Source organism: Psychrobacter sp. I-STPA10 (assembly GCF_021012795.1).
Taxonomy (GTDB): domain Bacteria; phylum Pseudomonadota; class Gammaproteobacteria; order Pseudomonadales; family Moraxellaceae; genus Psychrobacter.
Map to the genome: position 1 here is coordinate 1 of NZ_VFYU01000011.1, position 57,671 is coordinate 57,671.

Genomic DNA, 57,671 nt, shown 5'->3' on the forward strand with positions numbered 1-57,671 from the left:
TGTAGTGGTCAACTAAATTTAGACAACAGATAAGAGGTTTCGATTGAAGTAACGTTTCTCTTTCTCTAATGGGGTCAGATAATTGTTGAAAGTATGTGGTCTGATGGTTTGATAATAACCCCAAATATACTCATTAATAGCACACTTAGCTTCCTTAATATTCTCATAGCCAACCTTTGGCATCCATTCAGTCTTAAAACTTCTGAAGAATCTCTCAGTAGGAGCGTTATCCCAACAATTGCCACGGCGACTCATACTGTGAGTCATATCACTGCACTCACTCACATAGATAGAGAACTCAAGACTGGTATAATGACTCCCCTGATCGGAGTGGAACATTACCCCAGCAGGGTTTAATCTAGTGTGATAAGCCATCTTTAAAGCTGATCCAGTTAATAAGCTATTAGGTGAATCTGACACAGCAAAGCCTACAATGCGCCGAGCATATAAATCCAAAACGATTGCTAAGTAGCACCAGCCACCCTTGATACGGATATAAGTCACATCCCCAGTCCAAACTTGATTAGGTGCTATGGGACTAAATTTGCGCTCTAAGGTATTGTCATGAATCTTGTGACCCTCATCGCAGTGTTTGTACTTAGGTTGCTTAAGCTGTCTGCTGATAAGCCCCATACGCTTCATAAACTTACCTGCTTTATAACGAGACAACCTAACACCGTGTTGATGCCATAAGATAGCTGTGATAGTGCGCGTACCTGCTGAGCCATTAGAGTCATTAAATATCTGGCGAATTAACGCTTTAACCTTGATAGCTTCGATATCGATTGGCTTAATCTTAGTGCTGTAGTAGTAACTGCTTCTGACAATACCAAGTAAGTTACACAGTTGGCTTTTACTAATTTGTTTATCTTGCTCTGATAACTTAGTAATTAGCGATAGTCTTTCAGGTTGTCCAATGCTAGCAGAGCGGAAGCCTTTTTTAATATATCACGCTCCATCCGTAAGCGTTTATTCTCCTTACGTAGTTGCTGAAGTTCTCTTTGTTCATCAGTTAAAGCATTGCCTTTGACTGGTCCAATACCCTGCTGTTCTTGACGATACTTACGCACCCAGTTATCAAGCGTTGAGATACCAATGTTCAGAGAGTTGGCCACTTCTTTGATTTTACGGTTTTCGTCAATAACGGCACTAATGGCTTCAAGTTTGAATTCTCGGGTGAATTTGCTACGCTGTTTGGTCATACTAAGTTCCTTTTTTAAGTTAGTATAACCTCTTAGTTGCTGTCCAGTTTTATTATGACACTACAAGCTAAATTTAAGAAAAAAAGAAATTAATAGAAATCTTAAGAATTCTGACTTTAAAATTGATGGCTATACTCAATTTAACCAATCAACAAGGTGAGGTGGTTAGCCGATTATGTTGAGTTTGAAAAGCGCTATTATGATAATTTAAATCTGTCAGGCTGTGTTGCCTGACTCAAGTAAACTAGCCTCCAATATACTCGGGGCGGTTCATTTCATCACTCGCACCTCATATACAACCAGATATAAATATATCAACCCTGCTGCCAGACTCAAACTGCCAAACCATACCACCACAAAATAACCTGTATGGCGGGCAAAAAAGGGCAGAAAAAAAGCAAGACTACACAAAATCAGTCCTAACCAACGTAGCCACTGCGCTTGAATGTCTATGGGTGTAATGGCTTGTAAATGGGGCAAAAACTTTTTTCCATGACGCTTACTGCTCATCATTAGTAATACCATGCCCAACCCATTAAATAGCAATAATAATACATATAACATTGAGTCAGACATTGGATACTTCCTTTTTTATCTGTCTATCGGCTAGATTGCTATCAGAGGACGCAGGGGATTTTGTAGAAGGGTGTTTTTTAGCAGCTCGCTGCTTGTTTGTTTTGGTTTGTGCAGCAATATCAGCCTGTTGTTTGCATTTCACGCGATAACTGATAAAGAAAAATAACCCCGCCAAGCTAATAAACGCTCCATCAAAGCTAAGAAATAAAATATCATGTTGGCTGATGCTATGGATAAAGCCACGATTGGTAGTAATGGCATTCATAATGGGCGTTAGTAGTAGTAAGGTAGCTACTAAAGACAGCCCTGCTCGCCAAGCATAACGATTGGGCGTCATCATTGCCATAATTAGGCTAACCCCCCAAATGATAAAAAAGCCGTTGACCTCCCAGTCTGCTCGGGCATTCATATCAATAGGCAACAAACGATTGAGCCATAAATAGCCCACCATTGCCAATGGCAGGCCAACTAAGGTAGCAATATTGAGCTTTTCGACCAACCAAAAGCCAAAGTACGGCTTATCAGGATTCGTCAATTGTCGGCGGCGTTTGACCGTCCATAAGACCATACCTGTGGCAATCATACCGCAGCCTGATGCCCCCAACAAAAAGTATAGCCAGCGTAGCCAGTAATCAGAAAATCGTCCCGCATGCAATCCCACCATGACAGCTTGAGTAGTCACTGCCATCGGTGGTGGGTCACTTTGCTGTTGTAGTATGCCCGTTTTACCATCGTAAATACGAAAAATACTGATATCTGCCAATTGTTTATCAGTTTTGCCATCAATCATAATTAGGCTTTGATTGGTATTGGGATGATTAATACGTATTCGGCTAATATCATAATCAGGATTACGCTGTTGCCAATCAGCTTTAGTTTGGGCAATTAGGGCTGTCACATCAGTCATTGGTGTAGCTTGTAAGTCAGTTGCCTCAGTATCGGCAGCGCGGTAAGAATAAAGCTGCTGATAGGCTTGCTCTTTATCAATCCCTGAAACGACAATACTCCAAGGCATATATAAGGTAATTAAGGTAATGATACCTGTAAAGGTAATCATGATATGAAAAGGTAGTGGCAGTACTGATAGCCCATTATGGGCATCAAGCCATGAGCGTTGTCCTTTGCCCCAACGAAAGGTAAAAAAGTCAGTAAAGATTTTTTTATGAACAATAATACCAGTAATGATAGCAATGAGCATCATCATGGCAGCAAAACCAACAATTAACCTTGCCCAAATGGTGGGTAGATAATGCAAATCAAAATGCATACGATAAAAGAAGTTACCTCCTTCGGTTTCTCTTGGGTGGTATAGTGTTTGGTTTTGAGTATCAAATTGGTATTCAAGGTAGTCATCGGCTATTTCAGCATCAATTTCTAAGCGTTGATAGTTATCAAGGTTGGCAATATACCAACTGGTCGCATTGGGGTGAGTTGCTTGTAGATGCTGAATAGCGAGCCCATAGGCGGTAACTGAATCAATTTTAGAGGTTAGCGACTGTGTTGGTGATGGTGGTGATATAGATGACTGAGTATTTGATAGCAGGCTTGACTGGGTGCTTGATTGGATAGTTGTCTGGGCAGTAGTGGTTTGTATTAAAGGCGCAATTTCAGGTTGCATCCATGCAGTCAAATCATCGTTAAAATAGCTGACTGTACCCATAATAAAGATGGTAAATAATAGCCAACCTAGCAATAAGCCAAACCATGTATGCACCTCAGACATAATCTGACGGTAACCTTTGGGCTTAGGTTGCCATTTGGGATTTTTATCTTTTTTAGCTTGAATTGTTTTTTTTGGGGCTATATTTGTCATGAGTCTACCTAAAGAGGCTTATATAAAGGGTAAACAAGCAAGGATAAAGAAAGTTTTAAATAGTAAGATAACAAAATATACCCAATACGCTTGCAATGGCAATGACAATCATCCATGCAAGCCATAAGCGTTGTACCGAAAACACCAAGATAATGAGAGCAGCACAAATAATAACGCTGGCTATTTGCCCCCAATAGATAGCAGAAACTGTGTCAATAGGCAATCCTAAAAAGGCAATGGCAGTCAACGTTGCTACGCCATAGCTGCCTACCACTGCCAATAGGATACGGCTGGCAAGTCTAAAATAAGGATGGGCGAATTTTAGACTTGTTTTGGTCATGTCTACTCATCCTCTTTAGATAATAAATTAAATGATAAAGTACTGATAAAATTATCGGTATCTGCAAGGCTGGTATTGGCGCTATTCACTTGATGGCTGGCACGCAGTACATTAACCCCATTGCTACCAACTTTTACCGAGGCTATACCTTCATTGTTACTCATCACCGCCGGCCCATCTGGGTCATTTATATAATCCAATACAATCTTGGCATTGGCAACTGGCTTACCAAATGAGCTGACCAATACTTTAAATTCATCGCCTTTTTGTAGCTCATAAGGGTCTACAAGAGGCGTCACTTGTAAAGCCAGATTGGGTAAGATAATCGGCTTGGTTTGGTGGTCTAATAAAGTAGTGGTAATAAACGTATATTTACCCGTACTAACGGCATTTGGCACTTCTTTTTTGTTGCCCTTATGGTATTTACCCTGAGCATCTTTGCTATGATAACCAGAATCATAAGTTGCCACAACTAGGTTGGCTTGCTCTGGTAAGTCAAGCAATACATTGTTTTTTGTATTAATGGTGGTCAAAGGCACAGGCGCATTGTTGGCATCTAAGGCATAAACACTTTTGACTCTATCGGCATCATAGCGGTTATCCATACCGCCTTCACCCAACACAATCGCCATTTGATCCGCTCGCTGAGCCACCCAAATACTATGTGCTTGTGCTACTTGTATGCCGCTAAATAAAGCTAAAGAGACCACACTACTAATTAAATATTTTTTCATAATAATACCTTACTGAGGTTGGTTGGTTTAATAATAAAATAGAGGTTAAGATTAAAAACGATAGGTCAGCCTACCCATCACATTGATTGGCTCACCATAAAATACTTGTTTATAAAATCCAACCCGACTGTAATATTTCTGATTAAGTAGGTTGGTGACATTGAGCTGAGCGGCTAAGTTATCAGTAATGGCATAATTTGCCATCAGATTAACCAATGTGACGGGTTTTTGAGTATATTTTTCATTTTGTTTGCTAACAGGATTAGCGATATAAGCATAGGTTTCATCAGCCCAATTGACTCCGCCGCCAATGGTCAGTCCATTAATCACATTACTCATATCATAAGTGGTAAATAGCTTAATGGTACGATTGGGATATTGTGTATTGATGGCTTTATCATCACGGTCTTTGGCATTAAATTGGGTATAGCCAATACTCGCTTGCCAGTTTGGATTAATCTCACCTGTGACTTCTACCTCGATACCCTGACTGGTTGCCCCTTTTGCTCCATAATAAGCATCCTCTGGTGGTTTTGTGCCTACCACTGTTTTACCTGAATCTAATTGTGCCAGATTATCTTGTACTATCTTAAACACACTAAATTGGCTTTGTAATTTGCCATTGTCACTACGGCTTTTTACCCCAATTTCGTAATTAGTGCCTCGAATGGGGTCAAGATAATCACCATTTTCTTTACGTTCTTCTTGGGGTTTAAAAATATCGGCATAGTTGACATAGAGGCTATGGTTATTATTTATGTCATAGACCACACCTGCATAAGGTGTTTTGATTGAGCTAAAATTCCTATTGAGCTCATCACCATAACTATTACCTTTCACTTTATAGTTAGCAAAACGACTGCCCAATATGACCGATAGTGGCTCAGCAAGCTTAAGCTGCGTTGAAATAAACGCGCCATTTTGAGTGGTAGTGGTGTCGTCAGTCTCTTCAACATCTCCCGTATTGTCTTTCCATTTGGGCTCAGGATAACTGCCGTCCCATGTCAAAAAACTGCTAATTGGTGCAGGGTCAATGGCATCATAACTTTGTGATAGTGTATGATTTTTATCATGGGTCGCACCAATAATAAATTGATGTGTTTGTCCAAACGCATCAAAATAACCCGATATATCTGTCTGGATAACTTGTTGGTCACGATACCTATCATATCTTGCTGACAGTGGTTTAACGCCCAATCCAGTTTGTTTATCCACCACCGTACCGTTTATATAGAAGAGTTTGGGCTTAGCAGTATTATCACTATAACTGCCTTTTATAGAGCCTTGCCAACCATTAGCAAAAGTATGTTGTAAACCAGCAAAGTAATTTAAATTTTCTGAATCCCAATTTGCCCAATCCACACTGGCATTTTTACTGACATCCCAGTCGGTCTTTGTACCATCAGAAAAATAGGCTGGTAATGCGCCCCACATGGCAGCATGTTGCTTATTCTTTTGGTAACTAACGCCAATATTTGCTGTGGTATTATCACCTATATCTGCATCAATGGTGGTATAGGCAATGATATTGCCTTTTTGTTCACGCTCAATATAAGTATCACCATCAGAATATCCAGCAATAACACGCCCGCGTACATTACCGCTGGCAGTCAGTGCTTGACTATGGTCAATAGATACCCCGTAATTACCAAAGCGATTGGCTGTGGCAGATATTTCAGTGACTGGTGTCTTGTTATTGGCATGTTTACGCACCAGATTGATGGAGGCAGATGGATCACCTGTTCCAGTCATCAACCCTGTTGCGCCCCGTACCACTTCAATATGATCATAAATGGCAGTATTGGTAGAAGTTTCTGATGCGGATGAGCCCCCTCTAAAATAGCTATTCATACCATCAACTTGGTACTGATTAATACCAAATCCTCTGGCAGATAAAGAAACACGGGCACCGTCAAGACTTTTGGCGCTGACGCCTATACTACTATCCAAAGCTTTGGATAGGTCAGTTAAGTTTTGGTCTTTCATTTGCTGATTAGTGATAACACTCATAGATTGCGGTGTTTCTTGTGCTGATAGCGTTAATCCTGTTGCACTACTGGTAGCAGGAGCAGTATAAGCTTTGGTATTTTCAGTAATTGTCGGTTGAGAATCCGAGGTAATAACAATAGGATCAACGGTTGTAGCAGGAAGGAGAGCTTCATCTTGCGTATCTGTACTATCTATGACAATTACCTCGTCTGCATGGGCAGACATCGCCATAAATAGTGCAGTATTAATAGCAAGAATTAACGGTGAATACTTAAAATATTTTGATTGCATATAAACGCCTTAGCTAAATTAGGAATGAGTGTTGAACAACATTAATCAAACTACACAAAGACAAGTACAACTATCCAACTCTAACAATAGAGCTTGATGTTTATATTTGGATAGAAGGAGTGTAGAAGAATAAAAATATTCATATATTGTCTAATAACTCTAGGCTTTACATGAACTTAGGGATTATAACGATAATGATATTAGTTATCAATATTATTATTAATAAATATTCTTATGTAATTTTCTGTGACAAAAAATCAAGTGACTTACTAGATGCGTGTTGATTTAAAAATAGACTCAACAAAGCCTGATATGTACTGAAGAAACCGTAGCCCCAATCTTAGTAAACTAATGAACTGTCCTGATATTTTCATATTCTCTTAGAATGTTGAGTCTCCAACAATCTCAGGGTGGTTCACCCTTAAAAAAAAATCCAAAGATTAGATAGATATCAATTTTAAAGAATTAACACCTATCTAATGCTTATCAATATTATCTGTCTTTTCTAACTACTAAAAAAAAGACAATGGGATGGATAATATTAATTCAACTCATACCATCTGTCAGCTAGCTAAATTTTAGGTCGCCTTTTCTTGTTACTGTTTATGTCGTTAAACATAACACTTAAAGAAAATAGATCACGGAGCTTGACCCATGAAAAATTTGAGATTGTATTTTCAACCGCATCTTACTACCAAAGAACGACAATTATGCAAACGGTTTTGGTTAGATAGCGAATTAGATAACTATCTAGATGTTATTAATCAAGTACTACTATTACAAAGAGCTTTTAAGCTTGAGCATAGCCAAAATGTCTTTATTATTTTAAACAAATGTCAGGTATTCGATAGCAGGCAACGCTGTGAGATATGTCAAATTTTACGCCGTATTCACTACCCTTTTGAGCTTAACTATAAGCAAGCTCAAGCTATCAATAAACAAATGATTAAGTGGCGCTGTGACGAGTGTCTTAATTATAGTTATTATTAATATTTAAATATTAATTAATTTTTTCTTTAAAAATATTCCTATTAACACTGCCAGACTCATTATCTAATTTACTGGTCAATTTACTGGTATGCCATTCAAGCAGTTTGGATGCCAATTCATCATCTGCAAAAAAATAAGCAGGTGGTATATCTAGTACTTTTGCCAGTTGTGTCAAGGTGTGAAAATCTGGTTGATGTATGCCTCGCTCATAGCGATTAATGCGTGTACTGGCAACAAATTCATCAAGTCCAATGGCAATACCGAGTTTTTCTTGTGTCAATCCTTTGGCTTTTCTTGCTTGTTTAAAGCGTTTGGTAAAAATAGTCTGTAAATCCATAGTCATTCTCTATAGTGAACGTACTACGAATTTCGGATATTTTTACTTGCTTTTTACTACGAATAACGTAGTATTAGAATTAATTTAATATTTTGAGATAATTTTATAACTGTTCAAACCGACCCTAAGTTGCGTCCACAGATCACCATGTGTGATTTTGCGGATGTGCAACGTTGGCAAAGCTATGAGACAGAGAAGTAACAACTTAAGTAAACAGACTACGAATTTCGGCTATTTTTACTTGCTTTTTACTACGAATAACGTAGTATTAAGTATAACTACAGAAGTTATCAGCCATTACACAGTTATTTATGAAATTATTTTTATCATTAATATTTGCTAACCATATTTATAGGAGAAACTATGAAGACAATTTTTAACGCTTTCACTATTAGTACTTTAGGTATATTCATTCTTACTGCTTGTGGTGGTGGTAATGGGGACTCTGGAAATGTATCTGAACCAACCTCAAATATACCAACTAAAAATACTGCTCCAAGTATTGACTTATTAAATGTACAAGTTAACCAAGCTGGTGATGCTGTGGCTGTTTGGTTGCCATCTAAAGATGATACTACCCCCCATAAACAAATGCGTTATGAAGTATATATGGCACAACAAGCTGATTTTACACCAAATAAAAAAACACTACTTGGCACAAATACAGCTATGACCACTTACTTTATCTCAAGAGATTTAATTGAAAAAGATAAAAAATATTATGTGAGAGTGGCATCTGTAGATAAAGAAGGGCTTAGAACCATAAGTCAACCATTCGGCTTTATTGTAAATAGCAAGTCCCCTACTACGCCTAATACACCAAAACAACCAATAGACCATGATGATTTGGGATCTAATCTAACGGTAACAGGTGTAACTAAGTGTACTGATTATGCCTATTTAACTTCAGGAATACATGATACTAATTTAAATTGTTTATTAAATGTTGATAGTAACGGAGATCCTATTCCTGCTGGTCAAGATGGGCATTTACAAGCTGGCAAACTTATCAATTACTCCATACGAAATATTAATGGAGAAAAGTGTGTGCAAGACAATGTAACTGGACTGACTTGGGAGAGCAAAACTAATGATGGTGGTCTGCGTGATAAAGAGCATCGATATACATGGTTTAGTTATGATGCAAGTACTAACGGCGCTAGCAAAGGGGTACAAAATGGCGGTTATTGTACAGGTAGTGGCTGTGATACTCATGCCTATATTTTTGAATTAAATCGTAGTAATTATTGTGGTTACAGTGACTGGAGATTACCTACACAACAAGAATTATTTAGTTTGGTTGATTATAGTGGTGTACAGCCCACTATCAACACAGAATTTTTTCCTAATACAAAGTCTATTGAATATTGGTCATCAGAGTCGACTCCTTTTAATAGTAGAGGCTTTGCTTTTTCAGTCAATTTTGAAAATGGTACAAATAATTTAACACAAAAACAGTTTAGTTTAGCCATCAGAGCGGTAAGAGGCAATTAATTTTAGTTCAATATTAAAATGTGCAGTCAGCATCTATTAAGGCATATTTACACGTTCTTTAGGAAATTAAGGAAATAAAATGATTATGAAAAAAAGAGTTTCATCGCTATGTACATTAGCAGTAACCAGCATATTAATGTCATTACCATTACCTGCTATAGCAGAATATAAATGTAGGAATGACATCATTGCAACAACACCAAATAGCCGTTTTAAGATCATGTCTAATGGCAGTGAAGTTAAAGATATAAAGACCAATTTAATTTGGCAGCGCTGCTCTATCGGACAGACATGGGATGGTAATCAGTGTGTTGGTGATGCAACTGCTATGAACTGGAAGGATGCCATGAATGAAGCAATCAAAACAGGCCGTAATTATCGTGTACCAAATATAAAAGAGCTGCAAAGTATTACTGAAGTAGCCTGCTTTGACCCCGCTTTAAATGTATCTATTTTCCCTAATACACCGACAGGGGTTTTTGATGTGACCTATTGGTCTTCAACTCCTGACCTAAAAAATGAGCAATATATTTATATTATGCGTATAGAGTATGGACTGGTAAATATCTTGAGAAAAGATACTGATGGGCATGGTACACGTTATGATGAAAGTCGTGGCTATGTCAGATTAGTGCGTCAATAAAAAGTAGCTAGTAGAATTAAAGGCAGTGTCATGATATTAATCAATAAGGATAGTTTATGATAAATAAATTAGCAACCACAATAGGCTCAATAGGCTTAGGTATACTACTATCTACTCCCACCTATGCTGCAAACTATAATGATTTTTTGTCTCCAAACTCTTTGGGGCAAAATATTAATACATTAAACACGCGTTATGGTCTTGGACTCAAAAAACAAGATTGGGGTGCCTATCAAAATAGTGATGCTTACAATTGCAGCTTGACCGTTAAAGCAAATAGTCATAATAAAATTACTAGTATTCAAGTTGCACCCAATAATGATAAATGCACCATTAAAACCACCTCAAGTGGTATAAATTACCATCATGGCAACACAAAAATAGTTGATATATTAAACCAAGTAAGACTTGAAGATATTCAGTTTATACCGGCTTGCTTTAATTGTCCTTCAAGACTTGAACTTCCTGATAGTCTAGTGGTGATGCGTCCACAAGATCCGTACTATACAGAATTTAACATTGATGGCTACAACACCCCTTATACAGAATTCCTTGCTCAAAAGGTACTGGGCAATTTTGATCTTAAAAGTGATATTTATTATAAAAAAATGAGCGAGATGGATGAAAAATTCAATTTAGCAACAAATAATTTTGAGCATAAAGATATCAGCTTATTAAAGAAAAAGGAGATACGTTTAAAAGCAATTCATACTTATGACTTACAATCCACTCCATGGAGATATGAAATAGGTCTCAAATAAACTGAGAATATCAGCCAAAATATTTACCATCCCCTCTTATTCTAATAAAAGTTTTAATAAAAGGGGATTTTTATATTTTTCAATATTTACAAGTTTATTACCTGTATTGGTTGCCAAATCGAGACAACTCCATGAGTAGTAAAAATACCCATCGCTGGTAGTTTGCAGATAATCTTAACAGCTTCTTGTTCTGTGGCGATGATGATTTAATATTCCAAAGTTAAGCTAACCATAAGTATGAGCGTATGTTAGTTTCTTTAGTATCAGTATCATTTTTCGGTAATCTTTTGAACATACCATAACGGATATTGCATCAGTTTTATTGTTCGTTGTCTATCTCACTTTTGAGGTTGAATCATCCATATATCATTTGCAGCAATAATTATGCCGGAGCTATTGGTATTGATACAAAAAGCGGCACCAGATCCTTTGTAGACACGCTCACCAGACGCCATATCATACAATGCAAAAGAGCTCATCAAAAAAAATCCACTGTTATTCCCCAACACATAAAAATGCCCATCAAAAACAACCATATCAATCAGTGCAGACTGTTTATAAGTGACTTGCCAATCACCATCGGAATTGATATAACAATAGTGTTCATAACTGCCTAAATCATCGTCGAAAGGTAACAGAAGTGCGCTTGTATCACTACCTGCGGCATACCGGATAAGTTTTTTACCACTGACACTGACTGGCTCGGGCAAATTAAGTTGGGATATGTTGTGTTCCTGAAAGTTGCAGCAATGATCAAGGGACAGCGTATACCAAATTTCTTCGTCATCTATATAGGCAGAACCCAAAGCCAAAATGCCATCACTGCAATAAGTGCTGGATTCAAGTGTGATCCCAATAGGCTTACATGATGCTGTGATACTACCACTTTCTAAATCATATTCACGAATTTCACTAAGACCTTCTTCTAGGGTTGACTTCGTATCAAACAAGGTTAGTAATATACGCTGTTTTGCTTCATCAACATCAACGTCTCTTATCAGCTTTGTTGTATTTACATCATAAATAGGCTCATCATTGCCAGTACTGTCGTATATTAGAAAGCCGCATTCTCCATAAGTAAAAACAACCAAGAAGCGTCCAATCCATAACAGACCAATATTAAGAACAGATGGCGTAGTTTTCAACTTAATCTGTTTGACAATTTTATCCTGACGCGGGTCAATAATATTGACCACTTTGTAGTTATGATGAAGATAAGCTGCATATTCGCCATCAGGGGAAAGCGTTACAGCAGTAGCTGTATTGCTCTTTAAATCAAAGAACTTTTTTACTTGAAACATAATCGTTACCTAAGCAGTCTAGTAATGTTACAAAGTACTCTTTTAAACCTTGCCTACCATCACAGGTATTGCATATATACATCTACTCACTAAATGTACACACAACATCATCATAATTATTGTCTATACTTTGAAGTTCTAAATATATATCATTATATTTTGGCTTAAAAAATTCATCTAAACTCTCAGCAATACCATATTCTGTATTGGTTCCAGCATTTCCAGCGGCTGTCACTGCATATACATAAAGAGGCTTAGCACCATCTTTTTGCCATTTATAAAATTTTTGCTCAAAAATTGAATCTACATCACAATTTGAAGGTATCCTTGTGAGATCTTCTGAATTAAAAAAATCATCCAGATAAGAAACACCACTGAGAGTATCATCTTCCATAACCCCCTGACCTGATCTAAGAAGAACAAGATTAGGCTGTTGCTGCGAACCATAAACCATCATAGTACTGGTATTATTCAAGACAGCAAGAATAGAATAAATTGGATTATTAGGCGTATTCGCATCTATTTTAGCAGTTTTATTATCCCACTCTTGTACATCAGGCAAAGCAGCTAACTGCTCCCATGTCCATTTTTGATTTGGTTTTAGGGCTAAATAATTGGTAATATTGGCAAATTTAATATTGCCTGTCGCGTTATTTGTTAGCGATGCAGAAGTTTCTTCACCATTTGCTTCATCAGCATAGTTATTAGCATCGTCATCTGTATTATTTATAGCTGTACCAATCCCTTGAGGACATGCTATCTCTGTACCTTTAGTATCAATACAGAAACTTCGACCATCTTTATCCTGAACGACAGCTATACCACCGCTAAAATCTATTATGCCATTTGAACTCATCCAATATTCTCGAGTAAAATTCATCGGAATGACCAGTTCACCTTTCTTATCAATATATCCATACTTCATATTGTCGCTATTTTCTATATAATCAAAGACAGCCGCTAAGCCATTAGAGAAGTCATTCACCTGCTCATAGGGCAAGTTTAGTGCAATGACGGGTTTATTCGTTTTATCAACATAACCCCATTTATCATTTTTCTTTACTGCCAATAGTCCTTCACTAAAGTTACCCATTTCATCATACATAAAAGGAATAACTGCTTTATTAGCTTTATCAATCAATCCGTACTGATAATTTCCTTCTTCATTGACACCAGCAACAGAAGCAAAACCATCATTAAAGTCATTTAACTGCTCATACTCAAATGGAATAACAACCTTTCCTGTCTTATCAATCGCACCATAGAATCCATCTTTTGAAACAACCGCTAGACCATCTGAAAAACTACGAGCCAATTCGTATTCTAAAGGTATAATCATCTCACCTTTTGTATTAATAAAACCATATTTATCATTTTTACTAACAGCCACTAAACCTTCAGAGAAGTCATTAAATGCTATCTCTTCACCACCTTCCCCAGCCATCAGACCATCATATTCAAATGGTATGACAAGTGTGCCATCTTTGTCGATATAGCCTATTCTATTACTTAGCGTATATGGCTCAGCTTCATTACGACTGATGACGCCAGCCAGCCCATCCCTTAAACAACCAACTTTTTCGTAACCCTCTACTTCTGGTGTAACACATATATTATCCGTGGTTGCTACTGTTTCGATATTGCCTTGCTCATCATTTGATGCGGCTGTATTATCAGCAGTATCTTTTCGGTCACTGCATCCTATTAAAGCAGCGATACTTAAGGTTAAAGCAAGGTAAATGGGCTTCATGTGGGTATCCTAATATTGAATTAATTTAAATTGAATCTAGTAATGAGTTCACAATAATTACATTTGTACTATTTTACATAGGACTTACGCAAAAGTACGATATTTGTCTTAATAAAGTGGCGAGCAATTTTTACGAAGCCTCTGCAACTACGTACAGCCAGTCCACTGGATAAAAAACAATGATTACCAGACGCTAATAATCTATGAGACTGCGTAAGTCCTACTTTTGAGCTTGAAAAGCAGTATTATGACAATCTTAGCCTGTCAAGCTTTATTACTTAAACTTAACTCAAGTAAATCACATTCTAAGAGAGTCTGTGCAGTTCATGGACTGATTTGGTGTTAACTAATTGATTATAAGCAAACTACATCACTAATTATTCTATATAATATTCGACTTTCTTCACTACCTTTTCAATTTTCATATTTATTTTGTCAACAAGATATCGCTTATTTAGGTGCTCTAAATGGTTAAATATACCAAAGAAAGAAAACAGCTTGTTCAATGGGTAAAAACACAACTATCTGGTGAAACATTAACGTTTGATAAAAAGACAAACTCAGAAATATTAATAGAATCTAATCCATTTAATAGATATACCATGGGTATTTTATATCCCTCTGGTCTGGTGGATAATACTGAAGAAGAAGTGTTAGAAGAGGCAGTAGAAGAAGATAGCGACATTGTTTCACTAAAATCGCCACAAAGATACCAACCACCCTCATCTATGGGTTTTTCATTTTATGTCGATTCAACCCTAGAGCATATAAAAATATCCTATAAAGCAGTCAGATTTGAATATATCAGTCCTAAAGAAAGCGGCTTTTCTGAGAACCGCAAGCGGCAGTGGAAAAAAAGTTATTTAGATGAACAAGGCATTGATACTACTCATGGACATGGTATCGCCATTAATCAATCTTCTACTCATTATATCTACGACAAACTGGCGCGAATAGATGTGACAGTTCGTGACTATGGTGATGGCAAAATCATCACTGTTACTTTATCAAATGCTAAAAATAATAGTACTACACCACAAAAATCTTGCAATAATAACAATAATAATCAGTTTGAAGAGTTAAAGCAGCGGGTAGAAGGCTCATTGTTTGAAGTTGAATTAAGCTGTCATTTTGATAAAACAGCTTTACGTAACTACCCTCGTGTGAGTAAAGAGCTACTAACAGAGGAAGAAAAAGAGTTAGAGCTACGTTATAAGGATCAACACGTCTATGCCATTGGTCATGGTGTTGCTGTAGATTGGAAAGATTTTACTGGCAATCAAATCATGTTATATAGTGACTTTATGCCCTCATTTGAAGTGCCACAAGTCACCGCTAATACAGGTAACGCTTCTAGTAAAGTGCTAGATTTTGAATTTTTGCAATCAATACAAGATGATGACAGTGTATTAGAGCAGCTCGATGAATTTGTCGAAAACTATCTTGACTGGATTGAGACTCAAGAAGACCTCAAAAAAACTGAAGATGAGGATGAGCAAGTCACGGCACAAAATATCATAGACCGTATGCACATTGCTGCTAAACGCATGAAGAGTGGCATTGCTGTTTTGCAAGCAGATGAAAAAGCCAGACAAGCATTTGCCTTGGCAAACCAAGCCATGTTAGCACAAATGCAGCGTAGCCGACCAAATAATACGACATACAAATGGCGACCTTTTCAGTTGGCTTTTTTTCTGATGGTTTTAGAATCTTCAATGAATGAAGAGGATGAATATCGTGATTTAGTCGATTTAATTTGGTTTCCAACTGGTGGCGGAAAAACAGAGGCCTATTTGGGGGTAATGGCATTTTTATTTGTCTATCGCCGATTAAATTATACCAGTAGCGGCAATGGTACGATTGCCATTATGCGCTATACGCTGCGCTTGTTAACCTCGCAACAATTTGTCAGGGCTTGCAAAGTCATAGGTGCGCTTGAGCTTATCCGTAGACAGACACCAGAGCTTGGGGAGCAGCCCTTTACCGTCGGATTATGGTTAGGCGGCTCGTCATCACCCAATGAATTTCACCACGCCATAGAAATGAAAGAAAAACAAAATTTTAGTAAGTTTGTATTAAATGCCTGTCCGTGGTGTGATGACAACTTTACAAGTAACAATTATCAGGCAAACGAAAACTCATTCCACTTTACCTGCACCAATCAACAATGTTGTTTTGGTAAAGAGCAAAATAATATATTACCCTTTAATGTGGTGGATGACGCACTGTATGCCAAGCCGCCCAGTCTATTGATAGCCACCGTTGATAAGTTTGCCAGATTGGCATGGGATGAGCGAGCCCACGTTTTTATTGGTGGTAAAGACAACCGCCCTCCTGAACTTATTATTCAAGATGAACTGCATCTTATTTCTGGTGCATTAGGGTCGATTGTGGGCTTATATGAAGCAGGACTAGAGGCGGCAATAACATCACGTGGTGTATTCCCCAAATTCATCGCCTCTACTGCAACGATTCGACAAGCCACTGAGCAAGTAAAGGCTTTGTTTGGACGTGATATGGCAGTATTCCCGCCAGTTGGATTGCGCCAAAAGGATTCATATTTTGCCAAAGAAGTACCATTAGATGAAAAACCCGGTCGACTATATGTTGGCTATTTGGCCTTTAATCGGCAACGAAAGAACTGTTTGGAGGATTTGTCTGGGGCATTACTAGCCGTCCCACAAGTGCTTTATAATGAGCAAGATGCGCTCAAAGATGCGTGGTGGACACAAATGGTCTACCATAGCAGCTTAAAAGGTGTGGGCAATAGCCAAACTAACTTTCAAAATAACATCGCCAAAATTCAAAAACGGCTGTTAATGAACTATTTTATCAGTGAAGCACAAAACTACGAGCCCAATTATTCAGAGCAAATAGAGACACAACTAAATTCACAAAGTGCTTATGAAATATTTGTTAAAGGTCAGTGGTCAACGCAGCATGAGCTTTTAGAAAATGCAGACATCGCAAAACTATATCAACAATGCTTCCCCGTACGTACTATTAATACCAAGTCGCTAACAGGTAATAATACCGCTGAGACCAACACCAAAGTATTTAATTCTTTAAAGTCAAAATTCTATCAAAATGATGCAATAGATGCCGTCTTAGCTACCAATATGGTATCTGTGGGTTTGGATGAACCGAGACTGGCATTGATGGTAATGAATGGGCAGCCATTAACCACAGCAGAGTATATACAAGCCAGCAGCCGTGTGGGGCGGGGTGATATTCCGGGGATTGTATTTGTCAATTATTACAAAACGCAGGCACGTAGCTTATCGCATTATGAAAATTTTCGGGCATATCACAGCTCATTTTATCGCTTTGTAGAGCCATCTAGCCTGACACCATTCACTGAGCAAGTCAGACACAAAGCATTACATGCTGCTTTGGTTACAGCCATCCGTCATGGTGAAAATGGTCTATTAAAAAATACCCAAGCGGAAGACTTTTTTAACTCTTCTAAGGATACCATTGCCATTGAAAAAATCATTAAAAAGTTCAAACAGCGGATACAATATGCCGCACTAGATAACATAGAGAGCGTTAATCAGCATTTAGATATATTAATTGAACAATGGAAAGATGAAGCCTCCTCAGCCATCAATCTTAGATATAAAGCTGATGATAAAGCTGGTAGAAGCTTGCTGGCCTCTTTTGAAAATGATCAATATTCTGGGGTGTGGCAAACCCTAAATTCTATGCGTAATGTAGAAAAAATGGCTTTATTTGAAATTAATTTAGATAAAGATAGATTTATTTATAGTGACAAGTGGTTCACACCTGTGCGATTTTCTCATTTAATGAGCTACTCCGGGGTTGGATCTGTGGTTCATGATAATCTTGAATGGCTGGTAAAAGTCAGTGATACAAAAGAGTGGGCGCCTAAAGATAATTTGCTTGAGTTACATGCCGTAGAGCGGGTAAAAAAATACTTTCAAACCGAAAAGAAATTATTATTGCCGCCAGAGGCTCAAGTAAAAACTGCCCAAAACATTGAAATCAAAGGTAGCACACTGCCAGTTGCACGCTTTCCTGCTTGGATGCACTGTCGCCATTGTGGTCTTATTTATCACAAACCTTGGGAGTTAAGAACGCATCAAGGCATTTTAATTGATGATGCCATATTTTGTACTGCTGACAGTTGTCGAGGAGCTAATCATTTACTCAAACAAATTATATGGTGTACAGCCAGTAATAATGGTGATTTAAGAGACGTACCTTGGCATTATATTTGCCATAGGGGTAAGCAAAACAACTGTGTGCAAGAAATAGATAGAGCTTATCTAAAAATACAAGACGCCAACTCTGGGAAAAAAGAAATCTATTGCAGCAAGTGCCGTACCCAAAACCTATTTGAAAAAACTGAATTCAAAAGTAAATCTGGTGATACCTATGTAGTCACAGAAGTAAATGATGCCAGAATTTATACCCCGCATACCGAGCGGGCATTGGTGATTCCTCCAGAATCTAATATCGATAGAAACTCCATCATCTACCAATTGCAATCCAATTCTCAGCTATTAAATGCCATCGAGAGCGCAACACATAAAATAGAAAGGAAAAGAAATCGAGAGATACGAAAGGCCATAAAAGCTTTACAGTGTACAAAAGAAGAACTGTTAGCAGCCCTTGACACTATTAAAGACTTTCAGCCTGAGCATTTTGTTGTCACCAATATGTTAAACGATGAATATGAGGCACTCATCACAGCTGCTAACTTTCCAAGTGGAGCTGATTTTGTCACCCGACATTTAACTGAAGACTGGACAACATATATTAATGCGCATCTATCATGTAATGACACAGCATATTTATCAGCACAGTTGATTGATAAACTGGTAGCGATAGATAGATTAAGAGTCATCGAGATTTTTAAGGGCTTTTCAAGAGACATTAGAACCGATGAGGCGGTATCGACTGATCCCAATAGTGATGAAGATAATATAACAGATAATAAGCTCATTCCTCCTGATATCGAAGGCAACGCTGATTGGCTTCCTGCCATCGAATTATTTGGCGAAGGCATATTTTTTACGTTAGATAGTCAGATACTCAAACAATGGGAAACAAATGAACAAATCCGCTTGCGCGCAAATCAGATAAATCTGCGCTATCAAGCATCGGATATGATTTTAACAGATGATATTATACCTACCCCAAGATTTATTCTGATGCACACGCTGGCACATTTGCTCATACGTGAACTAGAATCATCGGCTGGTTATCCTGCTGCTTCATTAAAAGAGCGTCTGTATTGTTCTACGACAGATGATAATATGGCGGGTATTATGATATATACCGCTGTCCCTGACATAGCAGGTACATTGGGCGGTATCGTACAGTTAGTCGAGCCTGCAAGATTTTTACGCCTATTAGACAGTGCGTTACGACAAGCGCAGTGGTGCTCATTAGACCCTGTATGTGGTGAGATGGAGCGACAAGGACCGTCTTGGCTAAATCGTGCTGCTTGTCACGCTTGTGCCTTAGTACCAGACACTTGCTGTAACTATAACAATGTATTTTTAGATAGGGTCTTTATTAAAGGAAATTCCAAAGTAGGCATACCCACTTTGATAGATGTCATAAGGAATAAAAATGGCGAAACGTATATATAAACTACCAAGACAGGATCAACTAACCAAAGAACAACGTAAAATTTTACGCTTGCCCGAACAAGGAGACTATTTAATCGTCGGTGCACCCGGTACGGGTAAATCTGTAGTGGCTTTAATGCGTCTACAAAATTTAGTAAAAACCCAAAATGTGCATTTTTTGACCTTTAATCATGTGTTAAATCATGCCAATAAATGCCTTGTTGATGAAAAGCTTCAAGACAATATGCATACTGCCATGTCTTGGTTTTACTCATTATATTGGGAAAACTGTCAAGTATTTGTGCCTGAAGAAGACAACTATCAGCCAGATTATGATGCAGTGATGCAAGACTTTCAATCTAAAAAATTAGAACTTAGTGATCACAGTTTAATTATTGATGAGGGTCAAGATTTACCACCTCAGTGGTATGAAGCGGTAGATAGCCTAAATATAAACAACTTTTTTATAGTGGCAGATCAAAATCAGCAAATTACCGAGCAAAACTCATCTAGAGAAGATATTGAAATTTGTCTTGGTCTTGATTCTGATGAGGTAATAGAGCTAAAAGAAAACTGGCGTAACACCATGCCCATCGCCCTATTTTGCAATTATTTTTATACAGATAAAGGCAGCCCAAAGCCAGTAATACCCAACCGACCTTCGATTAATATCCCTATACTTTATGAGTATGAAAAACTTGACAGTGTAAAAGAGCAGATATTGCGTGAATATCACTTTGATCCCAGTAAATTAATTGGGGTGTTTGTGGCGACAGATGCCAAACGTGAAGATTGGGTACGTAGACTTGCAAATGACAATCAGCCCCGCAACAACCCCTCGCCTGTGATTACTACCTACAGTTCTTCTCAAAAAGGAGACGTTCATATTGACTTTAGTCAAGGTGGTATCGTGGTATTAAGCGATAAATCGGTTAAAGGCATTGAATTTGATGTGGTATTTATCCAAACGGATGGCTTTAATAATAAATCGGGTAGTGAAGAGCGTTTAAAAAAACGCTTATACGTTATGTCTTCAAGGGCAAAAGAAAAGCTATATTTATTCAAAAGTCACATTTATAACAGTATCCTTGAAGAAATATTGCCACCAGAAGGTGAGGTGGTTAAGTTTATCCCAGAAGGCGAAACCAAAGAATTAGAGCAAGAACTACTAAAGAGGCGCAAACTATGAGCAGTCATTGGTATATAGTCACAAACACTGAAAACCTTATCCATTTTATTCACTATGGCTTGATTATTGATAGACAAGGTTTTGCCAAAAATAATTATCTGATAGATGCTATGCAAGATATCCCTTTAGGATATGTTCCTTGCTTTGCTAAAGACAATATCTATCCTGCGCTCCAAAAAGCAAAAGAGGAAGATAAAAATCTCAGTGGGTGCTTGTTAGAAATAGATGTCAAACAAATTGAGCAAATGCAGACTTTGGGTGTTTTTATAGAGCCTACTTCTTCTATTATAAATCAGCAGCACAATGACATCACTGAGCTACTTGCAGCAAAAAATATTAACTGTATTCTGCTCCCCGCTCCCCTACCCTTTAGTCTAATAAAAAGTATTACACTACAAGATACACAGACCCGAGACAAAGTAAAAGCCATCTATCAGCAAAAATTTAACACATTTGCTGCGAAAAAAAGTTTTTATGCCGTCAAACCAACTTTATTTAAGCAGCCAAAGACAAAAAGTAACATTGAAGATGATATTTTTGGCTTAGAACAAAATTGGAATATAGAGCAAAGAGTATTAAGTTATGACAAAGCATTTTCTTATGGTGGCACTTTGGGGCTGTTATATTATCAAACAAAAAATGGTCGTCAGACGGTAGAAATATTTAATGAGCTGATGCTAAATGAACGCATAGATGGTGTAAACCATAATAAAGATTATTTACGCTCACTTGTACCATTGCTGACATATATCACTAAAAGCCCCAACTCAAAAGTAGATAATGAGATTGAACTTATCTATAAACGGCTGATAGATGAATTAATCCACATTGATAATCATGGCGTAGCGTGTGAATTTATATTAAGTGTCTTACAAAGTGATGCCATACCCGAAAAATATAAAGACAAATGTTTTAAATTATCAAAAAGTCTTGAAAAAATCGTTGAGCGAACGAACGATAAAGATCCTGAGACTATTTTACAATTAATCATTAATAATTTATATCCAGAAGACATTGACTTTAAAAACTTCACGTTATTAATTACCATGTTCTTTTTGCGAGATCATATCGAAACGGTACTAAAATACCACCACCAAGATTTTACAGAGAGACATTACGCCCTCATTGCAATATTCTTTGGACTGACCTCTGGCATCGTCAATGTGCCCGATGAAATCAGACAAACCTATGAATTATCCACTTGGATATCTTATAAAATGGCTGAATATGTGCATAGCCTACATGCCAGCCCTGTCACGTTTAAAAATCCAACACAGCCTGCTATCTTATATACGGATTATATAAAAGATAAACCAACTAAAATTTATAAATTACATAGATTTTATGAATGGCTTAATAACAAATTACTTCAGGAAAATCATGTTGCAAATCATCAACTCGTAGAATGGAAAATATCTTTACCATCCACCTATACGGTAGAGAACAATAAATACTTATTGTCAGAAACTAAACCTGACATACTTGCATCTATTGATATTGCGATTTTAGAAGATTATTTTCAAGCCAAAATTAAACAAGACACGTTATTTAATTTTAACGAAATCACCGATGCTTATAAGAAATATACAAAATGAAAGTAATACCAAACATCCCTTACGACAATAATAGCTTTGCTGAACAGCAGGTATTTGCGGCATTAAAAGCAATCGATACTCCGTTTGATTGTGTGGCACTGCATTCTGTTATGTTACCCAATCATGCCTATAAAAGAATTGGTGAAGCTGACTTTGTCATTGTAAGTTGTTATGGCATTTTTGTTTTGGAAGTCAAAGGGGGCACTATTTCTTATCAAAATGGTCAGTGGTCTAGCAGTAATCAACAAGGTACTTATAATATTTGTGATCCATTTAAGCAGGCTAATAGTGCATTGCACGCTTTAAATGAAAAAATCACAGACTATCTCACACTAGAGCAAGAGCGTTTACCTTTAGGTTATGGAGTGGTGTTCCCCGATGTGTTATGGAATAAAGAGAGCGTTGAATGGGAAGCTGAAATAGTATGCGACTCTCAAGGAATGCTGCAATTTTCACATTGGTTGACCACCTTTTTTGAGTATTGGCATGAACGTCCAGCAAACGCCAATCTTTTATCCACTAGTGACACAAAAAAAATTATTGATTTTTTACGACCCAGCTTTGAGTTTATACAGCCTCTATTTGCTCATGTGGAAAATATGCAACAGCTGTCAGTTAAGCTAACTGAAGAGCAGTATCATTATGTTGATATGGCAATGGAGAATCAACGGGTTATTTGCTCTGGTGGTGCTGGAACAGGCAAAACATTTTTAGCAGCTGAGCTATGTCGCCGGTTTATATCGCAAGGCAAAACTGTACTACTGGCATGCCACTCTTCTTGGCTGCGCCATTACTTATCAACCTTAATACCATCAGAGAGTCTGATTATCACAACCATTTCAGGCTTAACTGTAACCATGAGAAGAGAGAGTATTGACAGCTTTGATGTGGTCATTGTAGATGAAGGACAAGACATCTTAAATATCAAAGATTTAGAGCAGTTAAACTTAGCCCTAAAAGATGGCTTTGAAAATGGGCAATGGTATTTCTTCCATGATGCCAACAACCAAGCAAATGTTCTCACTAAGTTTGATGATCAGGCAATGGCATGGCTCAAGACTCAAAATCATCCTGCGATATTTAAACTGAATATTAATTGCAGAAATACTCGTAATATTTTGTCAAAAATTCAATCCTCTCTAACTTGTGATTTAGGCAGACCTGCTTTAATTGAAGGCCCTGAAGTCACTGAATTTTCTGGTAACCAAGAGTATCTTAGCAAAAAGTTATCTATAGTATTAAAAGAATTAAAAATCTCAGAGTTAGATAACGGTTCCATCACCATCCTATCTGCTTTAAGAAAAAGAAAGTCATTGCTATCCACCTTAGCTACTGATGAAATCAAAGATATTATTGAACTGGATGATTATAAAGTGAGAACTTATCCATTTAAGCAAATCACCTTTGCTGAGATAGCAAACTTTAAAGGTCTTGAAAATGATGTGATCATTTTATTAGATTTAGAAGACCCACAAAATCTAACCACAGATGACAAAAAAACACTTCATTATGTAGGTATGAGCAGAGCAAGAGCAAAATTATACTGCTTTTGGTCATCTTCTGATACAGTTCATACAATTTAACTCCGCCATAAAGTGAGAAAAATATGCTTAATATCTTTTATTCTAAAACTTAAGTAAGCTCTGGAAATATTTTTAGCAATACCCTTTCATACTCTTTATTTTGCTCTACTTCTCCTGCCAAAATATTTTTTCTAAACTCAATAAATTTCTTATTATTTGTCGCTTCATTAAGAAATGGATTTTTATTTTTATAAAGATCACATGCCTTAATAATCATTAAGGAATTTGGTTGATAGTTTGATAAAGCATGATTCAAATAAGCAGCCATACTATTGAGATTTTTACCAAATATGGTATCAGTTTTGATTGCTGTTATTGTATATATGGTATGTAAGTTTACATTTTCAGTTGCTACTTTAAAGTCATCTAAGTTATTAATCTTCATATATGTACGTAAAATTGCCCATTGAGTTTCTTGTTCAGGTTTTCCCAAAACTTCATGATAAAGATGAGTGATATAATCTATGTCTTGATCATCTAGTATCAGATTATGAGGATATAATCTTCTTAAGATCTCTTTTATATTGGAAAAATCTTTGTGCTCACGGATTTTTTTACACACTTCTATAAAAATAGTATTCTCACCTTCATCATAGCTTTCTGGGTTAATTGGTAGTCCTAACTGAGGTAAATAAAGTAAATGTAAAGCAAGTTTAGATAAATTAGGATTGGAAAAAGCATTAATAATAACCCTATCTTTCGAGCATTGCATCGCATCAGCTAGTTTATCAGATGTCTCATTAAGTTTCTGTTTAATAAACTCTTTATCATCCTCATCAAATTGAGTATCTTGCTCTGTAATCTCAAATCCTAATAATTTAGGAACTTTGTAAACCGATTCTGAAATATATGGTTTCTCTTTATTACAGAAGCCAACTAGCTGATCAAAGTAACTTTCTACTTTCTTTTTATGCCAATATTCCATAATTATTTTTCTCACCTCTTATTTAAAACTAAAGTCATTAGTTATTCAGGTTAATAAACTAACCTGAAAATCCATCATCATCAAGCTGATAATGACTGATAGTAGCTCTCAACAGACTTTTTATTCTATATTTTACTTCTATCTTCTCAGATTCATCCAACCCCTCATATTTTACTTTTAGATAAAAACAGTCTCCATTCTTATCTTCATAATAACCATTTACAATATATTGTTCTAAATCAAACAAATGAATATATTTAACAAACTCACTCAACTCATCTTCATATTTTTTTGTTCCATCTCTAACATAAAGACCAAGATAGTCATTATAATCTAGCCTATAATGGTTAGATATAAAATCCTGAGTTCTTTGGGGGAGATTATGATTGGTAACACAAAACATGTCAGATGAATTATTTAAATAAGTTACGTTTATATAATTTTTTACAAGTTTAAATATTTTATCATTATTCTTTTTTAGATAGATGGCATCAGCATCAGATATTTTGGGACTCAGGAAGATAGAAAAAAACTTAACAGGATGAAAGTACTCATTTAAAATAGAATCTGATTCAGCTTTGCAGCCATATTCTTGTGCATACAATAATCTTCCATTGAGCTTAGGACAAAGAAATTCAATTATTTTATTAAGAGTATGATCAGGAATATTGATTTTATTTTTATGAATTTGCTCCTTATAATCTAATTTATTATTTTTATCTTGCTCTTTTAATTTATTGTAATGACCATAATAGTAACATATACTTTTAAAAATATTATAAAATCCTGGATAATAATCAATAATATTATGAGCAACTTGAATTAATTTTGTATACTTCAAACCAATTGGCTCTCCATACTTAGCTGATAGCATTGAGCAAATGATACTTTGATATTTTTCACTAGGGATTCGAAGTTCTTCTTTTTTAGGAACCATACTCGTTGCTTCAAAAAATAACTCGAAAGGTGAATGCCAACCTATACTCATATTATATTTATTGACTTTATTTGTCTCACTTTCTGTAAATTCATCATTAGCAATGAGTCTATCAAACATTCCATTAAGATTGTTTTTAATTGATTGTTCAAATAATTCACGTAGTTCATCAAAGTTCTCAGGCAACTGTCTATAAAGTGTGCTAACCGCATCAGCAGATGAGTAATCATTGTATACATTATCACCATATCTATACATATATAAATCCTTATTGTCTTAGTTTAGTATTTATTGAACTTTCCCCAGTATACTCAACAGGAGTGATAATACCAAAATCAGCCATTTTATCCGTATAACAAATGGAAAAATACTAAGCGCCCCGATCGCTATGATGACTTATATCTTTGGGATTGTTTCTGTCATCTGTTGCGCTGTTACTTCGTTAGAGTAATATCGACATTAGCTCTCGCTTTCTTATTTTTAATGTCATACAATAACGCCCTTTTTATAGTTATTGCCTTGTTTTTATTCACAATTAATACGATGAACTGTCATGTAAGCACTCAGTTGCCTAACACTCGATGGTCATAAGGAAGTGAAATGAGTAATCAGCAAATCCCCCCTTCAGACTCTAAACCACAGTCCCTAATTTCCCCTAGCGAAGATGCTATATTATCCGGCAGCTATGAGCAGCTACATAAACCAAGCGCTAGCTTTGATAGTCGTGATGATTATCTCAATCATGAATTGCAGATTATGCAGCCTAAACGCTGGCGTCCTAATTTACCATTTCGTGATTATCGATTTGAGTTTGAAGACACGATTCCAGCGATGGCCGCCACTATTGGTAAAGTCGTTATGGTTGGTGCAATTGCTGCCACTTTCGCAGGTCCTCTTGGACTAGGCGATGCCTTTATTTTAGAGAACGTGCGTTACGAGCTATTAATTGTCTCAATTTTTATTATTCTATTCTCCGGCTTTATATTGCCTACCGCCAACCTAGCGGGCACACACGGGCCACTGATTCCTTTGATTCCAATTATTGTAGCCGCTGGCGGTCACCCGATGGCGTTTGGTCTATTAATCGGTGGTTTTGGACTGTTATTAGCGATAAGTAAAGGCGGCAGCTTACTGGCGAATCTGACCAGTAAAGGCGTGTGCGGGGGGCTACTGTTGTATTTAGGCTTTATTGGGACGACCTCGCAAGTCAAAAACCTTTTTGCTTGGGCAGAGGGCATCGGTATGGCACACATTGCCTTTGTGGTAATTTTGCTGACCATTATTTTGTATGCGCTACTTGAGCACTTCCAAAAACGCTGGCTTGCTGTACCGCTCAGCTGCTTAGTGGGTGGTGGCACTGCATTTTTGATGGGCGCACCATTTGCATTTAAAACAGACCCCGGTATGCCACATTTAAGCCCCATGTATTGGTGGGGTGAGAATACGGGCTGGATGCTAGGCTTTCCGACCGTTGATAGCTTTATTATTGTCTTACCATTTGCGATCTTAGCTGTCGCAATGTGGTCACCAGATTTCTTAGGGCATCAAGTATTTCAGAAGATTAGCTATCCTAAGCGAACCGAACGCGTCTTGATGGACATTGACGATACCATGGTCAGCGCCTCATTTCGACAAGTGGCAGGATCACTCCTAGGCGGTGCCAACTTTACCTCATCATGGGGCACCTATATCGTCCCCGCAGCGATTGCTAAGCGTCCTATTCCCGCAGGTGCTCTATTAACGGCGTTATTTTGTATCATCGCTGGTATCTGGGGTTATCCGATGGATTTAGCGATTTGGCAGCCAGTGATGTGTGTGGCGTTAATTGTCGGCGTGTTTATTCCGTTGTTAGAGGCAGGTATGGAGATGACTCGGGAAGGTAAAACCACCCAGTCTGCTGCAATTGTGGTCTTTGCCTCAGCGCTAGTAAACCCAGCTTTTGGCTGGTCAATCACCTTGTTATTGGACAATTTAGGTTTGATTGGCTCTAAAGAGCGCAGTGCAAGCTTGAGCAAAATGAGTCGCTGGATTATTCCAGGTGTGATGTTTGTTGTCTTAACTGGAGTGATGGCAATGGTGGGTATGTTGCCTGGTATCCCAGCACTATTACCTCACTTCCGTCATTAATTAAGGCTATCAATTCAATTTACCTGGATTAAGATACGGTTTGTTAAAATCAGTGGTAGTATTCTAAAAAGTAGGTTCCCCCTCCCTGAGAGGCGTTAAAAAATTGCACTGCAATTTTAGCCTTACAAGGGAATTTCTTTAAATAGAAATTTCTAAAAGGAGGGGGTTAGAAAGAGGGCTGAAACTATGGAGATTTATGAACAATAACCACAGCATACTTTTTGAAACATCTCCAAATCAGTATCTCAATTTTTCCTACAAAGGTGAATATTCAACAGAGCCTAACTTACCTCTTTGGCAATTAATCGTAGTTCTTCAAGTACCTCATCAAGTTTACACAACACCTTGTCTACACCCGTCTCATTATCTCCTAAATCACAGACATACGATACAACTTGATCAAATAAGAGCGAGTTAGCATCCTCTTCAACATAAGGTTTAAAATCTAAAGTTTCTAATACATCAATGATTCGTTGTGGATATTCATTATGAGTATCCGAGTTATTCTTGAAGATTATCTCAAAGTTATGTGGATGTTTATAAATAGCTATATCAAAAGTATTTTTACCAAAGTGCCAGTTTATAATTTTTTGATGAGCCCAATCTTCAGTCGTAGTAACTTCTTCATACTCTGCCGCTGCAAAAGGCTGTAAATAATCAGGATCATTCGTAAGAATTTCATTAAGTTTTAAATCTATGACCTTTGTATAAAATTCATATTGAGTAAAGTTGCGTTGTGACTCTTTAAATAATACAAACTCATCTTTATTTTTGAGTATAAATCCTTGTTTACAATAGTCAAAAAGTACAGGATACTGAATAAAAGCTTTTCTCCAGTATTCAATATTTTCATTTGTAACTGCTTTGGCAGAAATATTTTCTAAAGATTCTTGCAGTTTATGAGTATTAAAATCTGGATCATCAAGTACTGCTTTGACATAAGACTGTCTGGCTTCGATGATGTTTTCTGAGTCTTCATTCTTCATATACGCAGAGCCAATGCGTAAAAGTCTCTTCCAACTATGATCCCTTTTAATATTATTTTTGGTTTCTCGTGTGCTAAGTAAATTGTATCTGTCGTAACTTTTTTTAGTAAAATAAACCCCCTTACTTAATACCGCACGCTCCCAGGCATAGTTAATTTTTTGTGAGGTATTTTGTATTTGTATAAGGTTAAAAACAGCACCAGCAGATATTGCATACTTCTTAAACGCTTCTAGATAGTTCACATTTTCACTAGCATCCCAGTCGCAATTTTGATGTTCACGATAAAATTCTAGAATACCTGAAAAATTAAGTAAAAATCCAATTTGACCCTTAAAAAATGGATGCGCCTCCGCATCAAAGATGGCTTCACGCCAGTCATCAGATTTTAGTATTAAGTTGGCTTTGATCTTCTCTTCAACCACTTGGTCTTGACTAAAGGTGCTGATTTGAAGGTCAGGATCGTTTGCTAAGACATCTAAAATAGAGCGGTCATAATCAGTTAAAGATTCAATAGCAGAAAAAGCATTATTAAAGTTTTCTGCATCATCGATAATGGTATTTTCAGTTAAGTTATATACAACCCGCATCCATTCGACTAACTTGGTCTGTAAGTCCTCTTTTATCTTGTTAGTAGCTATATCTGTTAAGGTAAGATTTTTTATTAGGAATCGATAAAAGGCATAAAATCTAAGTTTTTCAGTATATGATGTATTATCAGCAAGTACTTTTTCGAACATGGCTTCTTCAGGATAATACTTTTTTTGAGCATCTGTAGGCAAAAATGTCTTTATCTTATGGTTGTCACTTGCATCTAATAAATCCAATATATGAATTAAATTGCCAATAAATTGAGCGTTTAGACAGTCATAATCTTTATAGGTAGATACTGCAACAGATTTAAGATTATTATTATTGGCAAAGAATGTATCACTTATGATATTCGCAATATTTTTTGAGCTGTCTTTAGAATGACTCATATATTCAAATAAAATGAGTAAGCGGATAAAATTCATAAACTCATCATCAAAAGTATCATGGTTTTCACCTACTTTACGATACGTCCAAAATAAATCTGCCCAATCGGTGTCAATCTTGTGAGCGAAGTACTCATGTCCACTTACCCTACCACCTCTAGCATCTAAATTAAACTTAGGTAGGGAGTCAGATTGAGACTGAGAAGCTTGTTCTATTATGGCTTTAAAATGCTCAAATGGCGTTAAAGGCTTGCCTCTAGCATTCATTTTTATATAAAGCTCATCGGACAAGCCAAAATGATCTAATGGTAAAAATTGAAAAGTGATGTATGGGTCTTTGGTATCAGTGATTTTGAGGTATAAGTCTTCATCATGGTTTTTAAACTTTTTTTCAATGGCATCAAGCATATTAAGACAAGCCTGCACCGTCGGATCGTGTTTCCAAGATAGATAAAACCAATTACAGTCAGTTATTAATTCGCTTATTATAGGGTTGTCTTTTTCTGACTGACTATTATTAGTAGTTCTAGAGATTTTCTCTATAAAACTGTCATCTGCTGTCAAGGCATTAAAAAACTCAGTAGAACTTTTACGGGTTTTGTAGGTAAAGCGAGATTGATTATTAAAGGTGAATTTATCCTTAAACTCATCAAATCGATTGTCTTTTATAGCCAAATACCAGTGTAATAAAAATAAGGTAGTTAGGCGTTGTTGACCATCAAGTATAGAGAACGCCTTATTAACGATACTGCCATATACAAAATCTAAATTCAGTGAGTAATTTAAGTTCTGCCTTTTAGTCGTTAATGTATTATATAGCGAGGTCAAAAAAACCTCTCGAACTTCACTTGCACTTTGTCTGCCTTGAGCATAATCACGCTGAATAATCGGTATCTCAATAAAATCAATATTTTCATAGTCAAATATTTCTATAAAGGTAATTTTTTTACTGATATTATCCGTTGCTAATGTCGTCATTATCATGCTTCCTCTTGGCTAAAAAATTCAGTCAATATATCTATCATTGCTTGCTTATAATTCAAGGCATCTTCTTTTTGCCAATAGAGCATTTTATCGACATTACTACTGTAGTATTTCAAAAAAACATTCTTAGTACATAAAGGTACGTAAGTCGCTTTTTTATCTAAACCAATAATTGTATTGCGTTTAATTGGGAATATGGCATTTTTATAACTGCGATTGGTTCCTTGATCGAGCAAAGTTAAATTACCAATAGAGTTGTCAACTTCATCATCACCTTTAGGGTTGTATAAGGTCATGACACGCTCATACAAGGTTTTAAACTGTTCTTTGGTAAACGAGATTTCAAGCAGCTTAAACGCTTGTTGTTTAATACTAAGTGCTTCATTTATTTCATTGGCTAAGCTTTTTTGGTTAGCTGCAATCAAGCCATCTGTAGTATTGTTATCATCAGATAGGTACTTTATTATTTGTTGTAGCCATTTTATCTGCTCAGTACTGGAATTTGGTATCTCAGAGTTTACAGAGTAAATATGCTCTATATCCCATTTTTCTAATTTAAATTTTTCAAACTGAAAGCGTGCATTGGACTTTGGATTACTTAATAGACTGATAATATTAAATAGCAATAGTATTTGACGTAATTTATTAACCCTTGTATAACCATAATTAAGCTCTGATATATAATCATTTATCTTAACTGCTAATTTGTTCTGCTTAATCAAAACTTTTCTTTCATCCTCAAAAGCACGTTTAAATATAATATTAATCAAACGTCTATTGAAATCTTTTTTGCCTTTACTTTCCCTACTTATGTTTATGATATCTGTTATCTTCTCGCCTTGAGAAATCAAGAATCCTATCAAATGGAATAATTCACGATCGTTATACCATTCTTCTAAAGACATAAAATACTGCTTAACAGTGAGCCATTCTTGCGCTAAATCCACATTCTTACTAAGCTGAGCATTATATTGTAAAAATATCTTTAATTTATCGCCTTGAGTGACGTCAATATTTTTAAACTGTGAATCTGTGGCTCTAAGTTTAAGTATTAACTCAATACGATTTGTCTGTATGTCTGCGTTACTTAGAAAATACCAAAAAGCATCGTCTTGAAGTTTCTTTTCAATATCATCCCATTCTTGCGATATTTTTATCTGCTGAAGCTGATGTGCGTCTAATGACTGTTGACTAAATTGACTAGATTTTAAGAATAAAGCTTTGATTAACTCAGCATTAACTAAGGGAATTTTACCCATATTTAAGCGTGTAAATACCTCAACTGCATTTTCATGCTCACCCAGTTCATACCATATCATTTTAACGTTCTTGCCAATTTCATCGCTACTTAATAAGGTTTGAAATAGAACATTACGGTACATACGGTCTTGGGTTTTAAACCATTCACCAACGGCTTCTTTAGCTTTCACAATGTGGAAAAAGTCGATATTCTCTTCAGCTTTGGTGACATCAATGTTATCTAAAAACTCGGTTGAATCAGGTCTGGTTTCATATTCGATTTTATAACGAGAATAGTCATAATCATCAAGAAGAGACTTTAAGAAGGTTAAAATAATATAAATAGTCGTAAGACGTTGTTGCCCGTCAACCACTTCCCATTGGTCATCTCTTTTTTTAACGACAATAGGTTGTAGGCAATAGAATTGCTTTTTATCTCCGCTCTCCTCGGAAGTTTGCTGAAATTCCTTGATATCATCTAATAAGGCAAATACTTGTTGTTTATTCCAACGATATCCACGTTGATAGGCAGGTATAAAAAATTTTTCACCTAATAAATCACTGATGGGTTTTGGCTCTAAGATGTTATCTTGCATTCTTATTCCTTATGGTTATATTTACAAGCACCATTTATATAGGGTCTATTGAACATTCATCTTCATAGGAAAAATTTAGCCAATTTTTACATGAAAGTAAAAAATAGCTGTATCCCTTATAGATATTAGCCTAACGGGGTGAAAGTTCAACAGACTCTAATAGATTGCTCTATATTTTTTTGGTATACCACACGCTACTTATGACACATCACACATACCTTACCTTGCCCATAGATATCGTCCATATCTAATTCAGGCTCACCATCAGGACGGAGCGGATTAACTTTAATCCGCTTTTTCATTTTGGCAATTCTTTTTTCATGTTCAGCTTTAATTTCTGCGACTCGCTTTGGCTCACTTAATTCTTCTAATGATTCACGTTCAGACCATGTAAATGGGGTCTGATTAGCCAGTGCTTCCTTCTCATAAGCCATTGCTTCTTGAAAGGCGTCTGGATGACGTTCAAGTAATCCCACCCACTCAATTTTACGTTGAAAAAAACAAAATGTGCAACCACTCCGCGTCCGCCATTCATAATATGAAGGCAAACCGACACCTGAGTTTTCCAGAATATCCATCACGCCTGCTTTATCAATCCCATCATCTCGAAATGGTAACTCAACGATAAGACTCTCATCATTGGAGTCATAACCGGTACGATAAGGCTCATCAGATCGAATGGCAACATAAGAATGAACTTCATAGCCATCATCTAAAAATTTTTGTACCCATTCCTGAAAGGGTTTTAGCTTCATTTTAATGGTACACCAGCGTGCTTGTGGTGAAGGTAGATAGTTATTATGCTGGGTGAGCCAAAAATCAAAATCTCGATCAGGATTAATATGCTGAATTGGCTTTCCTAGATAGCCCTCCAAATAAGATAGATAGGTATATACCTCTTCTAACTCTTTGCCAGTGTCTGTAAAGAAGTATTCGATATCTAATTGTGGATAGTTATCCCGCATATAAATAGCAAGCGCCGCACTATCTTTACCACCAGAAATACCAAGGACATGTTTAATCTTTTTCATTATGAGACCTCTAGCTGATCATCACCTTCAAGTTTATTTAAAAACTTAGCGATAATGGCGATTTGATCATTTAAGTCAAAGCCTTGATCTGCCAAAGCTGTAAGGATCTCTGTTGCTTTTTCTTCAACTCGTTTGGCATTTAAATCAGTAATATGAGCCTCGCGCACTTGACTCTTGGTTTCATTTGGCGACTTTGTGATAATACCAATTTTTTGTCGGTCTGGACTGGTATGAATATCGGCATTAACCTCTGCTTCCAAAAATTGAAAACAGTAAGCAGCAATCTGTTGCTTTGCTTTAATAATATCTTGATCAATCCATTTTTTTGCAGGTTTATTGCCTGCTAATAAACTAATCAAGCTTTCAGTATCTTTCATAGAACCATCGTATTTAACCAGTCTTGCTATAAAAGCATCCAGCAGATAATCGCCTGATTTGCCAAATAAAGATGCGGCGCGTTGATTGATTTCTAAAAATGGGTTAATCCCTTCTTTTTTAACCTTCAAATAATCAATTAGCTTAGTATTTATATCTTCTACAAGGGTTGGGTATTTATAATCTAACTCAAATAGTCCTGTAATGATTTTCTCTACCTTTTTATCATCATCATCATTGGCATTAAAGAATCTGGGCAGATCATCAAATAATAATTGGTTGGGGTCATTTGCTTGTTTTAGTATGTTGCGTAACTGTTTTGTTTTAGACGACAGCTCATTGGTACGTTGTATCCAAGGGTGCATACTATCAAAAATGCTGACCAGTGCTTGCGCAATGGGTAATGGTTCATCTTGTATGGCAGATTTTAAACGAGTAGCAAATTCACTTTCTAACTGCTCTTTTAAAACATGTACCCATGTTTGAGTCTCTTCTAAAAAGGATACTTCTCTAATTCCAACTTGGTCGGGGACTTTAATTAAATATTCAGCCAATAAATATTGCACCGTGGGTTTATATTCGCCATTAATATAATTAGCAAGGTCACTATGACGTGATAATATATAAGCAACATATAAAATCTCATGCAGTCCAGATTTTATACCATAAGGAGGCTGTTGCCATGCTTGATAAATCTGACTGGCTGTGACTAATTGACCTTTATTATTGGCAATAATGTTATCTGCACATTCCCAAATCTTTACAAGTTTTGGCTCGGTAGGTCTAGCGAAGTAGCAATTACCATCAGCATCAGCTTTATGCAGCCCATTTTTTAGCAGTACAGATTCATATATTCCTTTTTCTGGAGGATATTTTTCTATGGCTAAATTTTCTTCCTCACTATTTTCAATCATACGCTTGAGCAATTCCCGAATTGCCCCTTTAGCGCTTGGAGAGGGTTTATTACGGTTTACTAATTCGTTATTACAGATAAAGTATTCACTTACCTGTTTGTCGGCAATCTTTGAGGCCAGTGCTGATAGTTGGAAGCGATTTAGTTTGGCGGCTGTATTATCATTATCTAAATCTAAGTAAGTGCTGTACCATTTTGATGAACCAAGACTTTTATCTAGCAGTTGATTAAGCGTATCTTCAACTTCAACCAATCGTCCTTCTGTTTCTTGACGAGCAATTTTATCATTTAATAATCGCTTGTCATTTTTTAAGATATTAGTTAAGGCTATTTTATCTTTTAGCAAATCAATAATGGTATTGTGACTATCTAATATGGCAACAACTAGGTTAGGTAGGCTAGTGGAAGATTTTGTTACTGTCTCACAAATACTTAATGCTAAGCTTATCTCACTATCATTTTTAGGAAGTAACAGACAAAAATAACCCACCAGTGATTCATTGCTATTATTTTGCAATCTTAACAGTGCGTTACTGGTCATTTCAGTGACCGGAAGTAATTTCACCTCCATCCAACGCAGACTTCCTGTGTTTTGATAATGAGCTTTTGCCACAATGGGTTCAAACTGCTCTAGTTGCTCAAAAGGTAGAGAATCCAACTCTTGTAACTGTGATTTGATCGCCTCACTAAGATTAAAGTCGCTTCCTTCACTTAAAGAATAAGATTGGGTAAATTTACGATAAAAAATAATAGAAGCCACTTCTAGCGTTTCTAGTAAATCATTGAGCTGTGACTGAGGAATGCCTAGTAATGTTTGTAGTAGTTTTGGGCTGGCATGAATCCCTGTGCCATCAGCAAATATACTAATAAGAGAAATGATCTTAATCAGTCTAACTGCCATCTCATTATTTAGCTCTTCGTAACGCTGTACTGCCATTTGCGACAGTAACCACTGTTTGCTATATTCTGAAACTTGCAGCGTACTGTTTAAATTACTATCTAAGTAATCCCAAAATTGACAGGGAGTAAATAACGAAAAGTCTGTTATGCTGGTGTTTCTTAAATAATACCCAAAGCCATTTGGTTCGGCAGACATTAAAAAAGAAAAAAGACTGCGCTGATTTTGCCCAAAATTCTTTTTAGAAAGTTGGCACAGTAAAATAGAGACTAAAGGATGCAGGGGAAATACAGCTTGCAGTAATTGGGTAAGTTGCTCAGAGTCTGTCTTACGATTCATCGCAATATTATCAACCACTGCCTTAATTTGGGTGAGTGAGTTTTCACTGTGTTGATAGGTAATTAAACGTTTATCTTTAATTTTGATGACTTGACCAATTAAATGAATTTGCTCATCAATAGATAGCATGACCACACAATCAATAAATCTACCTTGAATTTTTAACCATTCATCATGAATTTTAGTAGATACTTGGCGGGCATACGCCATAAATGATTGGTGTAGCACACCAATAAGCAGAATATTACCTTGACTACGATTAACAAACTCAGCAAGTTGTTGTAAAAAGTATATATCTTCAGGGCGACTACTCTTAACAGCACCATCAAAAACTTTACCTAGCTCATCAATAAAAATCAGTACTCTCTGACCTTGTTTAATATTATCCGCTAAGGTCTCTAATATCTCACGACTATTTGCTTGTGGTGGTAAATCTAATGCGTCTTTAAATAGTTGTTCAGGAGATTGGGTTTGTCCAATAAGGTTAAGGACTCTCCAGCCCCCATTTTTAGCGTTGAAGTAATTTATAATGGTAGATTTATGTTTGTTACTTAATTTAGAAGTTGCTATTTTGACTATATCTTTATCATTATTAATCAATGCTTGTAAAAATAGTGCAAGGCTTGATTTGCCAGAACCATAGGGGCCTGTCCATGTAAAAGCAGCCTGCCCAGATTGCTGTATATGATGAATCATCTTAATGATGACTTGCTCATAGGAGATGGGACAATAAAAATTTTCAATGGCATGACTATCATTATTGTCATAGCTAATATTAATAGAACGTTGGAAATATTCATTACGTTCAATAAGGTCAATAAGATAAGTGGGGCGATTATGGATTGTATTCATAGTATTTATAACTCGATCATCTACCAAAGCATACTAAGATGCCATTGAGAGATTATAAAAAAAAGTCTTGAGCCAATAGTGGCGGATTAACCAGTGCTTAATAACTAATGCTTAAAATACTTAAGTCACTGGCATTTATAATCTTCGTGACACATATGTTTAATACATTGCTCAAATATGGTATGCAAATTGTTCCCATCAGTTATCTGAAACTGTCGAATACCTGCTGATTGTGTCCATGCTAAAGAGTATTGTGAGTCTTGAAGTTGCTCTGCATAACCTATGATTGCCTCTTCGTCTAACATAAATACACGCCCGGGTGAACATTCATCATAAGTACACATCTCTAATGATAAAGTATCTGCGACATTATGATGATTCTGCCAAAAACTAACCAACGCATAGATAAATACTGGCAGTGTCAAAGTATTTTTTTCACCACGCAAGGCTCTAATATTTTGCTTACTTACTCTCGTCAGTAGTCCTAGCTCTACAAGTGGCCCTTCTAGGGTGCTTTCAAAATCTTCATTTGCCTTTCGAGGTTTGGTGGTGTAGTTTTGAATAAAACACTCAATGTCTCGCTTAATGGTGGAGGCAGAAGGAAGGGTAAAATTATGATCTTTTAAAAACTCTTTGAGAAGTCGTACAAACTCTTCACGACTTAATTCTGACTTGGTATTGATATTAAAAAACCAATAATAGGTGACTAAGTTTGGATTGGTAACAAGAGATAAATGTAATAACCAGATAGTAGAAGGTGACTCTAAATAAGGGTCTAAGCCATGATCACCAAAGAAATTTTGGGCATTATAAAAATGATTAAGATGACGAGTTGCATCTATGCTATGTTCATCCGTACTATGCTCATCGGTTTTTGCTAATTTTTGAGTATCAGCAGTTTGATACGTATTATAATAAGCACTGCCATCTCTAATAATCATCGCCGTATGCGTTGACCAAAAACGTAACGCATTCAACATATTTTTACCAACCCCAAAATTAGCAATCGCTGTATCTTGAGAGAATACGTTGACAACATCAGGGTGCATCTCAATTTGATCGTATACTTTTTTTATCCAACCATAACGTAATGGAAAAGTATCATGTCCAGATAATATAGGTTTAATTTTATCAATATTAGATGAGAAATAGTTCATAAATTTCAATCAATCAGGGTGGGTATTGCTAGGTATTGCTATTGGGAAGACTCTCCAAAGCAGAAATAATTATCGCATGATATTATACTTATATCAGGTTAGATTGTCATATTAATTACCTAAAATCTGCGACCTAAATTTACTGACGATATTTTTTAAGATAAAAAATTATGAAAAACATATACTTAGACTACAATGCACACACTCCATGCGATAAGTTCGTGATTGATGCAATGAATGAGCTATGGGCACAAGCAGGTAACCCTCATTCTATAGGACATTATTTTGGTTGGCACAAACAACAAATGATAGATGAGGCATTATCCACTTTTGCAGAAATCTATGATTGTTTTGAAGATGAATTGTTATTTATCTCTGGTGCAACTGAGGCGAATAATCTTGCTATTTACTCAGGCATAAAACTTGCAAAACGAATGAAACCAGAAGGTAATACTCTACTGACCAGTCATTTAGAACATAAATCAGTGTTAAAACCTTTGCAATTCATGGCTAAAACACTTGGTTTGCATTTAATCTATATTAACATCACTACTGAAGGTGTTATTGATCTCAAAGACCTACAGAATAATCTTGAAAATAATCAAGTACTATGGGTCTCATGTACCATGACAAATGGGATTATAGGTACTAATCAGCCTATCTATCAAATCGCTCAGTTATGTGAGCAGTATGATGCTAAGTTGCATGTTGATGCCTCACAAGCAGGCTATCTTGATATTGCTTGTCATGATTTAAATGTAGACTTTTTAACGTTATCTGCTCATAAAATATATGGTCCTTCAGGCATTGGTTTGATGTATTCTAAATATTTTGAACATTCAGACTTTTTTCCTATGATTATAGGTGGGGGGCAACAAAATGGACTTCGTGCTGGCACGCTGCCTGTGCCACTGATTGTAGGGTTTGCAACTGCCGTAAAACGCTTAGAGGATTTAAAAGAATCTGAGACTATTGAGTTAATAGAAAAAAGACAACAGTTATTAGACGGATTAAGTGACAAGCTAAATATTGAAGTTTATGGAAATTTAGATGACCGACATCCTGGAAATTTATATCTATCTATTGATGGTATAGATAGTATGCAATTACTTAATAATTTACAACCTCAGCTTGCTTTTTCACTGGGATCTGCGTGTGATGGGCTTACTCGTGAGTATCCACTTTTATTAAAAACGATGGGGATATCACAAGCTAAAGCTGAAAGTAGTTTTAGAGTATGTGTTGGTAGAATGACTACATCAGATGAAATAGTACAAGCCATTGAACAAATTGTTAGTGTGGTGGAAAAGATTATATAATAAACTGCCCCGACTTTATTGACTAACAACTTTTAATCCACCACTTTCATACTAAAATTTTATATCACTTTTTTCTGTAAACTGCCTCAACCAGTCACTTAACTGTTGCACATCAAATGCTTGAGCACCATAACCAATGCACAACAAATCCTCGGGCAGATATTGATCAAATTTTTGCACTCTTTTATTAGGAATCAGCTTGGCAATCTCGGTCGCTGTAGGTAGGGGATTTTGAGCAAGCTGTTGTAAAAACTCGATGACTTGCTGATAAGTTGCCCCACTGACACAAATAACCCCTGCATAAGACTCGGCATCAAACTCATGGGTAATAAGTAATGCCAATAAGGTATTGACCACTTTATCACCAAGCCATGTCAAAATATAAACTCGCCCATCTTGTACCACGACTGCCTGACTATCAAGGTGACATCGCTCAAATGTCTCCAAACTCTCTGTAAATAAATGACGGGCAGTAGCGTCTATAAAGTCTACTTTTTGCGCCCCCACTGCAATGCGGTAATCTCCATTAACCAAAATTGCCAACATCTCTTGACGTACTCGGTCATGAATACTCATGCCACCACCACCAAAGGCAGGCGGTTTGCCCCCACCTTTGATAGCAACAACATCAATCACCTTTTTATCACTGTCTACACTGAGCACCTGCCAGCGTTTGCCACCAAAGATAATATGCTGTTTGGGCAGAATCATCGACTCAACAGGTAGCGTACCAAGGGTCTTATTACCTGCAACAACACGATATTCCTCTGGCGTTTCAAACACCGCATAAAAGGTGTAATGCCCAACCAAACGCTCACCCAGCACCCCCAAGACCAACTCGCCACTACCCAGTTGCGTGATTAGTTCATCCTCACCCATTTGTTTTAGCAGGGATTTAAAATGAGCAGGGGTTATCTTTTGAAAAATACCTTGCTTGCACAATAAACCATAAAGCTGATCTGCTCGAATACCGCCCCATTGTGCAATGGTTGCCAAAACTTGGTGTAACAAGGTAGAAAAGTGATATAACGAAGTATCGGCAGGCTCAAACCATTTATTGGCTATCAATAGTCGAACCATCGCCAAAGATTGCAAAAGCTCCAGCCGTAAACCATCAATTAAGTTGCTGTTTTTATCAAGCTGTCTTTCAGTAATTAACATGCGCAGTATTGATGAGCCACCCCGCCTACCCGAGCGCCCCAAGCGTTGACGCAAACTCGATACCGAATGTGGTGCAGTCACTTGAATGACAGAATCCACCTTACCAATATCAATACCCAGCTCTAAGGTCATGGTACAAATGGCAGTGGTGGGTAGCGACTCTTTTTGCAAGCGTTGCTCTAATCCCTCTCGTAGCTCTTTGGACAGTGAGCCATGATGTGGAAAAAACTCATTGGGTACGACATTTTTTTCGCACAGCTCGCTAAGCTCAGTTGCAATCATCTCGGTACGCTTGCGACTATTGGCAAACACCAAATGACTGCCACCTCGACAAAATCGATATAAATCTGCACATATTTTCATTTCGGCACTATTGGCTAACTCAAGACTTTCGCCGAACATTTGGCTTGGCTCAATATAGCCTTTAAGCTGGATTTTAATACTAGAGAATGCCTCTGATTCTTCGATAATCTCACAAGGTAGCGAGTGATTGGGTCGCAGTGATTGAGGTACATTAGCCAAATCACCAAGCGTCGCACTCAATGCCACTCTGGGGATAGGGTCGTCTAGTCTGCCCGCTATATGCTCCAATCGGGTCAGTAGCGACAATAAATGTTGACCTCTTTCATCACCCAAAAACGCATGAAACTCATCAATAACGATATATTGCAAATTGGCAAACGCTTGTTTCACCCAACTTGCGTCCCTGATTAATAACGACTCAAGCGACTCTGGGGTAATCAAAATAATGCCAGAGGGGGACTTTTTTTGTTTAATTTTACCACTTTTGGCACTGTCACCATGCCACGGGGTAACTTGTAAATCTAGCAAGTCTGCCAAACTTTGCAAACGTCGATATTGGTCATTAATCAACGCTTTTAAGGGGCTGATATATAAAATTCCAACACCTGAACCGCTGTGTTTATTGCTTTTTTCATGCCTTTCTTCATATCCGCCTTGATGCTTTTCTTTATGCGACTGATATATATTACTTTGTGCCATCAACGCACTACACGCAGGTAAAAAGAAAGCCTCCGTTTTACCCGAGGCAGTAGAGGCACTGATTAATACATCGGTTTGTGCAGACAAAATGGGAGCAACGGCTTTGCACTGTATCTCACGTAGCCCATACCAGCCTTGATTAAATAGCCAACGCTGTACCTGCTTATCAAGCTGTAAATGAGCATCTCTCAAAAGGCATTCTCTTTATTCTGGATTTAGATTTTGGATACTGGATTTAGGGTTCTGGGCTATAACTTAAAATCCGCCAATTCATCGTCAGCCTCATTACCCTCTGCGTCATCACCTGTATCAATCTCAAACTCCATATCCGATGGCATATCAGGCTCAATGGCAACAGAATTAACCAGTTGTGTCCACTCAACCTCTGGATTTTGGTCAATGACCGCCAACATATCCAAAAATGCCTTGATGGTATTGCGAGGGGTACGAAAATAAGCCTCGCCGATGGTTTGGCTACAATGTTGTAAAAACGCTTGTAAGGATTCATCAGGCACTAAGTATTTTGACTCGTCACCCCCTGCATAAACATGGCGTAAATTTTTAAGCAAAATATACAGCTCCTCGGGGGTTAAACTGGCTAAATGCAGGGCAGGTGAGGAATAATCAATCACCCCTGCTTGCTTGGCAAAGCTGTTGTCTGCCAACCGAGTTTGCAAGGCATCATAGCTGTATAAGCCTTTACGTGGGTCTAACAAAAACTCTGGCGTACCCCCCAATAAAAAGCCTAAATATTCTGCGGTGCCTTGCAAGCAGTCATTTAATATCCGTAGTATTTGCTCGTAATTACTAAGACGGGCTTGGGTACTATTGAGCTTATACAAATTAACCATCTCATCAAGATTAACCAATAACCCTTGATACCCTGCCTGACGCACAAATAGGCTCATTAATTTAAGGGCATCATAAAATGAGCTGTCTGAGATGATACTACGCACGCCCAAATCTCGGCGGGCATCGGTCTTGGTTGAATACTCCGCTCGTAGCCAACGAATGGCATTGATTTTTAATTCCTCATTACCCTGCTCATGACCTTGCCAATAGGCTTCAATGACTTTGGCAAAATCATAACCACCCACAAGCTCGGTTAATTGTGCCAACTTGTCTTGAATAACCTGACCAATGTCATCGCCTGTACTGTCTGCTTGTTTGCGTGCTTCGGTAATAAAGCGTTCAACCACACTGGTGAGAGCATTGCCATCTGGTTTGTTTCGGGTAGACAAATTACGCATCAATTCAGAATATAAGTTGCGGGCTTGCCCTGCGGAGGCTTGAATACGTCTATCAGGTGACAAATCGGCATGCACTGTCACCAGCTTTTGCTCTAAGGCAATCGCTCGTACCACACTTAAAAAAAAGGTTTTGCCTGAGCCATACTCGCCAATAATTAAGCGAAAAGCCGAACCACCATCGGCAATGCGCTCAATATCACCAATAAGCGCTTTTAATTCATTGATACGCCCAACTTGGATATGCTGAATACCTACTTTTGGGGTTACTCCTGATTTTAAAGATTGGATAATGGCATCACGCTCTTTGGCTCGAATCTTTTTATTGCTCATCTAATTTCCTTATTAATCGATTTTCGTTCATATCTTCTTTGTTGATAGCCCCCACCCTAGCCCTCCCCCAAAGGTAGAAGGAATTATTATTCCGAAGAGAGGTTAAAAATAAGTTTGCAATTGGAGAGTTGGGGATAAACTAAAAACTGGCAACTGCTACTATATACTTTTTGCCATCCTATCCAAAAATATTTTAAAGCTCATCGGTTATCTCTGCGACAATCTCCAAATCAACGATGATTGTATCGTCTTCTTCTAATACAGGAGCTCCCACGACCTCAAATGCCCAATCATTAATGGTTTCTATTGCTCCATTAATCATCAACTCTAATGATTGACATAATGCCATCACCTCTTGTTGTGTCCATGCCTCTTTGATAATGAGCTGTTGATATAGCTGACCATGTGCCCTATCCAAACCAGCAAATAATGGTGGCTCATCTTTAGCATTTTGGTCTTGATATTGGTCGTCGCTTGCAACGGCATCACTGCTTAACTTGTCTTGGCTATTTACACTTTGACTCTCTAGGCTTTGGTTCTCTACGCTTTGATTATCTACCGTATCATCAACCTCTTTATCATCAGCAAAAATACTGGCAAGCATCGCCTTTGCCTCCCCTGTTTCACTCTCGAGCATAGCCAATACATCAGCATCAAAGCTCAAGGTATTATCTGAACTTTGTGTGCCACTTGCTTTATTATCTTGAACATCAACAAGCCTCTTACCTATCTTTTGTGCTGTCTTTTTGCGGGTGGTGACATGATGAATGTCACTGGTCACGCGAGATTTATCCAATCCCAACGCATGATACAATTTTTCGATTTGTTTAATTTGCTCAGGCTTAACCGAGCCATTTGCCAATGCCACAGAGATAATAACCTGACTGATAAAAGCCATCTGACTGTCATCAAGGGTTGCCAATTTTGCTTTTAACCCTGTCATATTGGCAGGTGTGTTTAATTGCCATAACAGATAAGCAGTTAACGATTTTTTCTCAGTTGTACTGAGTGTATGGTTACTCTCAATTAAAGCCAGCAAGACATCGATTTCAGATTTATATACATGTCCATCTATGGTGGCAACCATTGCCCCAAGTCTAAGTGCCAACTTAACTTGATAAAAACAATCACTGGCAATAAATTCGCCATTGCTATCATTATCGCCAGTGTTTTCCCCATTATCTACTTGGCTATCACTATCCGCTTGGCTATTATATTGGTGTCCCCCTGCAAATAGCACCACATAATCATCAAATTTAAGCTTGCTACGATAATAACGCTGGTCAGGAACAATACCAAAGCCTGACAATTCTGCCAGATTAATAAGTAGCTCATTTTGCTTTTTGTTTAAGGCTTTATTCTCACTACCCTTTGGCAAGGGTGTATCCAAATGCTCCCATAATGCTTTGACAGTTGTTAACCCTTCATCGGCATCAATCACCTGCGTTGCCCATGCCTTAAATTTTTGAATAATAGCAGGATTTTGCTGTTCAACCAATATCTTGGGTAACAGCATCAGTGCAGACACATCATCGGCACAATTGCTCTCACGACCTACATAACGACTGTACGCATCAAGAGCATCATTACTTTTTTCTGCAATCTCTACTAGCTTATTGACAGGGGCTGTTAATCGGGTGGGATCTGGTAAGTCATCAAGGGTCAAATCAACAGTCATAATAGAGCGACTAGAGGCATGATAGCTAATTTTTAAACGGGTTTTGTTGGGCTTTACCACCATGCCATCAGCAAAGCTCTGTTTATAATAAATGTTAAATAACTTTTTAAACTCAGTGGCACAGCGTTTGGCAGGGGTTTTAAAATTATAATTATCTGCAAAATTTAACCATTGCCATGCCAACTTAGCTGATATGGGTTTGCCTAAAGCAACGGTTTTTGCTAAGTCTAATTTAAAACTTAAGTTAGCATTATTCGTTGGGACGGGAGCATCAGGCAAATGAGCAATTAAAGAGGTATCTTCAAATAATAGCGAGCGCGCCAAACGCATAAATTCTAAAAAATCAGCAGTATACTTGCCAAATGAATAATGCTCACCATAGATAACATATAAACGCATCACTTCGGTATAAATAGCAATGAATTCGGCATCACTGACTACCTCATTATTGATATTTTCAATGATACGACGTTCAATACCTGCAAAATAAATAAATACATAGCCAATGGGTGTTTGTGGGTGTGTTCGATCCGATGCCAGCCAATCTAAATAAGCCCCACGACACTTAGCAGATAACGTTGCATATCTTGGCCAATAACCCAGTGTGTCGTCACTATCAATCTGAGTATTACGGTGAATGACTTGTGGCGGTGCTACTGGCAAGCTGTCATCAATCATTGATGGCTCATTGCCATAACCGATTAATGTCTCCAGTTGACCACCAAAATAATAAAAGCCTCGTTTTATTGAGCGACCATGAATCACCATCGCCTCATGCTCACCTACCCAGCGACCAGCAGTTTTATTGCTAGAGTCTGTGTTATTTTTTGATGTTAGAGGGTGGATAAAAAAAGAGGCAAAGTTCTTTAAGTTGTATATATTCATGGTTGTATCAATCGCCTTAGAAATATAAATGATTGTTCATTGGGATTGAGCCAAAAACTTTGTTACAATAGCAAGCTCAATTGTACTTTTACTATCATCATAGAGACATAAAATAGAGACAAGGCGACTGAGACAAATAGTAGCATCTGTTGAACTTTCACTCCGTCAGGCTAATACCCATAAGGAACACAGTTATTTTTTACTTTTATATAAAAATTGGCTAAATTTGCCTTACTCTGCGTTAATGAACTGGTTAATATCCCGCTGTTATTAACAAAAGCTACCTGCGTTCCTTGCCTTGATTAAGTCACTGTTTATTAAAATCAGTATCTCAATTTTTCCTATGAAGATGAATGTTCAACAGACCCTAGAAGATGTGCAGATAATGTGGTGGTATAACCAACAAGGGCAACACTGTAGATATCTATAGATAAGATAGTTAGTCGTTTAATGATTGTTTGTCCATATCATGTACTTTTACTTATGCGCCTATAGCTCAACAGGATAGAGCAGTCGCCTCCTAAGCGATCGATTTGGGTTCAAGTCCCGATGGGCGCACCATCACCACACATATATTAATTCCTAAACTACAATAACTAATAACTACTCGTCATTAATGACCCAAACATAGTCTGCATCTTTTGTGGTTAAATCATCAATATCCGCCACCATCATTACCACCACACCTTGCTTTTTATGGGGTTGCTCATATTGCAAATCAGATAAATGAACAGGTACACCAACCGACTTTTGCGCATGAAAGTTACCAGTTAATAATAAACTAGGTGTGGCTGCCCCCAAAATTTTTTCTGCCATACGTCGATCACGATGCTGCTGGATTTCCACCATTCTATTAATCATTGCCATATCTTCATCACTGGCACTATCTAGATGATGGTTTGCCATAATACTATTTCTAATGGTTGATTTGATTTCTTCGGTAGTAGAAGCATTAGCTGATATTGACTGTACTGGCTGCGTGTTTTGCAGTAAAGCTGAAACCTCAGATTTACTTAAATTGGTTGCTACCAAATCATAACCATGATTGATGGGGTGCTGTACGATATTGCCATACAACCCCCAATCCCATGCAGGCTGCCACTGTAGCGATTTATTTAATTCAGCCAAAGTGACAGCGTGATTTTGTGCTACGTCATCGACTAATGGTTGTTGCGCTACTGTCAACATTTCAAGTAACAAACTACCTTGTGGACGCTGCTTATCCAGTGCAGCAAGCAACCAATATGCCAGTTGATGTTGCGCTTTACTATCATGATATTCACCCAATATCACATAATCTTGCAAAGCTAATTGTTGCACAAACTGTTGGGCAGTGATGGTTTTTTGGTTAGCCAAATCAATAATTTGACTGTTAGCAAGCAGTGGATTAGCCATTTTTGTCGCAGGCGGTGATGAAACAGCAGTTAACGACTTGGTTTCTAAGATAGAGACCTTCGCAAACGTGGTCGTACTTATTATAGTTGTGCCTATCATAAGCACACCCATAACCATCATTTTATAAAAACTTTTGCCCGTGATAACACCCATCAATAGTCACCCATAATTAAAATAACCAGTTAAAATAACAAGCTTTCCTCACCTATCACCATCATCTCTATACCAGAGAATATGATTATAAAAACATAATTTTTGCCAACAAGATAACAGTCAATACCCACACGGCTGGGCTAATTTCATCAAATTTACCTGTCAGTGCTTTGACAGCAGTATAAGTAATAATCCCTAAGGAGACACCATGAGCAATAGAAAAAGTCAATGGGGTCATCAATAACACCACCGCCACAGGAGCCGCTTCGGTCAAGTCCTCCCAATCAATCTCTTTTAGGGTAAATAACATCAATACAGAGACATAAAAAATTGCACCCGCAGTAGCATACGCTGGAATCATGCCAGCCAAAGGGGCAAAAAATAAACTCAATAAAAATAGCACCCCAACTGTTACTGCCATCAAGCCAGTACGACCACCTGCTGCCACACCCGCCGTACTCTCCACAAAGCTGGTTGTAGAAGATGTACCAAGTAAAGTACCCGCAACTGTGGCTGTAGAATCTGCTAATAACGCTTTATTTAAATTAGGAATATTGCCATCTTCATGCATGATTCCTGCTTTTTTTGTTACCCCAATAATTGTGCCCGTGGTATCAAATAAATCAACAAATAAGAAGGCAAATATCACACTGATCATGGCAACATCAAATGCCCCTGCAATATCAAGCTGCATCAAAGTAGGAGCAATAGAGGGAGGCATTGACATCACACCTTGAAAAGGAGTAACCCCAGCCAATACACTGATCAATGTCACCAATAAAATACCAATGGTCACTGCCCCATGAATATTTCTATGTGCCAAACCAATAATGACAAAAAAACCAATGGCAGCCATGATGGGTGGAAATTCATGTAAATTACCCAATGCAACAAAAGTTGACTCTTGCGAGACAATAATACCCGCACTTTTTAACGCAATAAATGCCAAAAATGCACCGATACCTGCAACAATGCCTTGTTTTAAACAATTAGGAATGGCATTAATCAACCATTCACGTATATTAAATAGGCTAAGACCGACAAAGATACATCCTGACAAAAACACCGCACCCAAAGCCGTCTGCCAACTATACCCCATGCCCAACACAACACCATAAGTAAAAAAGGCATTAAGCCCCATTCCAGGTGCTAACACCACTGGCAAGCGGGCATAAAGCCCCATAATAAAGCACCCCAATGCAGCTGCCAAACATGTAGCAACAAATACCGCGCCTTGATCCATACCTGCATCGGCTAAGATACTGGGGTTTACAAAGATGATATACGCCATCGTCAGGAAGGTGGTTGTACCTGCCATGACTTCTGTCTTTATGGTGGTGTTGGTTCCATTGATACCAAAGTATTTTTCAATTGCATTCATAGAAAGTCCACGGGCTGATGAGTAATAAGAGCGTCAGCGATTGTTAGTGACTGTTAATTTAGTAACTGTTAAGAATGTGTAACATTTTAACAAGCAACACATTCTAGTGAACTACCCCACTTAGTTCAACATCTTTATTATTTATATCTGCATACTCAAAATACGCTGGTCAATACCACAGGCAACATGGCATATATAAAATACAGTCTCCTCAAGTACCATAAATAATGCTGGTTCAGCACTTTTTATCTTTTTTTATTCGACAACTACGATTAAAATGCGCATGTGAAGACTACCTAGTAAACTAAATCGATAAACCAAGCCTATAAACTCAGCTTGCAAACTAAATTAATTAGCTAAAAATAATATTTATAGCATTGATACTCAAAGAGTTGTCAGTTATTGTTATACGGTTTTATTTGTGTTGATTATTTATACTACCCATTTTAGGATCTATTGAATATCTTCTTTAGTTAGTTTTTTATTCTGCTGTTTATATGTCATCATCTAAACAGTTAAATTTTTTAACGATTTTTTTAACTACCTCGATCGCAAGTGAGCTTTTCATGTCAGACTCTATCAATCTTATTGAACTTATTACTCAAGCCAGTTTTTTAGTTCAAATCGTTATGGGGCTATTACTACTCGCCTCTTTATTATGCTGGGTTATTATATTTCGCCTCAGTGCTCGTTTGGGATCAGCTAAGCATCATGACGGACAATTTGAAGAGTGGTTTTGGTCAGGCGCAGATTTAGCAAAGCTATATCATGGTGTCCAAGGCTCACCAGACCGCCACGGTTTGGCACACATATTTTATGTTGGCTTTTCAGAATTTCTCAAAATGAATAAAAAAAGCCAACCAAAAAATGATGTCATCGAGGGGGTGGAGCGTAAACTACGAGTCGGGCTTGGTCGTCAGCAGCAAGCCTTAGAATCAGGATTGGCAACATTAGCCAGTATTGGTTCTGTTGCTCCGTATGTCGGATTATTTGGTACAGTATGGGGCATCATGAATGCGTTTTTGGGATTGTCACAAACTGAGCAAGCCAGCATCTCTGCTGTCGCTCCCGGTATTGCAGAAGCACTCATTGCGACTGCAATGGGGCTGTTTGCAGCCATTCCTGCGGTGTTAGCATACAATCACTTTACTGCCAAAGCAGCAACCATTTATGACAGTCGAGCCCTTTTTTGTGATGAAATGACTGGCATGCTACAACGAGAAATGAACACTGAACCTGTCCAGCCAACGGCCATAAAACCTGTGACCACACCAACGGTCTAAATAAATAACCACCTAACTACAGTCACTATAATAAAGTAACTATAATTTAGTTATCTATTAATATATAAGTAGCAAATAAAAACTAAAAACAGAGTTACCCTATATACCCATATAGTTTAGTTACCGGTAATACTCGCCAGATTATAAGATAAATTATGAAACCAAGTCCTTATACTCGCCATAAAAAACCACTAAATGCCAGTATGAATGTTGTCCCCTATATTGATGTGATGTTGGTATTGTTGGTGATCTTTATGGTAACCACACCCATGCTAACTACTGGCGTGAATGTTGACTTACCCAAAGCCAAAACAGACAGCATCACCATGGGTACTCAAATGCCAGTGATTGTCTCTTTACAAAGTAATGGCGAGATTACTCTAAGCTTTGAGGGCAATACAGATTTACCCGTATCTGAACCTGAGCTTATTGACACTTTAATACGCCTGCAACATCAAGCGGGTGAAGATGGGGGGTTAAAAGTGATGATTAATGCTGATCAAAACAATCAATATGGCATGATTATGCAACTCATGGCAAACTTACAACAAGCAGGCATACAAAAGGTTGGACTATTAACGGCTGAGCCACTACCCAATCCTTAACGATATTAAAAATTGGTGGTGTTTCAAAAAGATAGTGTAGTTGCTATGCTCGTGTAGCTTAGAGTTAGAGAGGGATAGCATACTTTTATACTTTTTAGAACACTACCTAAAAATTAACTTAATTTTATGATTATAAAATTTACTGGCAAAAAAATTGAAGAGAGTCATCCATGGTAATGAGCCGCATGCCATCTGTTTATGTCCCTGTTGAGCCTGAAGATAATGGCTTAGGCATACCTATGGTGTTAAGTATACTAATCCATGCTGCAATCATTGGCTTTGTGTTTTTTACTCACCGTGTACCAAAAATGGACATTCCTGCCAGTATAGAAACCAGTATCGTCACACCAGAAGAATTGGCAGCGATGCAAGCGGGTATTAAAGCCAATCGGGCTGCTGGAGAAGAAGGCAATCAAGGCGAGCAATCTAGCCAAACTTTTGATACCAATCTCGCCACTAATAACAGCAACCGTGAAAATAACCGTAACCGTCAACCAACGCCCCCTCCCCCTGCACAAAACACTGAAGTTCGCCGTCATTCTGTACCCATTTTTATCCCAACCAATGAGCCAACGATAGATAATATAGACAGTGCAGAGATAGATACACGCTTAGACACCACAGACATTAAAGAACTTGAATACGAAAGACGACGGCAAATATTTAGTGAGCAAATGGAAAAAGAAGCTGAACAAAACTTGCAAGACTTTGCAAGTGACGTTGCAGACAAAAATATAAAAGAAAAAGAACGGCTGGGTGAACTAAAAGCCAAAAAGCCAAAAATAGAGAAACCAAAAAGAATTGAAAAAGATTTTGCACCGATTGAAAGCGGTGACAGTCATGCTACAAACTCATGGAGTCTCGGTGACGATGGTGATCCACTCCTAACGGGCAATACTGGTAATACAGGCAGCGCAAAAGGTGCTCAAGGTCGTAGTGGAGGATCTCAAAGTGGTGGTGGCAATATTGATGGTGCATTAATCAGTCATATTGAGCCTTATTGGCATCCTCCCAAAAATCGAGTTGGAGAAAGGGTTGTGGCAGATGTCACCGTTGATGCCAATGGCAATGTGCTTAGCATTAAAGTAAATTCAGCAGATAATGAACTCAAATCCAGTCTTGACTCTGCCATTAGAAACGCCAGCCCACTCACACCCATTCAAGGGACAGATAAACGTAGGCTACGTTTGCATTTTGTGGTTAAATGAGATGGATAAAAAAGAGATGAATAAAAAAATTGTCACAAAAATGCTATAGTGAACAACTAATAGCAAATTAAATAACAACATCCATTCTGCCATACGACAACACGCTCATGCTTGTTATACTGCAACAAACAGTATTGTAGAATCATACATCATATTTATAGGTAAATTATGAACAACTCACCTTCAAAAAAAACACCCTTATCGCTACTATCAATGGCACTTACAACCAGCTTAGCAATTGTCTTTTTGGGTATGACAATACCTGCAATGGCTGCTGATGACTTCGATGTTGAAGTCACCATTGCCAAAAAAGGAGAGGTACAAGAAAATCAAGTCGCCTTTGTCCCTTTTGCAGGTGATGCTGCTATTTCTAGTATTATCTTATCAGATCTACACACAACCTCACTAAAAGTAACCGCTGACAACCTACCCCAAAAAGCACACTCATCCAGCGATCTTGCAGGCACTTATGCCGCTTGGGAAAGCTTGGGTATTCCCTATTTAGTAATCGGCTCAACCAGTACAGATCGCGGCAATACAGTCGTAACCTTTGAAGTAATTAATATTGCTACCAAGCAGGTACTTAGAGGCACACAGCGTATATCAGGCAATGACCCACGTAAAGTTGCCCATAAAACTGCTGCCAAAATATATGAGATCATCACAGGCAAAAAATCAGATTTTGATGCCAAGATTGCCTATATATTGCAACAAGGTAGTGGACCTAATTCTACCTCTTCATTGATTGTCAGTGATGCCGATGGCGAAAACCCTAGAGCCATCGTTGATAAAATTTCAGGGCTAATTTATAGTCCTGCTGCCTCACCTGATGGCAACCTACTTGCCTATTCAGTACAGATGCCAAATAACCTACCCTATATCTATTTATATGATTTGCGTAGCAACAAAGTCACCCCATTAGTACGTCTCAAAGGCAGTAATTTAAGTCCCAGTTTTTCACCTGATGGTGGCAGTATTTTATTTTCCAGTACAGTAGATGGTGATGCGGATATTTACCGTGTTAGTACAGCAGGCGGTACACCACAAAAAGTCTTTGAATTGCCTTACGACCAATTTCAACCCAGCTATTCACCTGATGGTAAAAACTTTGTCTTTGCCTCAGATCACGCCAGTCCTAATAAACCTAAAATATATCGCGCTGACTTCTCGGGTAATATCTCGCGAGTCACCGCTGCTAACTATGCTGCCAATCCTGCTTATAGCCCAGATGGTACGAAGATTGGTTACCTCAATGGTAGATCTGCTGTGGTCATGAGTAGCGGTGGACAAAACTTAGTAAACTTTGGTACAACAGGTATCGATGAAGCACCGAAATTTTCACCCAGTGGTGAAAAAGTAGTGTATTCGCAAGGCAATAGTAATAACAGCACCCTAGTCATACGCTCACTAAATGGCGGGGCTGCCATCACCAAAAGCGTCAAAGGTGCGATTAAATCTCCTGTATGGATTGCAGCAGAGTAAATAGTAGTCATCATATTATTTATATCTGACTCTCAACTTCACTCCTTAGCCTCTCTCTTAAAAAAAGAGGGAGGCACTGGCTTTTAAGCTGCTGACTTTAAAGAGAGTTTCACATTAAAATCTTAGAATCAATGAATGACCAAACTGACCAAATATTTAGATTGGCACTGACACTGCTCACACTCACTGCCTGTTGCCATACTTTGACTGGTTGCCAACACATACAAATCGCACCCAACCCCATTCCTGTGGTTGATTATAGCGATGATAGTGATGACAGTGTCAATAATGACAACCAAAGCCAATACAGGTTAATCCATAAGGAATCCACCCTTGCCTAATATTGTTCATTATATTGATTTGATTGCAAAAATCGTCGAAGGCATTGGCGTTTTAATTATGTTTTTGGGATTATTATACGCCTTAGGCAAAGCCATCATCTCTTTGCCACATTTAAACCATACCCTCTATCTTGAGGTGAGACAAGCAGTAGGAAAATCTATCTTATTGGGTTTAGAAGTGTTAATCGCAGCAGATATCATGGCAACGGTTGTTACTGAGCCAACCCTAAAATCAGTCATGATATTAGGGTGTATTGTTATTATTCGCACCTTTTTGAGTTTATCTTTACAAGTAGAGTTAGAAGGACGCTTTCCTTGGCAAAAATCCACAACCAATACACCACCAACTCGTATTGATTAAAATTGATTACTTATATCTTGCCCTCTTATGCTTTATGATGGGTGAAGCTTCGATGGGTAAGTCTTAGGTGGCTGGGCTATTAACAACTCTGCTAAATGCTCACCAAACTTTTCAGCCGTTTGTATATCTCCACGACAAGGGGTTTGCTCAGGAGGTGCATCAATTGATTGTGTCATCAACCCGATAAAACTAGAGAGACGATTAATATCATTGCTGCTATGCCCTGTTGGCATAATGGGAAAGCCTGCCCAGTTCATGCCATGCTGCATGGCAAACAAACAAATCTGCTGTAATACAGATAATTTATCACCACTGAGTCCACCAGAGTTAGCAAAACCGGCTGCCCATTTACCTTGCCAGTTACGATGGAACCACCGCTGTGAGGTACTGTCCATAAAAGCTTTAAAATCAGCGGTAACACTGCCCATATAGACCGCACTACCAAAAACAATCATCTGCGCTGCATCAGCAAATTCCCAATCCATCTGATGAATGTCCAATATTTTGACAGCCACCCTCTGACGCTCAACACCCTCTGCTATTGCTTCTGCCACCCGTTTGGTATGACCATAATTACTGTGATAAATCACTGCGATTTTTAAGTCTTGCAAGCTTGCAGGCATAATTTTTATCCTATCTTTTATATTGCACCCTAATGTCATATACGACCTTAGCGTATTATCATTTTTTTATGATGAATGATGAATTATTTGTAGTACAGCCACTCAGCAACTGTAAAAAGACACTATCTATTGTCCTATTGTCGTCGCACAACAACCATTGCCATTCTGCCAGTTTGTGTCAGCTTATCATGTGTCATACGGCGGTAGGAGTAATAGTGGGTATCTTGATAACTACATGCCCAATGCACATCGCTAACCTTTTTATCCGCTTCAATGCTATTTTGCCGATACCCTTCATTGATGTGCTCTCTTATGACACCTGCTTGTTGTAGCTGTGCCACGGCAATACGTGGTAAATCGAGCCATGCTTTTTGTGACTCACTGCTGTGTGCTTGCACAAACGGTTGCATATCACCCACAAATGGTAATGACAATGCCATTTTATCCACCAATTGTTGTGATACCTCATAACAGCGTTGACTAATACACGCCCCTATCATGGCATGTATCACCCCTTGTTGTCTCTCAAACTGCGCCAGTGTGTTGGCAATCACACCATTTACCAAACCCTGCCAGCCAGCATGAATGGTAGCAATTTTATGGGTGTTTTGTTGCCACAAACAAATGGGCACACAGTCCGCGGTCATAATCGCCAACGCATGCTGTGGCTGGGTACTGATCAGTGCATCGGCTTCAACTGATTTGATACCCAATGGCAACTGCTCAACCTGCACCACCCGATTACCATGTACTTGCGTAAGCCAATGAATACAGCACACCTGTCCGAAACGATTTAAATACCTAAGCAGCGCTGCCCTATTATTTAACACCCGTGCAGGATTATCTGCCACATGCAACCCCAGATTAAATGCACCATAAGTCGCTTTTGTATTCGCTAAATTATCAATATTTGATAAATCAATACCTGCATTGGTTTGCAGCACCGCAACATACGCATCTTGATATAGCACCTCAATGGAGTCAATTGGGTGGTGTTGATATTCAGATGCAGCAGCCGATATATTAAAATGCCCCATGACTTTATCCTTATTTGGCTTATTCTTTTATTATCCTTAGCATAGCTAGTAATCACTAAGCATTATTTTACTACGGACTCTGACGCATCTGATAACTGGGTAATCAAGGCCTGCATATCCTCAGGCAATGGTGCAGTGACTGTCACAGGCTGCTGCGTATGTGGATGAATAAATCCCAAACGATACGCATGTAATGCCTGTCGCGAAAACTGCAACACAGCTTGCCGCTGCGCTTCTGTCATGCCAGCACGTAATTGGCGTTTACTGCCATAAACCCCATCACCAACAATTGGATGACCAATGTGACTTAAATGTACCCTTATTTGATGCGTCCGCCCTGTTTCTAGCTCCACATCCAGCAAACAATAGTGATCAGCCAATGGGGTGATGCTACGAATATGAGTCACTGCTGCTTTGCCTGTACTGGTCACTGCCATCTTCGTACGCTGACTGCGATGGCGACCAATGGGGGCATCAATGGTACGTTGACGCATCAAACTTGCTTCATCACCTGCCACCACACAGCGATAATGACGATAAACACTTTTATCCTTTAGCTGCGATTGTAACTCAAGCTGTGCCATTTTAGTTTTGCCAATGATTAATAGCCCTGAAGTGTCTTTATCAATACGATGCACCAAACCTGCTCGTGGCAAATATGCCTGATCAGGATAGTGATACAACAACGCATTTACCAATGTTCCCGATGGATTTCCTGCGCCTGGATGCACCACCATACCAACAGGTTTGTTAATCACCAATACCCACTCATCTTCATAGACCACATCAAGCGCAATATTTTCTGGCACATCTTCACTGTGACTCTCAAGTACCGCATTTAGTGCCATGTCATCGTTTACTTTTACTCGATATTTGGGCTTTGTGGCATTGCCATTGACTGTCAATGCACCAGATTTTAGCCAATCTTGCAATTGTCCCCGTGAAAATTGATCAAATATCTCCGCACTTAACTTATCAATACGCACCCCTGCTTGCTCAGATGTCACCACATGATGCATATTAATCTGCTCACCACTGACTTTTGCCATGTGTGCATTTGATAATTGTGCTGAATCAAAATCATCAATGTCCTCAATATCATTAATGTCTTCAAAATCATCGGCATCTATTGCAACTAAAATCTCTGCATCATCAAAAATATCATCATCACTCATTACGGTAGAATCTGTCTTCACACTATGGGTCATAAAGCTCTCAATTTTATAAACAACTCAAACTAACACGTCATCACAATCATGCAACTACCAAAACGAACTAGAAACTGTATGTATAAGTACTGCAATAGACGCTACAAGAGCCATAGTGTATCATTATCTATAAACCCTGACTAACCATAAGTCAGCGTGATCTACTTCAACGATAATTAAGACGGCAATAAAATGCCACCCTAACTTATACTTCAACTTATCATAGTGTGCTGGTGATATTGCAAAACTTTCACTGTCCCTTTCAGAAGTGAACATGCTAAACTAGCACGGTTTTATCCTCATCTTATACAATGATTTAAAGCGTCTGCCTCATTAGGGTCTGCTGTAATAAAAAACTAAAGTGAAATTAAGGAAAACGCCACCATGACCACAATCAAGACCACCAAAACCTTGGGCACAACCACCAAAACTGGTATTGATACGGGT

General features: G+C 37.8%; 42 protein-coding genes and 1 tRNA gene (1 of these 43 running past the window's edge). 18 read left to right on the top strand and 25 right to left on the bottom strand.

Annotated elements, in window-relative coordinates:
* Positions 1-18: 18 nt before the first annotated feature.
* The 7 genes from FHK89_RS04740 to FHK89_RS04770 form a co-directional block, all read right to left on the bottom strand.
* Positions 19-945 carry an IS3 family transposase gene (locus FHK89_RS04740; RefSeq protein WP_329958687.1) on the bottom strand — a complete coding sequence of 309 codons (927 nt, stop codon included), beginning with the start codon at positions 943-945 and terminating at the stop codon, positions 19-21.
* Complete coding sequence (locus tag FHK89_RS04745; protein ID WP_230656861.1) at positions 891-1,202, bottom strand: transposase; 312 nt, start codon at positions 1,200-1,202, stop codon at positions 891-893. Before FHK89_RS04745 ends, FHK89_RS04740 begins: the two co-directional genes overlap by 55 nt.
* A 270-nt stretch (positions 1,203-1,472) precedes the next feature.
* Positions 1,473-1,778: a DUF3325 family protein gene (locus tag FHK89_RS04750; protein WP_230657334.1), complete on the bottom strand. Its 306-nt coding sequence runs from the start codon at positions 1,776-1,778 to the stop codon at positions 1,473-1,475.
* Positions 1,771-3,591 carry a PepSY-associated TM helix domain-containing protein gene (locus FHK89_RS04755; RefSeq protein WP_230657336.1) on the bottom strand — a complete coding sequence of 607 codons (1,821 nt, stop codon included), beginning with the start codon at positions 3,589-3,591 and terminating at the stop codon, positions 1,771-1,773. The genes FHK89_RS04750 and FHK89_RS04755 overlap by 8 nt, the downstream gene beginning before the upstream one ends.
* A 55-nt stretch (positions 3,592-3,646) precedes the next feature.
* On the bottom strand, positions 3,647-3,931 hold the full coding sequence (locus tag FHK89_RS04760) for a hypothetical protein (RefSeq protein ID WP_230657338.1): 285 nt from the start codon (positions 3,929-3,931) through the stop codon (positions 3,647-3,649).
* A 2-nt stretch (positions 3,932-3,933) separates the two neighbouring features.
* Positions 3,934-4,665 carry a DUF4198 domain-containing protein gene (locus FHK89_RS04765; protein ID WP_230657339.1) on the bottom strand — a complete coding sequence of 244 codons (732 nt, stop codon included), beginning with the start codon at positions 4,663-4,665 and terminating at the stop codon, positions 3,934-3,936.
* Positions 4,666-4,716: 51 nt separating this feature from the next.
* Positions 4,717-6,945, bottom strand: a complete 2,229-nt coding sequence (locus tag FHK89_RS04770; RefSeq protein ID WP_230657342.1) for a TonB-dependent siderophore receptor — start codon at positions 6,943-6,945, stop codon at positions 4,717-4,719.
* Between the two features lie 654 nt (positions 6,946-7,599).
* Between FHK89_RS04770 and FHK89_RS04775 the strand changes: the two genes are divergently transcribed.
* Complete coding sequence (locus FHK89_RS04775; RefSeq protein WP_230657345.1) at positions 7,600-7,935, top strand: hypothetical protein; 336 nt, start codon at positions 7,600-7,602, stop codon at positions 7,933-7,935.
* A 10-nt stretch (positions 7,936-7,945) separates the two neighbouring features.
* Here the strand turns inward: FHK89_RS04775 and FHK89_RS04780 are convergent, their stop codons facing one another.
* On the bottom strand, positions 7,946-8,272 hold the full coding sequence (locus FHK89_RS04780; RefSeq protein ID WP_230657350.1) for a helix-turn-helix domain-containing protein: 327 nt from the start codon (positions 8,270-8,272) through the stop codon (positions 7,946-7,948).
* 363 nt (positions 8,273-8,635) lie between these two features.
* On the opposite strand from FHK89_RS04780, the gene FHK89_RS04785 reads away from it, so the two are divergent.
* The 3 genes from FHK89_RS04785 (at position 8,636) to FHK89_RS04795 (ending at position 11,170) form a co-directional block, all read left to right on the top strand.
* A complete protein-coding gene (locus tag FHK89_RS04785) occupies positions 8,636-9,766 on the top strand; it encodes an Lcl C-terminal domain-containing protein (RefSeq protein ID WP_230657352.1) in 1,131 nt (376 codons plus the stop codon).
* 79 nt (positions 9,767-9,845) lie between these two features.
* Positions 9,846-10,409, top strand: coding sequence for an Lcl C-terminal domain-containing protein (locus FHK89_RS04790; RefSeq protein WP_230657354.1), 564 nt, complete (start codon positions 9,846-9,848; stop codon positions 10,407-10,409).
* Between the two features lie 56 nt (positions 10,410-10,465).
* Positions 10,466-11,170, top strand: coding sequence for a hypothetical protein (locus tag FHK89_RS04795; RefSeq protein ID WP_230657356.1), 705 nt, complete (start codon positions 10,466-10,468; stop codon positions 11,168-11,170).
* Positions 11,171-11,508: 338 nt separating this feature from the next.
* Here FHK89_RS04795 and FHK89_RS04800 read toward each other — a convergent pair whose 3' ends face one another.
* Complete coding sequence (locus FHK89_RS04800) at positions 11,509-12,471, bottom strand: hypothetical protein (protein WP_230657360.1); 963 nt, start codon at positions 12,469-12,471, stop codon at positions 11,509-11,511.
* Positions 12,472-12,553: 82 nt separating this feature from the next.
* A complete protein-coding gene (locus FHK89_RS04805) occupies positions 12,554-14,221 on the bottom strand; it encodes a WG repeat-containing protein (RefSeq protein ID WP_230657362.1) in 1,668 nt (555 codons plus the stop codon).
* Between the two features lie 467 nt (positions 14,222-14,688).
* On the opposite strand from FHK89_RS04805, the gene drmB reads away from it, so the two are divergent.
* The 4 genes from drmB to FHK89_RS04825 are packed head-to-tail and all read left to right on the top strand — an operon-like array spanning position 14,689 to position 24,188.
* The gene (drmB, locus tag FHK89_RS04810) at positions 14,689-19,842 is read left to right on the top strand and encodes a DrmB family protein (protein WP_230657364.1); all 5,154 of its coding nucleotides are present in this window, start codon (positions 14,689-14,691) and stop codon (positions 19,840-19,842) included.
* A complete protein-coding gene (locus tag FHK89_RS04815; RefSeq protein ID WP_230657367.1) occupies positions 19,823-21,010 on the top strand; it encodes an AAA family ATPase in 1,188 nt (395 codons plus the stop codon). Before drmB ends, FHK89_RS04815 begins: the two co-directional genes overlap by 20 nt.
* The gene (locus tag FHK89_RS04820) at positions 21,007-22,605 is read left to right on the top strand and encodes a hypothetical protein (RefSeq protein ID WP_230657370.1); all 1,599 of its coding nucleotides are present in this window, start codon (positions 21,007-21,009) and stop codon (positions 22,603-22,605) included. Before FHK89_RS04815 ends, FHK89_RS04820 begins: the two co-directional genes overlap by 4 nt.
* Positions 22,602-24,188, top strand: coding sequence for a nuclease-related domain-containing DEAD/DEAH box helicase (locus FHK89_RS04825; protein ID WP_230657373.1), 1,587 nt, complete (start codon positions 22,602-22,604; stop codon positions 24,186-24,188). Before FHK89_RS04820 ends, FHK89_RS04825 begins: the two co-directional genes overlap by 4 nt.
* A gap of 49 nt (positions 24,189-24,237) precedes the next feature.
* Here FHK89_RS04825 and FHK89_RS04830 read toward each other — a convergent pair whose 3' ends face one another.
* Together FHK89_RS04830 and FHK89_RS04835 are read right to left on the bottom strand one after the other, a co-directional pair.
* Entirely contained in the window at positions 24,238-25,113 is an 876-nt protein-coding gene (locus tag FHK89_RS04830; protein ID WP_230657376.1) for a DUF7829 domain-containing protein, read from the bottom strand.
* A 58-nt stretch (positions 25,114-25,171) separates the two neighbouring features.
* Positions 25,172-26,308 (bottom strand): DUF7829 domain-containing protein, encoded by a 1,137-nt coding sequence (locus tag FHK89_RS04835; protein ID WP_230657379.1) that lies wholly within the window; start codon positions 26,306-26,308, stop codon positions 25,172-25,174.
* Positions 26,309-26,650: 342 nt separating this feature from the next.
* On the opposite strand from FHK89_RS04835, the gene FHK89_RS04840 reads away from it, so the two are divergent.
* On the top strand, positions 26,651-28,177 hold the full coding sequence (locus FHK89_RS04840; RefSeq protein ID WP_230657383.1) for a DUF3360 family protein: 1,527 nt from the start codon (positions 26,651-26,653) through the stop codon (positions 28,175-28,177).
* Positions 28,178-28,458: 281 nt separating this feature from the next.
* Here FHK89_RS04840 and FHK89_RS04845 read toward each other — a convergent pair whose 3' ends face one another.
* The 5 genes from FHK89_RS04845 to FHK89_RS04865 form a co-directional block, all read right to left on the bottom strand.
* Positions 28,459-31,116, bottom strand: coding sequence for a DUF262 domain-containing protein (locus FHK89_RS04845; protein ID WP_230657385.1), 2,658 nt, complete (start codon positions 31,114-31,116; stop codon positions 28,459-28,461).
* 2 nt (positions 31,117-31,118) lie between these two features.
* Positions 31,119-32,957: a DUF262 domain-containing protein gene (locus FHK89_RS04850; RefSeq protein WP_230657388.1), complete on the bottom strand. Its 1,839-nt coding sequence runs from the start codon at positions 32,955-32,957 to the stop codon at positions 31,119-31,121.
* A gap of 194 nt (positions 32,958-33,151) precedes the next feature.
* Positions 33,152-33,988 carry a phosphoadenosine phosphosulfate reductase domain-containing protein gene (locus tag FHK89_RS04855; RefSeq protein ID WP_230657390.1) on the bottom strand — a complete coding sequence of 279 codons (837 nt, stop codon included), beginning with the start codon at positions 33,986-33,988 and terminating at the stop codon, positions 33,152-33,154.
* A complete protein-coding gene (locus FHK89_RS04860) occupies positions 33,988-37,365 on the bottom strand; it encodes a hypothetical protein (RefSeq protein ID WP_230657393.1) in 3,378 nt (1,125 codons plus the stop codon). Before FHK89_RS04860 ends, FHK89_RS04855 begins: the two co-directional genes overlap by 1 nt.
* A 125-nt stretch (positions 37,366-37,490) precedes the next feature.
* Positions 37,491-38,522, bottom strand: coding sequence for a DUF4007 family protein (locus FHK89_RS04865; protein WP_230657396.1), 1,032 nt, complete (start codon positions 38,520-38,522; stop codon positions 37,491-37,493).
* 170 nt (positions 38,523-38,692) lie between these two features.
* Here FHK89_RS04865 and FHK89_RS04870 point away from each other — a divergent pair, with 170 nt between their 5' ends.
* Positions 38,693-39,841 carry a cysteine desulfurase family protein gene (locus FHK89_RS04870; RefSeq protein WP_230657403.1) on the top strand — a complete coding sequence of 383 codons (1,149 nt, stop codon included), beginning with the start codon at positions 38,693-38,695 and terminating at the stop codon, positions 39,839-39,841.
* 51 nt (positions 39,842-39,892) lie between these two features.
* On the opposite strand, the gene FHK89_RS04875 is transcribed toward FHK89_RS04870, so the two are convergent.
* The 3 genes from FHK89_RS04875 to FHK89_RS04885 form a co-directional block, all read right to left on the bottom strand.
* Positions 39,893-42,196: a DEAD/DEAH box helicase gene (locus FHK89_RS04875; protein WP_230657412.1), complete on the bottom strand. Its 2,304-nt coding sequence runs from the start codon at positions 42,194-42,196 to the stop codon at positions 39,893-39,895.
* A gap of 56 nt (positions 42,197-42,252) precedes the next feature.
* A complete protein-coding gene (locus tag FHK89_RS04880) occupies positions 42,253-43,584 on the bottom strand; it encodes an ATP-binding protein (protein ID WP_230657415.1) in 1,332 nt (443 codons plus the stop codon).
* A 193-nt stretch (positions 43,585-43,777) separates the two neighbouring features.
* Positions 43,778-46,147, bottom strand: a complete 2,370-nt coding sequence (locus FHK89_RS04885; RefSeq protein ID WP_230657419.1) for a tellurite resistance TerB family protein — start codon at positions 46,145-46,147, stop codon at positions 43,778-43,780.
* A 485-nt stretch (positions 46,148-46,632) separates the two neighbouring features.
* Between FHK89_RS04885 and FHK89_RS04890 the strand changes: the two genes are divergently transcribed.
* Positions 46,633-46,708 (top strand) — tRNA-Arg (locus tag FHK89_RS04890).
* A 42-nt stretch (positions 46,709-46,750) separates the two neighbouring features.
* On the opposite strand, the gene FHK89_RS04895 is transcribed toward FHK89_RS04890, so the two are convergent.
* Positions 46,751-47,641: a ChaN family lipoprotein gene (locus FHK89_RS04895; RefSeq protein WP_230657423.1), complete on the bottom strand. Its 891-nt coding sequence runs from the start codon at positions 47,639-47,641 to the stop codon at positions 46,751-46,753.
* A gap of 139 nt (positions 47,642-47,780) precedes the next feature.
* Positions 47,781-49,076, bottom strand: a complete 1,296-nt coding sequence (locus FHK89_RS04900) for an NCS2 family permease (RefSeq protein ID WP_230657426.1) — start codon at positions 49,074-49,076, stop codon at positions 47,781-47,783.
* 566 nt (positions 49,077-49,642) lie between these two features.
* On the opposite strand from FHK89_RS04900, the gene tolQ reads away from it, so the two are divergent.
* From tolQ to FHK89_RS04930, 6 genes are all read left to right on the top strand, one after another.
* Complete coding sequence (tolQ, locus tag FHK89_RS04905; RefSeq protein ID WP_230657428.1) at positions 49,643-50,359, top strand: protein TolQ; 717 nt, start codon at positions 49,643-49,645, stop codon at positions 50,357-50,359.
* Positions 50,360-50,514: 155 nt separating this feature from the next.
* Positions 50,515-50,964, top strand: a complete 450-nt coding sequence (gene tolR, locus FHK89_RS04910; protein WP_230657431.1) for a protein TolR — start codon at positions 50,515-50,517, stop codon at positions 50,962-50,964.
* 185 nt (positions 50,965-51,149) lie between these two features.
* The gene (locus FHK89_RS04915) at positions 51,150-52,172 is read left to right on the top strand and encodes a cell envelope integrity protein TolA (protein WP_230657434.1); all 1,023 of its coding nucleotides are present in this window, start codon (positions 51,150-51,152) and stop codon (positions 52,170-52,172) included.
* Between the two features lie 168 nt (positions 52,173-52,340).
* Entirely contained in the window at positions 52,341-53,654 is a 1,314-nt protein-coding gene (locus FHK89_RS04920; protein ID WP_230657440.1) for a hypothetical protein, read from the top strand.
* 131 nt (positions 53,655-53,785) lie between these two features.
* Positions 53,786-53,995, top strand: a complete 210-nt coding sequence (locus tag FHK89_RS04925; RefSeq protein WP_230657443.1) for a hypothetical protein — start codon at positions 53,786-53,788, stop codon at positions 53,993-53,995.
* Complete coding sequence (locus tag FHK89_RS04930) at positions 53,988-54,356, top strand: DUF1622 domain-containing protein (RefSeq protein ID WP_230657446.1); 369 nt, start codon at positions 53,988-53,990, stop codon at positions 54,354-54,356. Before FHK89_RS04925 ends, FHK89_RS04930 begins: the two co-directional genes overlap by 8 nt.
* A gap of 32 nt (positions 54,357-54,388) precedes the next feature.
* Here the strand turns inward: FHK89_RS04930 and FHK89_RS04935 are convergent, their stop codons facing one another.
* From FHK89_RS04935 to FHK89_RS04945, 3 genes are all read right to left on the bottom strand, one after another.
* Positions 54,389-54,979, bottom strand: coding sequence for a flavodoxin family protein (locus tag FHK89_RS04935; protein ID WP_230657449.1), 591 nt, complete (start codon positions 54,977-54,979; stop codon positions 54,389-54,391).
* Positions 54,980-55,113: 134 nt separating this feature from the next.
* Entirely contained in the window at positions 55,114-56,016 is a 903-nt protein-coding gene (gene pgeF / locus FHK89_RS04940) for a peptidoglycan editing factor PgeF (RefSeq protein ID WP_230657452.1), read from the bottom strand.
* A 62-nt stretch (positions 56,017-56,078) separates the two neighbouring features.
* Positions 56,079-57,191, bottom strand: a complete 1,113-nt coding sequence (locus tag FHK89_RS04945; RefSeq protein WP_442966558.1) for an RluA family pseudouridine synthase — start codon at positions 57,189-57,191, stop codon at positions 56,079-56,081.
* 417 nt (positions 57,192-57,608) lie between these two features.
* Between FHK89_RS04945 and FHK89_RS04950 the strand changes: the two genes are divergently transcribed.
* On the top strand, positions 57,609-57,671 hold the 5' portion of the coding sequence (locus FHK89_RS04950) for an outer membrane protein assembly factor BamD (protein ID WP_329958686.1). 1,260 nt of this gene lie beyond the right edge of the window; only the first 63 of its 1,323 coding nucleotides appear in the window; it begins with the start codon at positions 57,609-57,611; its stop codon lies off the right edge, out of view.

What these genes read in the sequence shown, in the direction of transcription:
- FHK89_RS04820 (WP_230657370.1), top strand. Translation starts at nt 21,007, where the DNA reads ATGAGCAGTCATTGGTATATAGTCACAAACACTGAAAACCTTATCCAT.
- FHK89_RS04755 (WP_230657336.1), bottom strand. Translation starts at nt 3,591, where the DNA reads ATGACAAATATAGCCCCAAAAAAAACAATTCAAGCTAAAAAAGATAAA.
- FHK89_RS04770 (WP_230657342.1), bottom strand. Translation starts at nt 6,945, where the DNA reads ATGCAATCAAAATATTTTAAGTATTCACCGTTAATTCTTGCTATTAAT.
- FHK89_RS04830 (WP_230657376.1), bottom strand. Translation starts at nt 25,113, where the DNA reads ATGGAATATTGGCATAAAAAGAAAGTAGAAAGTTACTTTGATCAGCTA.
- FHK89_RS04885 (WP_230657419.1), bottom strand. Translation starts at nt 46,147, where the DNA reads ATGAATATATACAACTTAAAGAACTTTGCCTCTTTTTTTATCCACCCT.
- tolQ (WP_230657428.1), top strand. Translation starts at nt 49,643, where the DNA reads ATGTCAGACTCTATCAATCTTATTGAACTTATTACTCAAGCCAGTTTT.
- FHK89_RS04805 (WP_230657362.1), bottom strand. Translation starts at nt 14,221, where the DNA reads ATGAAGCCCATTTACCTTGCTTTAACCTTAAGTATCGCTGCTTTAATA.
- FHK89_RS04870 (WP_230657403.1), top strand. Translation starts at nt 38,693, where the DNA reads ATGAAAAACATATACTTAGACTACAATGCACACACTCCATGCGATAAG.
- FHK89_RS04815 (WP_230657367.1), top strand. Translation starts at nt 19,823, where the DNA reads ATGGCGAAACGTATATATAAACTACCAAGACAGGATCAACTAACCAAA.
- tolR (WP_230657431.1), top strand. Translation starts at nt 50,515, where the DNA reads ATGAAACCAAGTCCTTATACTCGCCATAAAAAACCACTAAATGCCAGT.
- FHK89_RS04920 (WP_230657440.1), top strand. Translation starts at nt 52,341, where the DNA reads ATGAACAACTCACCTTCAAAAAAAACACCCTTATCGCTACTATCAATG.
- FHK89_RS04850 (WP_230657388.1), bottom strand. Translation starts at nt 32,957, where the DNA reads ATGCAAGATAACATCTTAGAGCCAAAACCCATCAGTGATTTATTAGGT.
- FHK89_RS04775 (WP_230657345.1), top strand. Translation starts at nt 7,600, where the DNA reads ATGAAAAATTTGAGATTGTATTTTCAACCGCATCTTACTACCAAAGAA.
- FHK89_RS04765 (WP_230657339.1), bottom strand. Translation starts at nt 4,665, where the DNA reads ATGAAAAAATATTTAATTAGTAGTGTGGTCTCTTTAGCTTTATTTAGC.
- FHK89_RS04945 (WP_442966558.1), bottom strand. Translation starts at nt 57,191, where the DNA reads ATGAGTGATGATGATATTTTTGATGATGCAGAGATTTTAGTTGCAATA.
- FHK89_RS04745 (WP_230656861.1), bottom strand. Translation starts at nt 1,202, where the DNA reads ATGACCAAACAGCGTAGCAAATTCACCCGAGAATTCAAACTTGAAGCC.
- FHK89_RS04855 (WP_230657390.1), bottom strand. Translation starts at nt 33,988, where the DNA reads ATGAAAAAGATTAAACATGTCCTTGGTATTTCTGGTGGTAAAGATAGT.
- FHK89_RS04895 (WP_230657423.1), bottom strand. Translation starts at nt 47,641, where the DNA reads ATGATAGGCACAACTATAATAAGTACGACCACGTTTGCGAAGGTCTCT.
- FHK89_RS04795 (WP_230657356.1), top strand. Translation starts at nt 10,466, where the DNA reads ATGATAAATAAATTAGCAACCACAATAGGCTCAATAGGCTTAGGTATA.
- FHK89_RS04925 (WP_230657443.1), top strand. Translation starts at nt 53,786, where the DNA reads ATGAATGACCAAACTGACCAAATATTTAGATTGGCACTGACACTGCTC.
- FHK89_RS04845 (WP_230657385.1), bottom strand. Translation starts at nt 31,116, where the DNA reads ATGACGACATTAGCAACGGATAATATCAGTAAAAAAATTACCTTTATA.
- FHK89_RS04880 (WP_230657415.1), bottom strand. Translation starts at nt 43,584, where the DNA reads ATGAGCAATAAAAAGATTCGAGCCAAAGAGCGTGATGCCATTATCCAA.
- pgeF (WP_230657452.1), bottom strand. Translation starts at nt 56,016, where the DNA reads ATGGGGCATTTTAATATATCGGCTGCTGCATCTGAATATCAACACCAC.
- FHK89_RS04750 (WP_230657334.1), bottom strand. Translation starts at nt 1,778, where the DNA reads ATGTCTGACTCAATGTTATATGTATTATTATTGCTATTTAATGGGTTG.
- FHK89_RS04785 (WP_230657352.1), top strand. Translation starts at nt 8,636, where the DNA reads ATGAAGACAATTTTTAACGCTTTCACTATTAGTACTTTAGGTATATTC.
- FHK89_RS04915 (WP_230657434.1), top strand. Translation starts at nt 51,150, where the DNA reads ATGCCATCTGTTTATGTCCCTGTTGAGCCTGAAGATAATGGCTTAGGC.
- FHK89_RS04760 (WP_230657338.1), bottom strand. Translation starts at nt 3,931, where the DNA reads ATGACCAAAACAAGTCTAAAATTCGCCCATCCTTATTTTAGACTTGCC.
- FHK89_RS04825 (WP_230657373.1), top strand. Translation starts at nt 22,602, where the DNA reads ATGAAAGTAATACCAAACATCCCTTACGACAATAATAGCTTTGCTGAA.
- FHK89_RS04860 (WP_230657393.1), bottom strand. Translation starts at nt 37,365, where the DNA reads ATGAATACAATCCATAATCGCCCCACTTATCTTATTGACCTTATTGAA.
- FHK89_RS04865 (WP_230657396.1), bottom strand. Translation starts at nt 38,522, where the DNA reads ATGAACTATTTCTCATCTAATATTGATAAAATTAAACCTATATTATCT.
- FHK89_RS04835 (WP_230657379.1), bottom strand. Translation starts at nt 26,308, where the DNA reads ATGTATAGATATGGTGATAATGTATACAATGATTACTCATCTGCTGAT.
- FHK89_RS04840 (WP_230657383.1), top strand. Translation starts at nt 26,651, where the DNA reads ATGAGTAATCAGCAAATCCCCCCTTCAGACTCTAAACCACAGTCCCTA.
- FHK89_RS04900 (WP_230657426.1), bottom strand. Translation starts at nt 49,076, where the DNA reads ATGAATGCAATTGAAAAATACTTTGGTATCAATGGAACCAACACCACC.
- FHK89_RS04935 (WP_230657449.1), bottom strand. Translation starts at nt 54,979, where the DNA reads ATGCCTGCAAGCTTGCAAGACTTAAAAATCGCAGTGATTTATCACAGT.
- drmB (WP_230657364.1), top strand. Translation starts at nt 14,689, where the DNA reads ATGGTTAAATATACCAAAGAAAGAAAACAGCTTGTTCAATGGGTAAAA.
- FHK89_RS04780 (WP_230657350.1), bottom strand. Translation starts at nt 8,272, where the DNA reads ATGGATTTACAGACTATTTTTACCAAACGCTTTAAACAAGCAAGAAAA.
- FHK89_RS04800 (WP_230657360.1), bottom strand. Translation starts at nt 12,471, where the DNA reads ATGTTTCAAGTAAAAAAGTTCTTTGATTTAAAGAGCAATACAGCTACT.
- FHK89_RS04790 (WP_230657354.1), top strand. Translation starts at nt 9,846, where the DNA reads ATGATTATGAAAAAAAGAGTTTCATCGCTATGTACATTAGCAGTAACC.